Here is a 56038-nt window from a genome sequence, read left to right as displayed (position 1 = left end):
GCAGTAACTTCTGTTGGATCACGGAGGATGAGCGCTGGTGCTGCAGCCGGCATGCTGAGAAGGAGCAACAATTAGAGATCCGCGCGCGCGGTGAGCGTCCCCTGGCGGGCCGCGAAACGGGGAATGTCCCCTATTTCTTGCCTGCTTCCGTCCTACGTGATGAGAGCGCCAGACTGCTTGGACAGCCCTGTTTACGAACCTGATGAAGAGCATGCGACGGCCATAGTGCTGAACGCGAAGGAACGCATGGACCCCGCCTGGAGAATGCAAACCGCGGTCGCGGCTTTGGTGAGGTGTGTGCGTTGTTGTTGCAAGGAGTGCGTGATGTTTGAAGTGCAGAAAGTCGCAGAAAAGCGTAGACGTGGATTGACTTTGCATGCCCGATTAGGAAGGCGAGATAAAAGGGGCTCGCCGGTCGAACCGCAAGCCATTGGCATGGCTTGGGTTCTGGCGTGCCGGTCAGTCGGGGCGCGTGCCGCGCTTTGCATTTTGACCAATGGAATCAAAGGCGTCTTCGGCACCATGTGCGATTTTGATCGTTGGCAGGCCTTGCCGTGAGCGTGGGCGACAGCGATCTGCGTATTCGGCCTGGACGCATCCGCAGTACCCGCGCGCCGAAGCCGAAGAGCTTCATCAACCAGGTGCTGCGGGCCGCGAAGAAAGCAGGACACACCTCGGGGCAGGCCGCAGCTGGCAGGCGTGCTGCAGCCTATGGGCGCTCGACGTTTGGCCGCGGCAGGCTGTCCTTTAGCCGCGCCAGATTGTTCAGCCCGACACGCCGCGTTGTGGTGAAGGCACGCGTGGTTCGTCACACAGGGCGAGCCTTTCGCTCAGCGCCGCTGACGACCCACATTTTATATCTGAAGCGTGACGGCGTGACCCGGAGCGGCGAGCGGAGAGATGTTCGATGCCGCCGGTGGCCGCACCGATAGCGCAGCTTTCGCAGAACGCTGCAAGGACGACCGGCATCATTCAGGTTCATCGTCTCACCCGAGGACGCCGGCGACATGACCGACCTGAAGGCCTTTACCCGCGATCTCGCCAGACAGATGGAAATCGACCTTGGTACGCGCCTCGATTGGGTGGCTGTCGATCATTGGAACACCGACAACCCTCACGTTCGTCTTCTCGTTCGGGAAGTAGATGAGGAAGGAGCGGATCTCGTGATCTCCCGCGACTACATCAGCCAAGGCCTGCGCTGACGCGCCGAGGAACTGGTCGCCATCGAACTCGGTCCAAAGCCGGAGCACGAGATCCGCAATTCGCTCGAGAGGGAAGTCACGGCGGAACGATGGACGCGGCTCGACCGAGAGATCCGGCTGATGGCCGATGAGACAGGCTCGATCGATCTTCGCCCGGAGAATCCCGGTAAGTCCGATCCCGAGATCCGGCGCCTGATGGTCGGTCGTCTTCAACACCTGGAGAAGATGGGCCTCGCCGCACCCGCCGCGCCAGAGGAATGGATGGTCGGACTCGAGGCCGAGCGCAGCTTGCGCGACCTCGGTATGCGCGGCGACATCATCGAGACAGTGCACCGCGCCTTTGCCGAGCGCGGAGAAGCTCGCGGCGTTGCCGACTTCATTATCGAGGGCGGCCAGCCGACATTCCAGATTGTCGGACGACTTGTCGACCGTGGACTGCATGACGAACTGACCGGCGAGGCCTATGCTCTGATCGACGGAACAGACGGACGGGCGCACCATGTGTGCTTTTGAGGGCTCGAGGCTTTCGAACATGCACCGCCGGTCGGCGGTATCGTCGAGGTCCGACGCTTGGGTCAAGCCGGCGATCCGCGACCGACCGTGGTGCTAGCGACCCGTTCCGACCTCGATCTCGGTGGGCAGGTGACGGCTAAAGGAGCAACCTGGCTCGACTACAGGCTCGTCGAACGCGACCCGATACCGCTCGCCATGGGTGGATTTGGCCGCGAGACCCGCGACGCCATGGAGGCCCGTACCGAGCATCTGATCCAGCAGGGCCTGGCCCGGCGGCAGGGCCAACGCATCATCCTGCAGCACGATCTCCTGGACACGTTGCGTCGACGCGAACTGGACGAGGTGGCAGCAAAGGTCTCGGTCGGCACCGGCCTGCCTCGCGTGAATGCCGCCTCCGGGGAGCATGTGGCGGGAACGTATCGCCAGCGGCTGACGCTCATCGGGACGCTTCGCCATATCGATAATGGGCTCGGTTTCCAGCTCGTGCCTTGGTCCCGCGAACTCGAAAAGAGGCTCGGCCAACACGTCACCGGTGTCGTGAAGGACGGCGGTGGAATCGAATGTGGCTTTAGTCGCAAGCGCGACCTCGCTGCCCATCGTCCCAGCTTTGGCCGCGGCTGCACCTGCCGCTCGTACTCGAAGGAGGTCTCTCCCGACCTCAGCACCTTCCGAACCGTGTTCCGCGACACCTTCAGGTCACGGGCGTCTCGCCCTTCCCCTGAGAACTCGGCGCAGTCCGATCCGTCGCGGGTGCCGTAGCGCACGTCCAGGAGGCCCCTGAGAGCCTTGGCGGGGGCCCATAGTTCGGCTTGCCGGGAAACTTAATTCCCGGTCAAGGCTGCTTACCGACCGTGGCCCATCCCAGCTAGTTGTTGCAACTTGCAGCACGTCGTCGGATTACCCATCGATGGCAGAGTCGTTCGGCAATTCGTTCACGATTGTGGAGGTGGCCTCAGACGATGCGCCGCCAGCGAAGCGGCAAGCCACGTCAGGCGTTGACACTCGTCCTCGCGGCTGTCCCCGAAGGCTGGACGGCGGAAATTGTACCAGCGCTTGTTACGGAAAAGCAGCAAGGGCTGTTTCAGGAACTCAACCTACAACCCGGTGACGTTTACAAGCTCACTCCCGAGTGAGACAGCTTCATTTGGCGTCCTTTTATGCTAGACAATTTTCTTGCCGGGATGACATCGGGCCTGCGTTTGGGAACTGTCCAACTCTGTTCTAGGTTGCCTCGTGGACCGCGCAATGCAGCTTCGCCATTTGGAACAGGCCGAACGGCACGTCGCGCAAGGCGAGCGGAATATTGCCAAGCAAGAGGAGCGTATTGCGGACTTGGCTCGCCGAGGAGCGAACACAACCGAGGCTCAGAAGCTTCTAAACACCTTCTTCGCCATTCAGATGCAGCATATCCAGCACCGCAACCGCATCCTCACGGAGCTGGAAGAATAGGAGTTTGTATAGCGGCAACGCTTGCCTGAGATGGTTCGGTATTTGAACGACCCTTGCCGACCGACCGATGACAGACTCCTGCAAAGCAGCCCTCCCGAGCCGCAGGATCCCGGCCCCATCCGTGAGCCTTGTTCCCTTCGTTTTCGGCATTCGACGCGGGCAAGAAAAAGCTGTTGGGTCTTTTGAATGTCGGAGATGCCAACAGCCGTGTTTGGGATGACGAAATAGCGTGACCGAAAAGCAGCCCGTCCAAAGCCTTCGCCGGGGGGCGGCATGGAGGAAGCTCGACAGGCCGCGCAAGAGTGTGCCGACGATCCCGGGCTACATGACGAGCTTCGGCGAAGATGAACTAAAAGCCGATCCAGTTGGCGGCTCTATTTGCTAGCCCGATGTTGTCCCAGCTCGGACCTGGCGAGAGCGGCTAGTGCTAGTGCGCCACTATCAGGATCATAGCGGACCTCATACAAGGGAGTTATTAGTACGCGCCCTAGCTTGGGGCGATTAGGAGGAAATATTCAGACCGGCGAGAACTATATCGCAGTCCAAATGGCGACGCTTGGTTCATCGGGGCGCGAGCCGACTAGCGGTCATGCTTTTATTATTCATCAGCCCAATGCCCCTTCTGGTGGCCGCCTTTCTCACATTGAATTGGGCGAGCTCTTGCGTGACGGAAATGGAGTCGAACAGCAAGCGTTGCCGCGACTGATCGGAACACTGGTCGAGGTACCGCTGTTTGCCCAGGTCCGGAAGTGCTCCCCAAGGCTAGCAACAGACCCGCCGTTACTCAGTTCGCTAAGCTTGAACGCAGCTAGTCCCGGGACTCGGCGTTCTGAATAATCTCACCATTCAGCCATTCTTGCTCATCGGCCAAAGTCCTTCATGCGGTTTCTATGCGCTTGTACCGGTGGAAAGTTGGATCTCGGCAGCGCGCTCGGCAGTTCTCTGCATTTTGGAATGCTGCGATTGCTTCAAGCTGTCCTCCGTTAGGATGGACATGGGATTGGCCCGGCTCGCGATCAATGCAGTCCGGTCTGACAATTCTCCACCTAACGGGCTGTAAATCGGCCTAGCTAAAAGCAACGCGACGCTAGGTACGGAAGAAAACGAACCAGACAACGGCCATAGCGAGCACAGCGACACTTACGCTGATGAGAAGCAGCAAGAGGATCGAGGGCCCGGGTTCGGCTTGACGCGCTTCCATGGGTGTTTCGATAATGATGCCGTGCTTTTTCTTCACCATGGTTGCACCTAAATTTTGGGTGCTAAGTCGGCGCGGTCAAATACCGGGACAATCTCTACATCCTCGGTCAAGGCACCCGATGGCGTGTCTTCCGCAGCATGGCGCAACGCTTCGGTGCTTGCATCCAATCCATCGGTAGTTTCGTTCGCGCCGCTACCAGCGTCGTGACGACGTGACGGGACTTGATGGCCCGCATCGGCTTCTGTGTTGGGTATCTTTGTGGACATAAGATATCCTTTCGTTCTGGATACCAAGCTGTCCCAACGACTATGGTTCCTACCCTGGCTGAGCGCCGAGCAAGCGCAGGCGTCTTTGTGCACACGGGAGGTTACGCACAAAGTTGGGTTCAATTATGTCTCATGTCACTGTGTTGTGCGCTGCCAGCGCACGATGAAAGTCAGGTTGGGCTACCGCCGACGAAGCAATTCCTTATTGGCAGCAAGCGCGGATTGTGCGCGTCATGAGTGCGAGTGTAGCGCGGATGAATTTGGTCTGCCTACCGGCGGAATCTCCCCGTCCAGCCACTGCTGCTCCTCGGCGAGCGCGCGCCAAGCCGCCTCCATGCGTTGATAGCGGCGCGCGGCGGGGGCCGTCCGAGCCTGCTCCGCGAGGTGCGCGCAGTTCTCGGCGCACTCAAGATATTCGCGGGTACGATACATGATACTGCTACTCTCGACTGATGGGTGTTGCTCTCCTGCCATTCTCCAGATCGATGTCCGGCCGGTCAGGAGGGAGTTGATCCTTCTCAGGATTGCCCTTCCACGGTTCATTTGTCTGCTTGTGATGGGGGGCGTCAGTCTGCTGCCGCGGATCATCCAGCGGCGTCTCGCGCGGGTCTTCGTCTTGTGGGCGTATATTTTCGTCTTGTGGGCGTATATTTTCCATGATGGGTAACGGAAGCGGCTGGCGATCCGTTCCTACGGTGCATAGCAACAAAAAGCTCCCAAAATGCGTTTAGGGGGCATGCAGCGCATAGCCCTATCGCCTTCATTCTTGCCAGCGTGGTTCTCGCCCTCCCCTTGTCGGGAAGGGTGGCGCGAATGCGAAGCACCATAGCGCCGAGCAGTCCACCACAGTGGGAGGGCGAAGTAGTCCGCCATCCACACTTAGCCCGGCACTTCATCGGTGCTACGTTTAATGAGTATGTGTTCAATCTGGGCACAGATCCATGTCGGTGCGTGGGCTGGTCACCGAAGAGCCAATCTGCACTCAGGCATCGAAAGCTGCGGCGGAGCTATGCCAGACCATCTGGCGCGCCGTTAAGCGGCGGGTTCTCAATGGCATCGATCCGGAGCATCCCCAGAACCGTGAACCTAATGGTGTTATCGAGTTAGCCTGTTGAGAGTTGCCTGAGCCGCACCGCGTAACTTGCCTTGCTGTTGCATTAAAATGACGAGAGCTCCGCATGAACGCTGATCGTCACTACGCCGTCGCCTCTATCTTGTTTGATTACGTAAAAAGCCCATCCTTGAAGCACCTGCGTGAGCCGCATAGCGTTCACAAGGTATCGCGCGAGATTATGAAAGCGCTGGATGGAGCAAGCTCCGTGTGGAAGAAGTGGGGAGAGTCGGCGAGAAGAGGCCGCACAGGCAGCGGCTCCATCTGGATACCCGTCGAGGACCTCCAGGCGTTTCTGAATACGTTACCCGGCCTGCCGTTGACGAAAACGGATGTGGAGCAGAGTCTGCGCGCTATTTGGGAAGAACCACATACAAGTTATCCCAAGGACGAACTCAGAAATGGCTGTGTCGCATTGTGTCAGTCAGACAAGGGAAACGGCACCGAGATGCGCGCGATCATTGGAGCGTTGCAGGAGCGCATCGAGCGCGAGGAAGACAGGCTTAGAAACGGAGCAGGAGCAAAGCTATCGGCGCTGGAGAGAGGAAGAGCGAATAAGGCTGGAACAGCGGTTTCTGTTGGGCGCGGATTGTGCGTGGACCAGAATCGAGAGATCCGAAGCATTCTATTGTCGCCGCAACGGTCGTGCGTTCCGCATCGCGCAGGGCAAAGACAAGCGCTGGACCCTGTGCCGGGTTGAAGAAATTGACGACGAGGGCGAGTTGCTCGGCACTTATCAAGGTCGCGGTGATGCGAACAAGGCACTGAAGAAGATTGCTTACGCTCCCCAGCCGCAAAGGTAAGCCCCCCTGAAGAGAGTTCACCAAAGCGGAGTCGGTCGAGATTTGCTAAAGAAAGTATGAAAAGCTTATCGTTTTCTGCCGACGTTGATCGAGGGCGCGTTCTGCAGTCGGATGAACTGGACGAACTCGAACCGCAACAGGAGATTGACGGCATGGCGAAGGGATAGCAACGCGGCAATCGCGAAGCCAAGAAGCCGAAGAAAGAAAGACTAAGGTGGTAGAAGACTAAGCGCATGAGAACGGACCTGCATCAGCGGCCCGATTTCATTTCGGGCTCGATTTCCAAAGCGCATGAGAGCGGCGCAGCGCGTCCCGGGTGATGTCCCGCCAGGGACGTCGCATCGGCACATAGATGGAAGTAACAGATCGTCGTCGCACATGGCTACCGACCGTAGGCTGGGACCCGTCTGTCAACCACCGGCGCCTATGACTGGGCCTTGGCCGGTGGTGGGGCAACCGCAGGAGATGAGGTCGTTTGGCCCCTGAGAACAAAAACGCCGCCCGCTTAAATAAAGCGCAGGCGGCGGCTTACCAGCCCGGGAGGGAGACTGTAAAATCCCGGTATAGGTTGGTCTCTTCGTGGAGTGCAGAAGTTCATCACGCGAACGAGAGCCAAGCTTAAGGTGGCGCCTGTAGTCCGGCGAGGTCAACCACCTGTTGATCTCTCCTGCGACATCGATGTGCCTGGCCTTTCGCAAGAGCTCTGCGCGGCGAACGCCAACGGGCAACTCCTTGACCTGTAGACTAGGCGGAGATTGATCGCCTCCTGTGCGAGGCGATATTCGAGTGTCGATGATTAGTGTGAGGGCCGTCGAGCCGCCATGTTTGATGCTCCGCTGCGGGTCAAGCGGGAGCGGAACTTGCGTTCACATCACCGTAATTGCTAAGGGCCGCGCGATGGCGGACAGTGCGCCTTTCGGTGCTGGATAGCGAGCACTTGTTTCGGCTCCCGCTAGTGAACTATTCGAGTTTCTGCCGCAGGCCGACTGCCGTCATGCGGTAATCGCTTCCGCGCGCGGGCTGGTGTTCGCCACCTATGTCAGGCTCGTAAGGCCAAACGCCGCCAACTGAGGCGGCCTCTCTGCGCTGGTAGGTTTACGTCGGAGCGCGCAGACCTGGTGAATCCAGCCACTTATTGACGATAACCGAGTTATCGATCCGGTTGGCCATCCGTAGAAGCTCGTCGCGTCGAACGCCATGAGGCATACCCTCAGCCTGCTTGCGCAAGTCAATTGCCTCGTCCTCTAAGCGGTATTGAAATATCGATGATTGCTTGAACATGGTGCTCGCTGTTCGGTTAGGCGGGAGCGCAATTGGCGTTCTCAGCACCGATAGAAGCCATGAGCCGGACGGTGATGGGCGTTGTTAACACTTGTGGCAGACCAGGTCTGAGCAATTTTGACCATCCGCTTGCGCGCACTCGGCGACCGGCCGGCGCGCCCCATAAGAGCACGAGTCGGTTAGAACGGCCCGCCAGGCGACGAGAATTTAGTGGTGGCTTGCCTTCAATATGCCGAGGCGTCCGACGCCGGCGGCCTTAAGCGGGCCTCCGCAGGAGGAACCACTGCGCAACGCTTTCGTTGTGTGCTCTCCCAACAGCAAAGGACACGATCATGGACCGCGAACATGTGAAGGGCGCTGCCGACAAGGCAAAAGGCGCCATCAAAGAAGGTGCCGGTAAGCTCACTGGCGACAAGGACATGGAAGCCGAAGGCAAGATCGACAAGGCCAAGGGATCTGCCCACAATGCGGCGGGAGATGTGAAGGATGCAGCGCGGGACGCCGCTGACGCCCTCAAAAAATAAGCAGAAGAGAAGACAAAAACTAGCCGCCTCCGGGCGGCCCTCTCTTTCTGGTGGGCAGACGGCTTCTTGGATCTTTGTTCCGAAATGGCGCGAGGCTTGGAAAGGCCCGTCTCGCCCCGACCCTCAATTTTCGTGTGCGCCGGCCATTCGCTGCTCTTCCTTACTGAGGTTTTCAGCCACCAAGCGTGAGGGAGCGTTTGCATCCTATAGGAACAGCTAGTCAATGCTTGCGTTGGCCGCCACGAACTCTGCTCAGGAAGATTCGAATGCGGAGAGAGCGTTGGATTGGTGATCGACGCTTTGGCGTCAATTACTTTGATGGCACGTATCTGCACGCAGATCCTTTCAAACGCCTCGATTGACCTGCAAGGTGTGCCGATATCCGATCCGTCTCTGCTTATGGTCTCGGAGAACAGCCCGTATATGTGAGTGCTAGGCCGCTCTAACGCTGCTGGTACGCCCTAAGCGTACGGTGGCACGTTCACTAGCGTACCTATCAGGCGCAGAAGGGCCTGGTGCTCGGGTCCTTTCGGCTCACTTCGCAAGAAATCGCCGAGTTCAATGTGTGTCAGTCGGCCGCCAGGAGGCGCATTTGGCTGATGAATGATGAAAGCATGTCCATTGGCCGGCTCGCGTCCCAGAAACCAAGCGTCGCCGTTGGTATCACGATATAGCTCACGTCGTTCGCTCATCTGACGCTCCTTGTGGGCTAAACCTTCAAAATTCATCTGGTCAGTTTCCCCGATCGCAGATCGCGGCGGCGGAGAAGTGCCTGCGTATCAGCTAAGCCCGATTCCTCTGCTTACCTCGCGGGCTTCTCCTGGCGCGAGCCCAACAGTCAGGCCGAGCGCTGAAGCTTGCTCCCCGGCGGTGCCCCCGCGATCGATTAGTTTGGCGGTCCATCCCTCAGGGATGGCATCCAAGACGAGCTGAACGGCCTCTTCTTCCGTACCGGCTGCTAACCAAAACCGGCACTCGCCATCGTCAGTAGTGACCTGCAGCAGATGCGCTTCCATGCATGTGAACAGCCAAAGCCATACTTTGTTGCTATCCCCCTACTCGCGCCGCACGTCCTAGGGCGGCTCTGCCTACGTGAGCCACGGTGGCGGCTTCCAGGGATCGAGCCCAGGAAGCACCGCGGCGGCATTAACGAGACGTTCGACAAGGTCCCGCGCCGGCTTCGAGGCGGCATGGCAGAGGTGGCTGGCAACGCGGTCCGAGATCGATTACGAGGCTTGGCGCAGCTAGCGCGACTGGACCGCCTGGAAGAACTGCATGCACAGGCGGCTCTGCCGTTGCCGACTCAACGGCCGGACGGGAACGCCCGCTGCTCTTGCGGTGAGATGGTCACCATCCGCACTCTGGATGGCCTGAGGCCGCGCTGAGGAACCGGCAAAAGAGGTTTGTGATCGATGGCGAGGCCGTGATCCTGAGTTTGCCGCCCTTGGCTCCGGAATGACGCCTAGTTGGTTCTCCAACCGTACAGGTCGGCCCAGAGCGGTTCGGACTTGTCGAGGAAATCGGTGAAAGCGGCGCTCTCGAGAACTTCAATCTCGCGGGGCTCGTTGTTGTGAAGTTGTGCTGGTAGCTGAGCCGGCCACTGACCACTGCGAAGCGGACAGCGAGCTCGCCGAGAAACGCTTGTTGCCCTGGCGTAAGGCGGGGCCCACGCTGATGCAGCATCAAAGCCGGTCACTTCAGCGAACGTGGGCAGCCGGCCATCCGGCGACACGGGAAGCGGAAGGTGAGCGACATTGAGCATGTCACTCAGAAGGTTAAGGTGCTTTCTATTTTGGTTTGCCCGCGACGTGGGAGCACGACGAACCTGTTTCTGTTTTTTTAAACGAACTGGGCCATCGGGCTTGCGAAGACAGGGGAGGCGAGTTTCGCCAGAATTTGTCTGACGCTCCACGAGACGGTCCGCCTGCGCGAGCTCCTGGTTTATTGGATGGCTCCACCCCTTGAAAGGCGCCCGGGAGCATCTAGATACATCCACACACCATCCAGACGGATGGTGCAGGGATGTTTCACTATGGCCGGAAATGCACACGAGCTGCGACCCAAGGCCCCCGACACCGAGAAGATCACGATCAACCTTGGCTATGTCGACCTCGGTCATGTCGATCTCATGGTGCAGGAAGGGTTCTATTCGAACAGGACCGATTTCATCCGGACAGCAATCCGGAACCAGCTCGAGCGACACGTAGAGGTCGTCAGACAATCCACGGCCCGGAAGAACTTGGACCTCGGGCTGCGCAACTACACACGCGAGGATCTCGAAGCGGCGCGGCGCGCCGGCGAAATGCTGCAGATCAATGTTTTGGGCTTAGCCACCATCGCCCAGGACGTCACTCCCGAGTTGGCGCGCGCCACGATCGCGTCGGTTTCGGTGCTGGGGGCCCTACACGCCACTCCCGCGGTCAAGGCCGCTCTCGCCGACAGAACGAGGTGAACGATGCTGAATCAAGACATAGTCCGCGAAGCAACCCGCCTCACGCGTGCCGGCCAACTGGTCGAAGCCACCGCGCTGCTGCAGCGCATGCTCCAGGGCGATCGCGCTCCAAGACCGGAGTCGCGCAGCGCCTCTCAGGCTCCGCTCTCGCGGCTCGATCCGCTTACCATCGACGCCATGGCCGACGTCGTCGAGGAGCGAGAAGCTCCGCAGGCCTCGTCGGCCCGCTCTGGTCAGGGACGCAGACGCTCCTTACCGCTCGACGGAATGCGGGATTTTTCCGGGCTTGGCCTGCGAAGTCCGATTACGCGCGCTCCTCTGTCGCCATCGGACATCGTGCCCGAGGGCACACGGTTTATCGCCGGTACCTTCAGTAACGCCGCGGGAAGCCGGACCTACAAGCTGTTCATCCCGAGCCGCTGCCAGGGACAACGGCTTCCCCTGATCGTCATGCTTCATGGCTGCACCCAGTCGCCCGACGATTTCGCGGCCGGCACCCGGATGAACTTCCTGGCGGAAGAGCAGAATTGCTTCGTGGCCTATCCTGAGCAGCCGAGCGGAGCCAACCAGTCGAAGTGCTGGAACTGGTTTCGCACCGGTGACCAGCGCCGCGGTGAGGGCGAGCCTTCGATGATCGCCGGCATTACCCGCCAGATCATGCGCGACCATCCGATCGATCCGAAGCGCGTATACGTCGCGGGTCTCTCTGCCGGTGGGGCCGCCGCTGCCATCATGGGCGCCACGTATAGCGACCTATACGCGGCCGTCGGCATTCATTCAGGCCTGGCGTGTGGGGCCGCCAGCGACCTTCCCTCCGCGTTCGTCGCCATGCGGCAGGGAGGCGGCTCCAAGGCAATTGCGGACGGCAAAACTTCTGTGCCGACCATCGTTTTCCATGGCGATCGCGACACAACGGTGCATCCAAAGAATGGCGATCAGATTATCGAGCAGGCCGCCAGGGCAACGAGGCCGACGATGAGGGTGCTGCGCGGACGCGTACCCCACGGCCATGCCTATACTCGCACCGTCCTGATCGACGGGGCCGGTCGGGCGACTTCCGAACACTGGAACATCGATGGCGCGGGACACGCATGGTCAGGCGGCAGCCCCGCCGGGTCCTACACTGACCCGCAAGGGCCGGATGCCACGAGGGAAATGCTGCGCTTCTTCCTCGAGCATTCGCTCGGTGGGTAGTCTGGCTTCTCGGGGCGGCTCAGAGAACGTGCGATTTATCTTAGTTCATGCGACCAACAGTGCACGGGCTTGGAACGCCACGTCACAGAGCCTGTTGTCCTTTCGGAAATGACCGTTGTGGTCGCACCCCCATTTTCTTGGAGCGTCAGATGAGCAAACGCAAAGCGGCGACAGCGGCAAAGCGCGCCCGCAACCCGAAAATGGCCGCGCGGGCCCAACGGAACAAGCAGGCCATTGTTAGAAGCCCGAAAGACAATTCACTTCACTCTGCTGCGGCAGACTCGGTCGAACCGCCTCCTGAGCTTCATGATGATCCTAAACACCAGGTTCCCATCATTGAGCCTGAGGCGGATGCCTTAGTAGGTGACCGCAGCCAGAGAATGACGGATAGCGATCCAACGAAAGGCTTTGCTCTACCGACAGCAAACATGCAGGCGTATCAAGCGAAGCTTCTTGAGATAGCCGGGGCCAACGCGCAATTCGCTTTTGAATTCAGCCTGAGACTTGCGACGATCAGGTCACCAACTGAATTTTTGGGCGTCATTACGGAGTTTACGAGCAGACGGGTCGATATGTTCGCGCGGCATTCGAAAGAACTGGCCGCATATCCGTTCTTGCGGATCAAGCCGCCCCGAGAAGTCACGGCTCTGCCGGGACGATAACTGCAAGCCTTACCCGCTGCGGCAAAGGATGGACGCAAACGCGGATCAAGCACGCGGGTCACGGTTGCTGCTTTCGGCTAGGGAGCGCGACTCACAACGAGGGAGCGGAATCAGCGCCGGCCATTTTGGTGCCGATCTTTGTCTTGACCGCAGTTTCTGCGTGAGGGGCCATCAAACCGCAGTCAGGGGCAAGTGCCTTGCCTTGCGACGCCGCTCTTCAGATGGGCCCATCAAATTGGAACACGCCAAGGATGTCGGGCTCGATTTGCTTCCCTGGCAACCCGCGATTTCTGCGCTGTACCCCAAGAGTTAGCGGACCGAGGCTGCTGGCGCGAGTTGAGGACCCTGCCATCTCCGGGACGCGGGTTCGGAATCAGGTTTGTTCGGAAGATCGGCGGAAGCTGGTGCAAGACGGCGCCTGCGGGTTTTTGCCAATACTTAGCAGGCGGTGCACGCCTACATCTGATCGCGTCGGCGCTCTCGCAGCCTCTGAAAAACCTTCCCGACATGGCGACGAACGTGTCAATGGTCGTCGGCGACGCATCGCGGCGGCCGTCCGATATTCCGGATAACTCCGCCGGTGTGTTTTCTCGCTGAGCCGCCCCTCGAGAAAGGCGCGCGCATAGATGCCGGGCGAACTGTGGCCCTGAACCAGGATCAGATCGCCGCCATGGTTCTCCGAAGCTGCCAGGCGGTTCGAGCGCGACGCGCCCATCCTTGACGAGCAGACGACGTCTGTTCTGCTGGCTTATGCATGGCCGGGAAATGTGCGCGAGCTTCGCAATGCCGCCGACCGTTTCGTGTTGGGTGTGCTCGACGGCAAGACGATCAACAAATCCGGCCTTGGCGGCGCGGACGTCTCGTTGCCTCGCCAGCTCGAGAACATCGAACGATTGATCATCGAGGATGCATTGCGCCGCAAGCAGGGCGACGTCCAGGCAACAGCTGCGCTGCTCGGCCTCCCCAAGCAGACCTTGTACGACAAGATCAAGCGTCTTGGGGTGAACGTCGACGGCATCAAGGAAGGTTCGAGTCTCCGCCGGGGATTGTGTTCGAGTACGGATGCCGGGATGACGTGCCGCCGACGTTACCCGCCATCTTGAAGGCCGCGGGACAGACGCGGCGCCGGACCAGGAAACGCACTCCCTGAGATCCCCACGAACTGCCTCAGGCGACAGATCGAATAAGATAAGACGTAGCCGAGTTCCGGGCACCCCTGACCGAGGTCGCACAGTCCGAAGAGGCGATCGGGCTCGTTTGGGTCGACTTCAGTGATGAGCCACGCGGCTTGAGCCGGTGTGAAAAATTTCGCAACTGGTACGTGGCACCGCCGTTGATTGCGTTCACCAAGAGTTGGACGCGTTCTGCCACCGTGAGGAGATCGACGTTGGACATCAAGCCGCTCCCAGTCAGAGCGTTTGAGTAAATCGACGATTGGATATGTCGCACAATTCATTGGTACAAAGGGCAAATTGGTCGGTCTGGTAAGTGACTTTTGCTACTCTCGATCGGTCGCTCCCTCGGGGGCACCCCGTCGTCTGATCTCGTCCTCGATTTCTTCAAGAAAATCGAGGATCTCGGGAAAGTCCATGTCCTCAGAGCTTATAACGCTCCACGATCGTCAGCTCAGCCTCTGAAAAAGGTCCGGCCCCATTTTGCATCACCGTCTCCCGTTTTATAGGACGAGCAGGCAGGCGAGAGCGACTGATGGCGTTCTCATCACCGATAAATGCCTAGGGCCTCGCGGTGACAGGTTTTGTTAACATCTACGGCGGTACCGAATCTGAGCAAATTTGACCATCTCGCCACAAGGCGATGGGGAGAGCCTAGCACTCGTCCTTGGCTCTGTGATGAAGATTAAAAGCGTGTCGTACTTGTCGCGGGCTTCGGTACCAGCGCCGTATCGGCCAGGCCGCCATAGTGTGGTGGATTGTAAATTGTCGTTGTCAGCGTCTGCCTTGGCTTGTTCGCTCAGTCTTCTCGGGCGTCCAAACGGACATTGCCTCACTAATGACTTTGCTGCGGCTTATGGCGCCGGCGGCAATTTGAACAAGGTGCCAATCGTCCAACAGCTTCCCGCCAGAATGCCGAATCCATCCCGCATGGTGTGGTCAAAGACGATCGCCCGATCGAGGGCGACTGGCCCTATCTGTTGTCCTCCCGAATGGGAATCAGGTCTTGGCCGCTGTCTTGGCAATCTCCGTCTCGCTGCCGGTGGCGCAAGCCTTGGCGAATGAGTAGTCCATGCTCGTGGACGCCACACTCTTCACGAATTCGCTGACGACGTTTTCTCTGGAATAAGGGCCGGTCGCCTTGAACTTCGCGAGAGCGCCGTCCGCGGCTGTAAACTGAGCGACACACCGCGGTACCAGAACGGACATCCGGCCACTGGTCTCCGCCGAGACCCGCATGACCCTGGCGGACTCCCCGGTGACCCAACCGCCCCAGGCAAATCCAATCGCCATCGTCGCCACCGCGCCGAAAGCAATTCCTTGAAGGAAACGGGTCCGCGCCTCGCCTTGTAATATTGCAGGAAGCTTCATGATGGTTGCCTTTCGTGAGCGCATGAGGACGTGCACCGGCGCTGCTGACGCACGTTGGTAAAATCCAGTTTTATGATTGCGCCTTCCGATGGCACGTGAGCTGCTACTACGACGACGCGCGGCGACTTCGGAGGTCGCTGCTTCCTGGGCAGCTTCAAGGTGAGCATCTGCCAACCTCTAGCCATACCCTATATCTTCGGATTGACCGTGTAAATGACGTTGCGCTCTGCTTCGACCGCACGTTCAGGCCGCGCGACGAGCCTTCTTGGCTTTGCGCTAGCCAGACAAACTACTTTGCCAGAGCGTCACGGCTACGACCAGTTGAGTGTAATTGGCGTGTCTGAACTCCTCATCCCAACGAATAAGATCGTACGCGATCTTGTCCGGCGTATAGGCACGAAAGTTGAAGCCAGCAGAGAGATGCCGCGCAGCGGCACCATCCAGGGCTTCCTTGGTGACATCCGTCATACGGCGCCCTTCTGCAAAACCGGTTTCGCTGCTGAACGTGTTTCCGTTCAAGGCCAGCCTCTTCGTTCGGATGACGCTGCGCTTCGTAGCAGGGAATAGCCAGTGAAATCGGGGCTCGCGAGCGTCAAATCGAAGGTCTGTCCGCTCCCTGCCAGGTCGAGATAGTTGTGGCTATTGCAGCTCCGGAGGTGCACGCTGTCCTTCAGGCAGAGATGATATCAATCGGTCGATCTGTCAGACGCGCTGCCGTCGCAATGGTCCGGAAGGCAATTGCACTTCGTCGCTCCCTGGTCGTGTTTGAGAACAGCGCAAGGAGCTGTGCGATGAGCGGGCGGTCGTGGCAGGAGTTCACTGGAACCCTAAGCGACCGCGGTCATTAGCTGGAGGCGGGAGCGAAAATGGCCGGATTCCCGCCTCTCCTCCCGCGGCATCGCCGTTATCGCCCTCCAATCAATGATGTCAGAGATGTCCAGGTCAAAAGCAGTTCCGCGGAAGACGTCAGCGGGGACAGCCGAGCAAGGACGGGCGGTTCGGCTGACGCCCGAGCTTCTCGACCAGGTTGACGCATGGGCGCTCAGCCAGAAGCAGAGGCCTAACCGATCAGAAGCGGTACAACTGCTGGTGAAGACGGCGCTCGAAGGGCTGCGTGATCGGCCTATGCGCGAATCTCCAGAGTCGAATCGTGAGAGCCCTCGGATCCGCGCAAAGGAGCTTGCCTCTGACGCGCTCGACCGGCTGGCCGATACGGGTGCGACATCCGAAGACAGGGCAAGCCGGAAGAGCAGGCTGATGAAAGGTCCCGAAGAATTTCGCAAGGTCCGGCGGGACAGATCGAACAGTTGAGGCTGATCGTGTGACAGGACGACAGCCGCATCGATGTCCGAGTCTTCAGGCAAGCGACGCACCGATTGGCGGGACTAATATGTGTTCAATTTCTGGAGCGCTCCATGAATCGGTATTTCTTTGACATCCAAAGTGGTCGCGATTTCTTTGCAGACGAGGAAGGTCTACCCCTCCCCAATCTGAAAGCCGCCGAAGTCAAAGCAATGCAAACCTTGACTGGAATCGCCCAGGAATCCGTCTTCCCAAGCAAGCGGGCGGATTTGGCAGTGGAAGTGCGCTCGAGCACTGAACAGCTGTTCTGCGTTTCGATAGTCCATCGGAACTCGAGCACCAAGCATTGAAGCCGGTTCCCCTAGGCCAATATGGTGGTGGTAGCTTGCATCCGCTACAGATCGACGCAGAGGTGCGCCGGGTCCTGCCCGCGACGTGAGTGGAACGATCGCTTTCCGATATCCCCGCGTCCTGCAGGGCAAGTGCCAAACGACCGTTGTACCGCAGGTTCCGGCCGCAAAGTCGCGCGGTTCTCCCCGCTGGCGGAGCCAGTTGTGACAGCTCGGGAGCCAGTGGCTATACTCTAGGCTCGGCGCTTCGGAAGGGCACGGCATTCGCGAGCAGCGGGCTTGTGCCTGCTCGATCTAGGGCTCGCGTCATCTACTTGGGGGCGGCTTTGAGCAATTCCACTGAGCGGCCAAAGTACGAACGCCTGGCTGACTTCATTCGATAGAACCAGGCTCCGATCGTGAAGGAATGGATGGAGTTCGCTCGAACTCTGTCACCGGCAAGCGATCGGATGACGAAGTTGGCTCTGGAAGATCATATCTTCGATCTTCTTAGGTTTGTGGCGGACGACCTCGAAACCGCACAAACCCCGCGGGAGCGATTTGATAAATCGCGAGGCGACGGCCCGAAAGATAGCCCCTTTTCTCAAAGCGCGGCTGAGCTCCATGCCGCTCTGCGTCTGGCCGACGGCTTTAACATCGACCAGATGATCTCGGAATACCGGGCGCTTCGCGCAAGCGTCGTCAAGCAGTGGGTTGCTCATCATCGAAGCCTTGCGGACACCGATATTGAGGACTTGACGCGGTTCAATGAAGCGATCGATCAGGCCGTGACGGAGTCGGTGGCCCACTATACCAAGACGATAAATGACTCGTGCAACCTGTTTCTGGGCGTCCTCGGCCACGACCTGCGCAATCCTCTCGGCGCCGTTTCAATGGGCGCTCAGTGGATGGAGCGATCGGGGACAACCGACGCGAAGCAGGCCAAGGTTGTTTCGGAGATCAAGCTGGCCGCAGGGCGGGCGACGCGAATTCTGAACGATCTGCTCGATCTCACACGCTTCCATCGGCACTCAAATCCCCGTTACAAAGACCGAGAACGACGTTGCGGCTCTGTGCCAGGAAATCGCGGATGAGTTTCGCGCCGTCAACGCAGATAGGAAACTTCAAGTCGCAACGAAGGGCGATCCGTTGGTTTCCTGCGACCGCGCCCGCCTGGGACAGGTGCTGTCCAACCTGATGGGCAACGCGGTCCATTATGGCGACGTAGCGACGCCCATCACAGTGACCGTCGCAGGTAACGATCCCGATGCTGTGACCATCAACGTGCACAATCTCGGCTCCTCAATCCCGCTTGAAGCGCAAAAATCAATCTTCCAATCCTGGACGCGAGGCCACGATGACGGAAGTCCGCCAGAGCACAGTACCCACCTCGGCCTTGGCCTCTACATCGCAAAATTGATCGTCGAAGCCCATGGCGGCGAGATCTCTGTGGCATCCAACGAAGAAACAGGCACGTGCTTTTCGATCCGACTGCCTCACAGGTGACGGTCATGCTCTGAGGGGAAGGGGTGGTGGCGTTCGACGCGCTCACCCTGCGGCGATGGGCGGGCAGGGTCGCCAGACGCACATTGCCGACGGGGCGACTTCCACGCTCATTCGGCGGAAGTGGCGGCGCCTCATGGTGAACCCTTGGAACCGTCAGCCGCATTGTCGATGCAAAGACTGCTCAGAAACAATCGGCCATTCGGAACGTCGGCTGCTGCCATCGCTTGATGTCCGACCGGGTGGCGTCTCCTGCATTAGAAAGAGCTGATATGCCAGAGCAAAGCTCTCCTCGCGGCAGTTGCAACTTGATCGTCGAGGACGAACCGATGCTCCTCTTGATGGCGAACGACATCGTCCAGGATGCGGGGCTGCATCCGCTCCTTGCCGGCAATGCCGATGAGGCCATCAAGATTCTTGAAACCCGACAGGATGTCTGCGTGGTCTTTACGGATGTCAGGATGCCTGGCTCGATGGACGGGATTGGGCTCGTGGAAGCCGTTCGCGAAAGATGGCCACCGATCCAGCTCCTTGTGGTCTCCGCCCATCTGGTCGAAGGCTCTGAGCTACCCGATGGGGCAAGATTCTTCCGCAAGCCATACCCGTCAGAGGCGATCATCTCGACGCTCCGAGAGCTTGCTGCCTGATCGTGAGGAGCGTTTGTCCGCACAACGGGTTGCTGAACGCCTTTGGCGCCGGCGTCGCTCCGATGCCCATCTGTGCTCGCGCGCTTCGCATTTCCTGTGGGGGCGTTGATCCTGCGGGCGCCGAGCGCGGGTCTCACCAGCTTCTACCACCTGATCAATATTGACCAGCGCGTCGCACCTTAAATTGCTACGCTTGATGCATCGCCGCGCGGCCCTCGGTATCTGTCGGTGATGAGAACGCTGTCGCGCTCCCGCCTTCCCTGGGAAAAGGAGCACGCTATGCAGCGACGCCGAATCAACCAAACCACCTCCTTTGAAGAACGCCTAGCCGAGCATGGGCGAGCCCTTCGTCAAAAGGCAAAATCGCTTCCGCCAGGTGTTGAGCGGGAACAAACCATCCGCAAAGCTCGGCAGGCGGAGACCGGGGCTCAAATCAGCGAATGGCTGTCCACACCCGGATTACCGGCTCCCGAATGAAGGAACGGGAGGTCGCTGCGTTCGAGCAGCATCAGAAAGCAGCATGATGTTGCGCGCGGATCCTGCTGGCAGGCCCCGCGCGCCGGCTCACGATCATTGCGTTCAGTCCCGGTCGTTCGCCTCTTCCTTGATCACGGGCGGTGTATGGCCGAGCTCAATCTTTTGAGCCAGTTGCGCCCGCTCCTTGTCTGCCGGCTGATCTTCTCCGCGGACGCGCATGATGCCGTGGTCTGATGTCTTGGTCATGATGACCTCCTGCCGGACCAAGCCCGGCTTAACCACAACGTTCCAAATACGGAGAGCCGCGGGCGGAGCGGTCGCGTCATTCCGGTTGCTTCGCCACAATTGGCCGCGGCCTCGTTCTGAAACGTCGCCTGAGCCGCTTCCATTTCATCTCGATCCAACGCAACACGGCAAGGAGAGGTTTTTGCAGGATCGGCATGTCCTGCGCGATAAGAAGAAGTCCAAGGGGGAGCATCCAGAGGCCGAAGAGGGGCAAGAAGCTGAAGATGCCCCCGAGAATTAATATCCCCGCGACAATGACACGGATCCAGAATTTGGATGGCTCTCGCAGCCAGCGAATGAAAGTCCCCACTTTCGTGGGCACTCGACGCTCGATCAATGCGAAGTATCTGTTCAGCCCCAATATGACGGAAGCCATGCCAATTCCGATTCGCGCGAGTGTTAAAGCACCGCATCACAACAATGCTGCTTGGGGAGCCAAACCGACTGGGGGCGGAGTGTTCCTCCGTCCTGGTTGCGCACAGAGGAAAAGTGCGGCGAGGTCGCTTGGACATGCAGAACCCAGTGAGGTGCTCTCAACTCGGTGCCCTTGCTTGCGTCGGGGGACGACACGTCACAGGCATCGAGAGATGCCCATCAAACAAAAGCCGCCGGGCGTTACACCGAACGGCTTTTCTTCGCGGCTCCCAGTCTCCTGGTTCTGCCGCCAGATTCAAACCGCCTTCTCACCCTTTGTTCCCTTCGAGAGTCCGGCTGTCAGCAGATCGGCGGACAGCGCGTGTGCTTGACCCGTAAGGGGCCACTGCCAGCTCCCCTTGTGTTTGCAGTAACACGGGCTTTCCCTCACCACGGCCACTTGCGGAACGAACAAGCAATAGCCATTTGGTAATTATCGAGTTTCGGCCGAACGACTTGGCCTTGCCGCTTAAAGCGCGCCTGACTGACGACCTCCCTCCAGATCTCGCTTAGCTTGCTGCGCGCTCGAGCGCGGCTCCGAACATCTATCCCAAAGGAAGATCACCCATGAATACGGGAACTGTGAAGTGGTTTAACGGCCAAAAAGGCTTCGGCTTCATTCAACCAGACCAAGGAAGCCAAGACGTCTTCGTTCATATCAGCGCGGTTGAACGCGCCGGCATGAGCGGTCTCGATGAAGGACAAAAGGTGTCCTTCGACGTCGTTGCTGACCGCCGGACCGGCAAGTCCGCAGCAGAGAATCTGCGCGTCGCGTAAGCGTGCATAGGATGCCATGCTGCTTTGACCACGGATGTACTGGCAGGGCCTCTGGCTTCGCAACCCGCGACCGGTTTAACGGCTGCGGGTTTGTTTTTTAGAACGCAAGGAAGATGGCGCTTCGCAATGTGCGCGCAGCCGGTTTCCCTACGCCGCTCGTCGCCGTCGGAATCCAGCTTGAACGAAAAAGTGGCATCTTTTGCCGGCGTCCCCATATGAGATGAATGACCAAATGGCAAAAATCCAGCGCGCGGCAACCGCACAAGACGAAGGCTGAACTCCGTCAAATGCTGACAGATGCGGTTCGTAATACGTCCGTAACTGACTTGGGACCAAGGCCCGTCGTAAGACGTGAGGGCCACGGGCAGCGGCTTGCGTCGATTAGGCTTGGACAGTCATCGTAACGTGGCGTTCAGTCCATGCGAGCGAAGTCTTTCGACAACCAGTGAAGGAGCAAGATGCGCAAGTTTCCCGAGCCCACCGAGCGAGAGGTTCAGGAAGGACCCCAACAAGTATCCTTCCAGATCGCGAATGGAAACGCGCGTCAGACCTGCGTTTTGCAAACCGCTTACCCAACGAAAGCGCAGGCGCAGAAGTACCTTCTCTCAAATTGGCCGGCCATCGAAAAGATGGCGCGCGACGCTCTCGCGGCGGGGGCCGTTGAGGGCGGGCAGGTCAAGCTCGTATTGAGCTGATCAACCGGAGAGGGCGCCGGACAATGGCTCCAGTTCCAGTTGGCGCGGCCAACTGTTTTGTCTGAACCGTGATGCCGGGCAACGGCTCGTTGCGCGGCGTTTGGCGGTCAGATCGTCCGAAAGATGCAGCGGCTGTTTGAGCCGACTGTACCTCCTCCTGCATGTCTCTAACCGCCGAGCTCGCGCGCAGCGAAGACACTTATCGGGGAGAGTTGATTCTCAGCCCAATAAGGTTCGGGCCTTTGTCACGGCGTCATAGATTTCGATCTTGAGCATCGGGTAAGTCGACTTAAGTGCGCGACCCGACGACTCGGCAGCTTCCGCAGTATCAAGCATCGGCTTGAAATGCCCGTCGACGATGATCACGAATCCCTCCGTCGGCAGTCTGTCAGCACGTGGTGCTCTCGGCTCGGGCTCTTCAATTGAGTGAACAGGCATTTTCATATGAATAGCTCCTTAAAAGCGACAGCACACCAGCCATAGATCCTATCGCGGCATCAGGCCCAGCAGCTGAGTTCTTCCCTAACCGAGGCAGAGGCGGACAATCTGACAGGAACGACTCTCTCATCGTGAGATTGTCATATTGGTCTGTGGCGCGATACTGACCCCTCAGCTTGCGCCATCCACCCGGGATGGCTCATCGTCGGACGCGCGTCTTGCGATGAGCCGATTCTCGGAAGGCTGACTCAATTGGTCTTTCAGATTCCTTCCGCGTCCGACGAAGGCAAAGTCGCGAGCGGTGCCGGGCCTATCCGGCGGGCTTTTCTTTGTGCCGAGCCGGGGTGTCCCGATTTTCGTCAGTCTGCTCCGCGTCTCCGGGCTTTTTTCCAGCCATGTTTCCCGGATTGTAATGGTACTTACCTTCCGGATTTTCGCCGGGCTGCTTCTCATTGGGGATTTTGTTGTTTGCCATTGATCCAGTCGCTTTCTCGGCAAGAGTAACAATGTTGAACAAGACCAACGTCGACATGTTCCACGCCATCATTATTGCCTTCAGCTGGGCTGATCAGTAAGAGTAATCTTGAACCGGCGAGAGCGACAACGATGCGCTCCAAGTAACGTTTGGAACGAAGATTCGGCGGCGATGGTTGAGGATGAGCTGCAACATTTCTCAATTTGCCTGAGTCATCGTGCAGACCATCTGAGGTACTGCACATGGCACTCCCGCGAACACGCTCCCTCTCGCTCCAGTCCGACTACACCGCTGCCTTGCGGCGACATCCTGCGCTTATGGCATTTGCCGGGGCGGCTTCCCTCCTCGGGGCCATGGCGATCGTAAATGGGCGAGTCGCCAAGAAAGCGGAACGCGATAACCCGCCTCGCGGGCAGTTCTTGGAGATCGATGGCGTCCGACTGCACTACGTGGAACGCGGCAACGGCCGTCCGCTTGTGCTCCTGCACGGCAACGGCAGCATGATCCAGGATTTTGAATCCAGCGGCTTGATCGACCTGGCGGCCAACCGGTTTCGGGTGATCGTATTCGACCGCCCCGGATTCGGACACAGCTCGCGGCCGCGGAACGTGATATGGACCCCGGAAGCCCAGGCCGATCTGTTCAGAAAGGCGCTTGATCGGCTGAGCGTTCAGCGGGCGATCGTGCTTGGACATTCATGGGGTGCGGCGGTCGCTCTTGCGCTGGCGACAAGACATCCGTCATTTGTCGAAGCTTTGGTGCTCGCATCAGGCTACTATTTTCCAACCGTTCGTGCTGACTCGGCGGCATCTTCGATGTCTTCGATACCCGGGATGGGCGATGCGATCAGTCACACGATCTCGCCGATCGTCAGCCGCCTCTTGCGGCCTTCCATGTTGCGAAAGATGTTCGGTCCGCGGCCAGTCCCTGACAAGTTCGTCGGCTTCCCCAAGGAGCTGGCGTTGCGACCGTCACAGATGCGTGCCAGCGCGGCGGAGGCAACGTTGATGATCCCCGCTGCATTCGAGTCGTCGAAGAGCTACGATCAACTCAAGATGCCCACCATCATCATCGCCGGCGATGAGGATCGCCTCATCGATATCAACAAGCAATCGGTCAGACTTCACGGCGAAATCGCTCACAGCAAGCTGCACCGCGTCGCTGGGGCAGGGCACATGATCCAACAGTCTGCCACGGCTCGGTTGATGGCGGCCATCGATGAAGCCGCTGCTGCGACCGACATTGGCGGGAATGCACCGCACCGGTTCGCGAGCGCCTAGGAACGCTCCGGCGGGGCCACGTGTTCTCATTCTTCAGTTGGCGAAGAGGCCCGCCGCGGCCGAACCGTCCAGCCGGACCGACTGCTTATCCGGCTAGAGGCTCCTGCAGCCGCATCGCGCCCTTCCGACCGGTGCGAAGCTGACTCAGCGGGTTGGGGCAGGCCCCTTGATCGGGATGGAGAAAAGCGTCGTGGTCTCGCTGTCAAAGTTGCCGCATGAGCCCCCCTGGTCCCCGGGGCAGAATGTCGGCGTACCGGAACCGGCTGCCTCGCCACCGCAGGCGGCCGACGATATCGAAATGCCGCTGCCGTCCAGCCCGCAGACGTTCTTTCTCGATAGTCTGCTAACACTGGCCGTGCTGGCAGCCATGCATGTGGCAAGCTCGATCATATTGCCCGTGGTGCTCGCCTTCGTGCTGCAGCTCATTCTGCACCCCGTCGTGCATCTGCTCGAGCGTATAGGTCTCCCCCGTGCCATCGGAGCGCTCTTGGCGATCCTGGTGGTGGTGGGAGCGCTCGTGGGGTTTGTGGCAGCCTTGTCGCTACCTGCCGCGACCTGGGCGGAGAAATTGCCGGAGGGCCTGCCTCGCCTCGAAACTCACTTGGTCGTTCTAAAGCGCCCGATCGAAGCGCTGCAGAAAGTCATCCAGCAGGCCGAGCACGTCGCCGACGCTCCCGAGAAGAAAGGAGCCATCGTTTCGGTCCGCAGCGATCTCGGCCTGACCGGCGCGCTCTTCGCTGGAACGCGGGCTGTCATCGACGGCCTTTTTACCACGGTTCTGGTGCTCTACTTTCTCCTGGTCGCAGGCGACGTTTTTCTGCGACGTATCGTCGAGGTCCTCCCAAGTTTTCGCGACAAGAGGCAGGCGGTGGACATCTCCCAGCACATCGAAGCGGACATATCTGCCTATCTGCTTACAATCACCGCCATGAATGCTGCAGTGGGAATTGCAACGGCGGTTGCGATGTATTTCTGCGGGCTTGGAGACCCGCTGTTGTGGGGAGCCAAGGCCTTCCTGCTCAACTACGTTCCAATTCTGGGCCCACTGTTAGGCACCGTCATCTTCCTGCTGGCCGGAATGTTGAGCTTCGACAGCTTGTGGTGGGCCTTGCTGCCGCCGGCCCTCTACTTCTGCATCCACCTCGCCGAAGGCGAAACCCTGACGCCCATGTTGCTTGCCCGACGCTTCACGCTGAACCCGGTGCTGGTCATCCTGTCGCTGGTGTTCTGGTTCTGGATGTGGGGCGTGCCTGGCGCGATCCTGGCTGTTCCGATGCTGGCCATCCTCAAGATCGTCAGCGATCGCGTGCGTCCGCTAAGAGCTTTGGGCCACGTCCTCGAAGGCTAGTCCGGTGTCGCTCTTGGGAGAAGATTGAGGACCGCGCCGTCGAAAGGCGGCCATTGCAGCATGCATGTTACGCCAGCGGCATTGAGAAACTAAAGCGGGTCTCCGCGGGTGTCGATGCGACGGTCAATGCGCCCCCATGCGCCTTTGCGATCTGCGAGGCGATGTACAGCCCAAGTCCAAGCCCTTGCTTGCTCGCACGGGCCTTGCCGCGGAAGAACGGTTCGAACAGCTTGTCCATCACCGTTTGCGGAATAGCCTCACCGGCATTGGCGACCCAGAGCTCGAACAATCCATTTCGCGTCTCGGCGTGAACGGTGATGGGCTTGTTGGCCGTGCCATGCGTCACGGCGTTGCCGAGCAGGTTGGAAAGGAGCTGGCCGATGCGGATGCGATCGCAGTTTACCGGCCCGTCGACGGCAAACTCGAATTCGATGACGCGACCGGGCGAAGCCAGCCTCAGTTCGTCGATCACCTGGGCAAGGTCGGGCTCCAGCGGTCCTTTCGCATCGTATTCCAGGGTAATGCCGCCGCCCAGACGACCGCGTGCAAAGTCGAGGACGTTGTCGATCATCGAGGCCATGCGCATGACCGTCGTCTGCATCATGGCGACGATCTGCTGCTCCTTCTCATTCTGCACGGTACGGCCGAGAAGTCTCGCGCCGGCGCTGATGGAGGCGAGAGGATTGCGAAGATCGTGACCAAGTACGGCGATGAACTGTTCCCGCAGTTCGGAGGTTTCGTGCTCGAGCAGCAGCACTTCTTGCGTCGCCCTTTCGGCAGCAATGGCCAATTCTCGGCCGGCGAGGAGCTCCTGTTCGTAGCGCCGTCGGTCGGTCGCCTTGATCAACGCAAGACGGATCAGCAGCAGCTTTTCATCCGCATCGCGGCGCTCGTTCGCGTTGGCGATCATGTGGAGCGGCTCACCGGCAGCGGTCACCATGTCGATAGCGAATTCGTTGAAGAAGCCCTGCATCCGCAGCAGCGGCGCGATATGAGTTTCGTAGTAGATGCGGCCTGGCATGGTCAGGAAATCGGTGAAACGCTTGCCGACCATCTGGTCTGCCGGGTGCCCGCTCCACGCCAGCAGGGTCGGGTTGACATGCTCAATGCGGCCGTTCGGGTGCAGGGTGACGTACCCGCACGGGGCGTTGTTGACCATGTCCTCGAAGTCTGGACCGGAGACGCTCACGAGACGAAGGCTCGAATCGCCGCGATGACCTCGTCGGGCGCACTGAGGTTCGGGCAATGCCCGGTCGCGTTCAGGACGATCATTCGACCGCCGGGGATACTACGGGCAACGAAATCGCCGACCTCCTGGGAGGCGATGATGTCCTCCTTGCATTGGAGGACGAGGACTGGAACGGAAACTTCCGCGAGATCCTTGCGGTTGTCGGAGGTGAAAGTCACACGGGCGAACGCTTTGGCAATATCGGGGTCCGTGCGGCAGAAGCTGTTCGTGAGCTCCTGACCGAGTTCCGGGCGGTCGGGATTGCCCATGATCATCGGCGCAATCTGTGTTGACCAACCCATGTGGTTGAATTCGAGAAGCGCGAGCAATTCACCGATCTGCTCGGCACTGAACCCGCCAACATATCCTTCGTCGTCGATGTAGCGGGCTGAAGGGCCGATGAGCACGAGCTTGCCGAACATGCCTGGCGCTTGTCGCGCCGCCAGCACGCCGATCATGCTGCTGACGGAATGCCCGACGAAGACGCAATCCTTCAAACCTAGCTCGGCGCCGATTTCGACCACGTCGTCGGCGTAACCGGATAAGGTTGAATACTTGGCCCAGTCATAGGCCGACAGATCGGATCCGCCGGCGCCGACGTGGTCGAATAGAACCGTCCTGAAGTCCCTTTCAAACGCCGGAGCCACGAACCGCCACATGTTCTGATCGCACCCGAAGCCGTGGGCGAAGACCATCGCCCGGTCGCCCGCGCCACGAACGTGAACGTTATTCCGTTCGGTTACATTTGCCATAAAGCCTCCCTTACGCATCATCGTGCAGTTTTCTATCTTTGCTAAGCGCAATGCGGCCCTGGCCAGGAGCACTCGTCGAGCTTTGGCTCCAGGGCAGCGTCTCGGTTCTGCGTCGCCCAGATCAGAACCATCAGGAACATCATGATTTCCTACCCGTGTAGATGACCAGCTGCCGGATATCGCTCGAGCCATCTGATGCAATCTCGAACGGCCCCAACGCCGGGACAGTTCCAGCGGGAAGCTGGCCGCGCTTCAATGGAATGATCTGGCGAGATCAGAGCCCGCGACTGGCGACGCGCGTCCTGCGAACTGTCGATCCACTCCGCGTCCGAAAGTCACATCTTCGATCTCGAGGCGGTGCATCTGGGATGCTGTAGTTGACTGCTGTTCACACTGATGACGTCTCAGCCATTGTCATGGCGCGCCCAATGTCGCTTGACCGACGAGACCCCACGCCATCTCGATATCATCTACTGGGCGGAAATGTGCCACGAGTGACGGCTCCACTTGCATCCGCTTCATCGTCGCGCCGAACCAGATAGACCAAAGGCGAGTCGTCCGCAGCTCTCTCCGTCTTCGCGTCGACGTAATACACTTCTTCTGCTGGATCGGCGCGACGCACCCTAATCGGAGACGTCCCATCCCAAAGCGGTCTGTGTCCGAGCGTCATTCGCTTCAAGTCCTCTAGGAGCCATTGCTCCTGGCCGAGTTCTCTGGCCTGGAAAAGCGTGGCAGCCATGAGCGCTAAGATCGGCTGGCCATCGATCTCCAGCACGAACACGCCCGCAGGTAACTCCTCGGTTTTCACTGGCACCATCATCTGAACCACTCCTTTTCCTCGGCCGGTCGAAGCGGTCGAGCCCCCGGGGCGAGATTCGGGCCTCTTGTCCGTCGACGCTTGCGCTCCGTACGTTCCTCGTCCGATGTAAGGCGCATCGCCCGCTTGTCGAACCGCGCCTGGCACGGCTGGCAACGAGCTGGCGGCCCCCAACTTTATCTTGTCTTGCAATGCTTGACTTCGTCATCAGGGACAGCCGGTTCACCGCTTGCGTCTGGCAAGGCTTCGCAAGGAAGACGCGATTTGCCGCCGCTGATTTCGGTCAGGTCCTGGGGGGAGCGACCGAGCAAACCGGAGCATCTGATGGCGCAGTTGAACGAGCTGCGAGACGCTGTAGCCGATTTGTTTGTCTGTTCGCTTGCGCAGAAGTGACGACATGACATCGACCATGGCCAGGCGGCGCGCTGACTTTCCTTCACCGAGAGCTACGGAAGTCATATTGAAACCTGGCTTGGCGCCTTGCTGGTCAATATTGCTCACTCGCAAGTAAATGTGCCGAATCCGGCGAGCCGGAAGCATACGCTTCGGTCGCTGCCTGCCTTCAGGATACTAGGTCAGCCTATGAAATGCCGGGGGCAATGCTTCTCGAACCAGTTCACTTAGATCCAAGGTCTCGCCACTTTCGGAAATGTCAGAGAACAGGACCTCCACGAAGGGATGTTGGCGGTTGAACGCGGCACCTCGCTCGTATTTCGCGCGCACAATCCGTTGGAGTGCGGGGAGGTTCAGTCTGCCAAGCGCATTGTATTGATCTCGGAAAAGACTTTGACGTCCTCCAAGATGCTCGACGGATTCCGCCCAGACGTCCATCACCTTCCGGCTCATGAATGCCTCGACCTGCTTGTTGCCATCCCGTGCAATGAGTCGGAGCCCGTCCATCGTGTGCGGTCCTTCATCGATTCGAAAGCGCGCAAGTGGCATGGAATCCTCCTGTTGTCGGCGACCTATTCAGGCCGGCAGCCTGTCGCGGGGCGTTGCACTCAATTGGCCCGATGGTCCGATCAGACACACAGGATATGGGTATGGAAGCGTCGAATAGCGAGGGGGTGCAAAGCAGGGCCCGCAAGGAGTTCGGGCGCTGCCTAACTCCATGGTGAGCTATATTGACCAGCGCGTCGTGCCGCCGGGTCGGCATACTTCCATGCTCCATCGTAAAGTCGTGCCACGCGCAGGGCGACCGTCGCTTCGCCCGAGAATGCCTGCTGATGGGCGCGCAATGAGCCGCGCCCTTTGGAAAGTGGCTCTTCCCTAGAATTGCGAACAATCAGGGAGTAAATTCTGCCCAATAGGGCCGCTGCCGCAAGGTCTGGCCGGCAAGGAGCAACCGTTCGTCGCTTGGTCAAGAAAGCCGTTCCCTGGCAGCCGATCGAAGCGAACAAGTTTGGTCGATTCAAAGGAGTCCACGCGTGGCGAAGCCGTCCAAGGACACGTTCGATCCCCAACATTTTCTCGGCAAGGTGGGCGCCGGCAAAGCCATTCTGACGTTTCGCAAGAACCAGCATGTGTTTCAGCAGGGCGACGCTGCTGACTCGGTGTTCTACATTCAAAGCGGCAAGGTCAAGCTGACGGTCGTTTCGGAGCAGGGCAAGGAGGCAGTCGTCGCCATTCTCGAGCCCGGTCAGTTCTTCGGCGAGGGATGCATGAATGGTCATCCTCTGCGGATCGCGACGACAACGGCGATGGAAGATTGCGTCATCACGTCGATAACCAAAGAAGCGATGATGTCGGCTATCCGTGAAGAGCCGAAATTCTCCCAGCTGTTCATTTCGTATCTGTTGACCCGAAACAGCCGGATCGAGGAGGACCTGATCGACCAGCTATTCAATTCCAGCGAACGGAGGCTGGCTCGCCTGCTGTTGCTGCTCGCGAATTTCGGCAAGGAAGGCAGTCCGCAGCCGATCAGTGCGAGCATCAATCAGGAGACACTGGCTGAGATGATCGGGACCACGCGATCGCGGGTCAGCTATTTCATGAACAAATTTCGAAAGTTGGGGCTCATCAGCTATAATGGCCACATCGAGGTCCACAACTCGTTGTTGAGTGCGGTGTTGCACGAGAAGCCCGTGCTCAGAGAGCGCGACTAGAGAGACTCCCAAGCGACGGCCCCAGAGCGTGGGGGCGCAATGAGGCCGTCATTTCCTCGGATGCTGTGGGGGGCGTTTGCATCCGGTCGTCCTTACCAAGTTGCGCCACCGACATTCGTTCCGGCAGAAGCTCAACTCGCTTTCGTACGGTCAAGTCGAGTCGCAAGTCCGGGATCATTTCTCTGGAGCGATTCAGGGCTCAGCCTCACTTCATCCTGTGCTCACGAATGGATCTCGTCGGTCCACACCTTGAAGCTGACCAAGGTGTTAGGGCCAAACGTCTGGGTAATCGGCACGTCGGCCGCGTCACGTCCTTGAGCGATCAGAACACGTCCAATCCGGGGGACGTTGTTGCGTGGATCGAATGTGTACCAACGTCCGCCGATGTAGGCTTCGAACCATCCCGCGAAGTCTCCTGGGGCGTAGGGGGGAGGCATGCCGATGTCGCCGAGATAGCCAGTGCAGTATCTGGCGGGAATGTTCATGCAGCGACAGAACGTGATGGCCAGATGCGCGAAGTCTCGGCAAACGCCCTTGCCTTCGTTGAAGACGTCCCGGGCCGTCTTGGTTGCGCGCGCGTGTTCGTAGCCGAATTGAATGTGATTGTGAACGAAATCACAGATCGCCTGAACACGGGCCCATCCGGGCGAGACCTTCCCGAAAAGTTTCCACGCGACATCGGACAGATGATCGGTTTCGCAATAGCGGCTGCCGAGCAAATATACGATCGTCTCTGCCGGCAAGTCCTCGACCGCGTGTTGGGTAGCCGAGGGCACAACGACGTCCGGCAAGCCGGTGTCGCGAACGATCCCGTCAGCCGCCAGGCGCATTCGACCGGCTGGAGCAACGATGCGGCTGCACCAATTACCGAAGCCGTCACGATAGGGGACGATCGCAACGGAGGGCGTGGTGGTCAGATAATCGGGCACGACGACGTCCGATGCCCGAGAGAAATTAACGCCCAGGACCATGATCATGGGTGTGTGCTGCGGAAAGTCGTAGATCATCTCATAGCCGACCAGGATATTCACTCGGCGTCCTCCAAAGTCGACAAATTGCCGCGGCTGCTTCGATCTCGATCGTGCCTATCGAGCGTGGCGTTCGGAAGTTCCAACGCGCTGGCGGGGGGCGTGTTCCTGCCTCTTCATTGAGCGACATTACGACAGAGCCGCCGCTGTTTTGACGTTCACGTCCACATCCATCCCAAGCTCGTCCTCACGAGCTCCCCAATAAGTGCCGAACAGGGGAATGGCCTGGCTTGGGACTCTGGCCACCGCCACGCGGATCAGATCGCGGTTTCCGACGATTCCATTGGTCGGATCGAACTCGACCCAGCCGGAGCCGGGGACGTAGATCTGGCACCAGGCATGGGTGGCTCCCCCGCCCAGCCAGACAGGACCATCGCGATCCGGTACGTAGATATAGCCGGTGATAAAGCGTGCGGCGAAGCCGAGGCTTCGTGCAGCTTCAATCATCAAGACGGCAAAATCCCGGCAGGTGCCCTTCCTGCGTTCGAGTGTCGTAGAAGGACTTTGCGTTCCTGGCGCCGTGCGGCGGTCGTAGGCGAAGCCATCCGAGATTGCTTCATTGAGGGTCATCAGGACCTGTCCGGTAGGACGTCTGGTCCCGCGCACGAAGAAACGTGTCCAGCCACCGGCCGAGATGGTCTTCGGGGTCTGAGAACCACCTCTGAACATAGGGTGCCAGGTCGGGCGCCTCCTCCGCCTGATATGCAAACGGATGGTCCTTCGCGTGGTCCTCAATTCTGAAGTCGGGCGCATTCTCCGGCGTGTGATCGACCTTGATGACGCACTCGAATCGCAAATTGTCGCTGTCACAGCCAAACTCGACCTGCGCAACACAATTCCCGAAGACATCGTGCAGCCACCTCACTTCCGAGGGCTCGGGCGTCACATCGAGCGAGAAATCAATCAGTCGCTGGTCGAAACTATCGCGCGGGCGCGCCATCAATTGATGTCGGCCGAGCCGGACCGCACGCCGGTACCGATATGTCGTGATATGCCGGACGAGGAAGATCGCCATGGTACCGCCGATCGACGAGAGGTGAGAGCTTGCTCGATGGCCGCTTGACGTGGAGAGTCGGACGATGTTGGGCCCTATAACGCGCCTCGGGCGTGGCCAATCATCCTACGAATCCCAGCTTTGATCTGCCAAGCCTGGAGCGGCTTACCATAGAACTCGCTGCAAGGGGGAAGATCGATGCTCGGCGGGTTCAATTGCTCGGACATCAGGATGACGTCGATCGCCGGCCACCGACTACGCACGGTGTGCGCAAGGCCTATGCCGTCCATGCTGCCCGGCAGCTGGATGTCGGCGCAAACGAGCGCGATGTCGGATCTGGAGCTCAGGATTGCGAGGGCTTCGTCGGTATCCAGCGCTTCCAACGGCGTGTAGCCGGCGTCTTCCACCATGCCAACTGCGCGCCTGCGGAGCACCATCTCGTCTTCTACGACGAGAACGAAGACTGGAATGCGTGATGGACCGAACGTCATTGAGACTCCCCGGCATACGGCTGCTGTGGGTGCGCACCGATGATGGGCACGCCCCTCTATGTTCCCGTCTCGCTGCCGCATCCCTTTATCCGTTGAGATGTAATTTCATGATCTCAGAGAGTTGCGCCGCTGCGGCCCGCGGGCGGCTACCATTGAATGAGTACCGCACCAGCGATCACAAACGCGAAGAAGATCGGCAGCAGGACCGGCGGCACCAGCCACGCGCGCAGTCCGAATTTGGAGATGTTTGACATATTGACCGCCTCTTGGTCGCGGCGGGAGCACGATGCTCTCAGTCACCGATAACAGCCGGGAAGCACGCGGTGATATTCAAGATATGGTGCCCGTCCGCGGAATAGCGAGGTCAGGCAGAAACTATTTGCTGTGACCGGGGCGAACGGGATTGTAGTTCGCTTTCCACGTAGCCATCTAAGAGTTTGCGGGACCTCAACGCTCATCCAGCGCCAGGTTTGGCACCGTCGCTCGTAAGGGCGGTCGCAGATCGGCCGTCCAAAAGGCAAATAGCGTCGAGCTGGCAAGGCAAGGAAGTCCCCTTTCCACAACGGATCTGCCCCGGCCACATGATCGAGTTTCCAAACCATAGCCGTTCATACGACCGCACGCGGCGTGCCGTGCGATTCTGGGGACACGATAGCGCCATTGAGGCATCGTTTTTTATCGAAGAAGAAGCGCTGAAGCGAATTCAACCCGATACCTGCTACGACGAGTCGAGCCTTCTCCACGCGTTCGATTCCAATCGGGACTTGATATGCGCCGCCGCCGCCAAGGTGTACGTTCGCGGTACCAGGGGCTCTTACGATCTCGTCGCCGGCAATTTTTGAGCCGATCGGCGCCTTTTAAGGGTTTCGCACCCGAACCAAATGAACCCCTCTGCCTGTGCCTATAGGCAGATGGAGTCTCTTTCTGTTTCAAGGCAGGAGCGTAGCCTTTTCTAGCCCGGCAATGGTCTGCCCCAGAGAGTTGCAAACGCCCTCGAGCAGTGATTTGCACTCGACGCCGGCCGCATCTGGACCGATGGACTGCGGTCCTAGATGTCAAGGAGTGACTGCTAACGCATTTGCTGCAGGCACATGGGTGTCCGCCCCGCTTCAGCAGGTCGGATATGTCCCTCGACCGATCGACGGTGGTACAAGAGCAAATCAATAGTGCGATAAGCCGTCGTTTTTGTTGAATGGGTGAGCGCGGCGGATCCACTATCATATCTGACCTGCCACCGAACTTTCATCCGGCCGCGGTTAGTCGCTTCGGAGACCCCGTGCTTGCGAGCTAGGTCGGCCGTCTTCGCCCCGGCCTCATGCTCAGTCCATATCCGCCCGTTGTTCAGGCGGGCTCCAACAGTCGGTTGATGCACTCGACCACCGTTTGACCACCGAAACCCCATGTACAAATAGCGATAATGAATGCGATCGGCGCACGGGATCGCAATTCTTTGAGATCCGGATAGGGTAGTGATAGGGACTAGTCGATACGGCGAGCTTCAGCCAATGAAATCGTTGATATCTCCTATCGATGTTCGCGATGAGCATCGATAGCCGTCACCCGATCGTTCTCCTGATCACGTCGATCCAGTTCGTCGAGCCGATCTTGGTCAGGAGCTCGCGCGAGTAACCGTGTCCTTCGAGGGCCGCATAGAGTGCCCCAAGTCCTGCCGCGGAGCCGATTTCTTCGGGGACGATGGCGCCGTCGAAGTCGGACCCCAGTCCGACGTGGTCCTCGCCGAGCTTCTCGAGCAGATAATCAAGTTGGCGAACCATGAGGTCGATCGGCGTATCGGGGCGCATCTGCCCGTCGCTGCGCAGGAAGCAGGTCGCAAAGTTCAAGCCTAGCATGCCTCCGCTGTCGCGAATGGCGGCAAGCTGGCGGTCAGTGAGATTGCGTGGAGACGGGCAAAGGGCGTGGGCATTGGAGTGGGTCGCGACAAGTGGAGCCTTCGAGAGTCGTGCGACGTCGAAGAATCCCTTTTCGGTGATGTGCGAGAGGTCGACCATAATCTTCAGCTCGTTACAGGCCTGAACAAGGCGCCTGCCGGCTGCAACCTCAAGCAGATGCAAATCCTCGTCGATCGCATCTGCGCCCTCGAGATGAAGGATCACGGCGAGTGACTGGCGATCGATCGCCGCTTCAATGTCGGACGATGTCGTGCAAAGCGCGACCCGTCCGTTCGATCTGCGGATGACACGCATCAACGTGGCAATCATCGCGAAAATTGGAGGCTGGGCTTCGCCCAGCGTCAATCGGGGTGGCATGTCGAGAGCGTAACTTTCTCCCGTCATGTTGTTGAAGTCGGTTGGGGCCGCCACCGAGGGCGAATAGAGTGCAAAGAAGCCGCCGACAAAATGCCCCGCTGCCGCCTTTGGCAGGTCGATGTGACCCTTGGGTCCGCCAGCGAGAAATTCTCCGACCGGATCAACAGACGTCGATCTCAATAGCCGCAGGAGGGCGTCATTGTGACCATCAAACGTCCTGATCGGAGTCATGTGTTCACGCTCGTCGTGCTTGGGGTATGGGCTTCGCCACTGAAGCTCAATTCGGTAAGCGATAATAGAAGCAAGCTCGGCATCGGCACGTTACCCGTAAGGCAACGAACAATCCGTATGTCGGCACGCGAGCGGCGATCACGAGCTTCGGGCTCATATCCACCACTACGCGGAGGGCATAGCCAGCGTCGATGCCTCCAATCGACGCCATGGGTCTCCGCGAGGTGTGGGCGCCCGCCTAGATCATCACCTATCCAACCTCAGGAGATATCTATGCGCAAAATACGCCTGCCAATTGCCCTTGTTCTTCAAGTATTTCTCTACGGAACGTCGCCGAGCTTGGCTCAGTCGATGGCGCCAATACCGCACGTCGCGGTGCAGGGCGCCGATCTCTATCGCTTCCGGGTCGGTGCGGTCAACGTCATCGCCTTGTCAGACGGCACGGTGCCGCAGGACCTGTATGCCCTGCTGACCAACACCACTCAAGCGAAGACGGACGCCCTTCTCGAGGTGAGCTTTCTGCGCAATCCGATCGAGGCGTCGATCAACGTGTTCCTGATCGCGCTGCCTGATCGCCTCGTGCTCGTCGATACAGGTTCTGGCGAGCTCTTTGGGCCAGGAAACGGTGGCAAGCTCCTATCCAGTCTTGCGGCGGCCGGCTACCGGCCGGAGCAGATCACCGACATTCTGATCACCCACGTCCACACCGACCACAGCGGTGGCCTGGTCGAAGGCCAGAGGATCGTATTTGCGAACGCGACGGTCCGTGTCGGAAAGCCGGATGTCGACTTCTTCCTGAACCCGGCGAATTCCGCCGAGTCAGGTTACGACCGCAAATACTTCGACGAGGCGATCAAGACTCTCAAGCCCTATGTGGACGCCGGAAAGGTCGCTGCGTTCTCGAGCTCCACGGAAGTCGTCCCCGGTATTTCAAGCTCGTCGAAAGGTAACATCGTCGACTTCCAGAGCGCGTCCGCACCGCGCCTCAAGGGCCGCCTTCTCCTCAGGAGATCGTCGAGGAGGTGGAGATGACGCCGCAGGAGATGTGCCGTCAATTACGTCAACAGGCGCATCCGACACGATGGAAGCGCGAGGGGCGTCCGGCATGAAGCGCTGGCGGCGAATTCACATGAAGCGCGACCGGCAGCGGCTGGCTGCCCCTTCCGGCGGGCTTCATCTTTCCCACGAAATCACCTCGATGGGTGCAAATCGCCTTGAAGCCAGCGGCCAAGGGCCTTGGACTTCATGGGGTCTTCATATGCAGCAAGGGTCTCAAAGACCTGATTGCAGACAGCGCATTTGAACGTATGCAAGTCGAGGTCCCTGGCGGGGTCTGGCTCGATGCTGACGAGCATCATCGCGGCGTAGCACTTCGGACAGGCGGGGCGCTCAAATGGAGCCGGAAGAACGGCGGACGACAGGTGCTGAGATTGGGCCATGGGTGCTTCCCCACAAATAGGCGGGAGCACAAAACTCTCGGTCACCGGTAATGCCGAGTGCGGGACCGGTGATGGTGCAACTATGCGCCCCAGGGAAGTCAAACGCGAGCTAATTCGAGCCCTGGCACCAACCGCTGGCGGGCTTTTCACGGGGGCACCGTGGCGCGCGCGAGCTACCGCGCGTCATGGGTGCGGAAAAGCAGAAGCGCGGGTCGCGCAGAATGAGCGACTGCCAGCAGCTGGCTGCTCACGCAAGGCGGCGAAAGGCGCACCTGAACAGGAAGACCCGCTAACTGATCAGCTTTATCTGGATCGTCCCGGCTTAGGCGCCGGGCGCTGGTTCGCTTTGGAGATTTGCGTTCGAGTCTCTCGTGCTTCCTTGGCCAATCTCAGTTCCTTGAGGCGCGCCATGTTTTCGCGAATATCAACGGCATTTTTTGCCTCTTCTTGCAAGACCACCTCGCGATGCGCGACCGCAAGGCGCTCTCGGTTCGCTTTGGCAGCGCGATGAAGTTCCCGATCGTCACTCATCTTATGGTCTCCGGCCTCGACATGCGGCTTGGAACGGTTAGCGGACCTCATTAGGCGCTCGGTTGAGGGCAGGAAGGCGCCCGCTTAGGGCTTTGCAAACCCGTCCGATGGTTTCACGGGCGTATCTCAATGTCGCGCCCATCGGTGCCTCAGTCCCAACAGCGTTCTCTAGGGCCACCGGCATCATCCGCCTTCTGTTCGGCGCGGGCGGCCTAATTCGCGCAAGGAAGGCTCCTCTTCCGGAGCAGTCGACGGGTCGATCGTCTGGGCTGTGGTGGCGACCCTGCAACGATCAGCGCCACGAACAATCTCTTCATGGCTCATAGCACGTGCCGGCTGAGAAGTCTGACTTTGTTTCGTCGTCGCCTCATGGGAGTGAACGATTCAATTCAACTCTGCGGGTACGGCGAGGGCGACGACCGCCAACGGAGGCAGCCTCAATGCTGCGGGGTCCCTATTTCGATAGATCAGGGAGGCGCAGAACAGTTGCTTGGTTGTGGAGCGAACCTCAATCGCCATTCGGGACGTTCGTGGAAGCTGCTCCGGACTTCGAATTCGAGCCAACGACTCGCATCACTCGATGACCTCGTCGCTTTGTGCAAGAAGCATCGCCCGGCACTCCGAGGCGGAGAGCCCTGCAAATTCGCTCTCGCTGCTGTTCCTCGACGTTTTAGCGCTCGCTATTCCCAGGACGTAAGCGTAGAGTTGCTCATCACCGCCCATCCTGCGGCTTTCACCGGTGACTGAGGGTAACGAACGCTCCCGCCGAAAGAAAGGAAGAGGAGCGTGGATGTCTCGATCTCGTTTGGCAGCCGACTGGATCGTGTCGCCGGTGATCTTCCTGCTGTTTCCTGTGCTCCTGGTATTTGCAGCGGTTGTCCCGCGTGGATAGCGCAACACGAATGCAATACCTGGTTGGCGGCCACAATGGAGCCGGCCGCGTCAATCTGAGTCGCGACACGGTGGCTGCCGCCTTGAAGAAGGCGCGGGAGCTCTTGCAGGAAGGCTATATGGACGTGCGGATCTGCACGCCGCGAGGCCAGATCCTGCTGCCTGACGAGTTCGATAAGCTCGAAGCCTGAGGGAACAGCTGTGCTGCCGCGCCAGAGCAAACGGCGGGCAGACGGTTTTCGCCTCGGCAGAAAGAAAACGTTGCGGGATGATCGGCGTGAATATTGTGCGGAAAGGCAGCTGGACAAAGAGACGGCGACCTTAGTCGAGGAGCGCGCTGTCGACGCGTCGCTGCCGCTTTGCAACAGCAACTCGGATTTTGCGGCAACGCCGCCGTGTCTGTTCTGGTCGACTATCGAGTTTGATCGTAATGGATGGCTGCGCCTATGAAAGGCCGGACATGTTCAAGTCTAAACAATATCGTGCAGAAGCGGCCAAATACGGCGAACGGGTCAAGGGTTCGACCGATCTGGATGAAGGCCGCAAACTTCAGGAACTGCAGGACCGCCTCGTCTCGCTTGCTGATAACGAGCAGAGACTGGCGGACGACTACCACGACGCAGTTCATGTCATAGGCCCGGACCAATCTCGCGGCGCGGCCCTTGCAAGCGAAGAGGAACGCGTTCTGCGCTGTCTTGGCGCGGCTGTCATCATGCAATGGAACGCTCTGCCGACGACGTTGCAGCGGGAGATCTTCGACACCGCTGGATCGGTCGGCAAGTTGCTGGAGACGGCGGAGCTTCGTGGGCAGATCGCGCGATTTCTGCACAAGCACAAGAATGAACGGCAACGAACATTGATGAAGGCACGCCCGTCTTTATGAACGCGCAAAGGTTGTTATCGGATGCCGGAGTAGCCACCTGATGGAGGACACGATCGGATCGCGGTGACAGCGCGCGTCGCGAGCGCGACGTTTTTTTAGCCACGCCAGATCTTACCGACCGCACCGACCAACAGCAGTCGCTTCGAGATGCGCGTCAAGGGTAAGGACAATCCATGACCATCGAACATGCCTCGGTGCAGGTTGCGCGCAAACCATGGGGGGTCGCAGACATCCGACCATGGAGCTGCATCGACGTTTCGGGCGACCCCGTCGGGGAGTTGTGGTTCGAGCGCATCGATAAAGATGCACCAGGCTCCGCCCTGCTGCTCAAGCTCCTGTTTACCAGCCAACCTCTGTCGATCCAGGTCCACCCCAACGATGAATTCGCGCACGCCATCGATTTGCCGAACGGGAAGACCGAGGCATGGTACATCCTGTCAGCAGCGCCGGGCGCGCGGGTAGCGCTGGGACTGACGCGGCGCCTCACGCCGCAGGCGTTGCGCGCAGCGATCAGGGACGGCTCGATCGCCGGTCTCGTGCAATGGCGCCCTGTTGCGAAGGGCGACTTCATCTGCGTCCCCGGCGGCACAATCCACGCCATCGGCGCCGGTATCGTGCTCGCCGAGATTCAGCAACGCAGCGATACGACATTCCGCCTGTTCGACTTTGGCAGGCACCGCGAGCTGCACGAAGACGACGCGGTGGCCGCTTCCGTCGCCGGGCCATCCCAGGCTCAATCCGCTCCGCGGCGTCTCACGGACGCACGAAGAATTCTCGTCGCGAGCCCACAATTCGTGCTCGAGCGGGTCGATTTCCAGGCCAATTCGCAGTGGGCGCTCGATGCCAACCGGGAAACCTGGATGCTCGTGATCGAGGGGAAGGGGCGCATCGGGCATACGGATGCGACCGTCGGTGACGCGATCTTCATTGAGGCAGACAGCGCCGGCATCGCGATTGGCCCGGACGGAATGAGCGGCCTGGTCGCCTATCCGGGACCGGATCCCATGGTTTCGCTGATGCAGGACTGCACCGGACGAGCGACCAAGTCTCCCGATGCATCCACCGGCACGGGCTCCAGGAAATCGGGCAAGATCATCGAGGCACAGACATGACGTCGCTCCGCCGCATCGCCCTTATCGGCAACTCGCTGCCTCGCCGTTGCGGAATCGCAACCTTCACGACGGACCTGCAGAGAGCGATATCGGCGTCACGCCCTGATCTGGAAACCTGCATCGTGGCGATGACCGATCGCGGCCAGGCCTACGAGTATCCGCCGGCGGTCGCTTTCCAGATCAAGGACGACAATGTCGAAGACTACCTGCGTGCAGCGGATTTCCTGAATGCCGGCCGGTTCGATACCGTGTGCCTGCAGCACGAATTCGGCATTTTCGGCGGCGAAGCCGGCGCCCATATCCTCCCGCTGCTGGCGCGCCTGACCATGCCGGTCGTAACGACGCTTCATACCGTATTGGCCAACCCGTCAGCCAAGCAACGCGCGGTCATGGAGCGCATCGTCGATGCGTCGTCGAAGGTGGTGGTGATGGCCAACAAGGCTCGCGAGCTACTGCGCAGCGTCTACCTCGTGCCGGACGACAAGATCGAGGTGATCGCCCACGGCATTCCCGATGTCGCCTTTGCCGGGCCCGATGCGGCGAAGGCCAGGCTCGGATTTGACGGCAAGTCGGTCATTCTGACGTTCGGGCTGCTGTCCCCCAACAAGGGCATCGAAGTCATGATCGATGCAATGCCCTCGATTCTGAAACACCGCGCGAATGCGGTGTATGTCGTGCTCGGCGCAACGCACCCCAATCTGGTTCGAGACCAGGGCGAAGCCTATCGTGAAAGTCTGATGGCGCGGGTCCGCGCGCTGGGCGTCGAGGACCACGTGGTGTTCCTCGACCGGTTCGTAGATCAGGCCACGCTGCTCGAATTCATCTCGATGTGCGACGTCTATGTCACGCCCTATCTCAACGAGGCCCAGATGACCTCTGGAACCTTGGCTTACAGTTTTGGGCTCGGGAAGGCGGTGGTGTCGACGCCCTACTGGCACGCACGCGAGCTGCTTACTGACGGATGCGGAGTTCTGGTACCATTCGGCGATGCGGCGGCGATCGGCGGTGAAATTGCCAAACTGCTCACCGACGACCCGCGCCGGCAAGAGATGGGCCAACGCGCATACGCCATGAGCCGGATGATGACGTGGGAACGCACGGCCGAGCGTTACATGTCCGCCTTCGAGGCCGCGCGGCAGGGTCATCGGCTCAAGGTCTTTGCGCGTCCCGATTCCGGCGCGCCGGAACCACGCGGCCCCGCTGCGCCCGACATGCAGATCGGCCATTTCATGACGATGTGCGACGACATCGGCTTGTTCCAGCACGCGGTTCAGTCGGTGCCGGATCGCTCGCACGGCTATTGCGTCGATGACAATGCCCGGGCGTTGCTCTTGGCCTGCGCCCTCAACAATCCCGGCGAACAGGCGTTGCCGGAAATCCTGACGACCCGCTTTGCGGCGTTCGTGCAGCATGCGTGGAATCCCGACATCAGGCGATTTCGCAACTTCATGGGCTTCAACCGAACATGGCTCGAGGACAGAGGCTCGGAAGACAGTCACGGGCGGACGCTATGGGCATTGGGCGAGGCGGCGCGCGGAGACGCAAGCCCGTCGCGGCGCAGGTGGGCCACCGATTTGTTCGCCCAGGCTTTGTCGACGGCCGAGAGCTTCAGCTCGCCCCGCGCGTGGGCGTTCATGCTGCTAGGTCTGGACGCTTATTGCACTGTTGCTCCGGATGATCTCCACGCGAGGGAAGTCCGGCATGCGCTTGCTGACAGGTTGATGTCCTGTCTTGCGTCGGTAGAGACGCCGGACTGGGTGTGGTTCGAGGAAGGGCTCGCTTACGACAACGCGCGATTGCCGCAAGCCTTGATGCTGACAGGGATGACGACTCAAACGCCGCAATACCGCGATGCCGGATTGCGCTCATTGCGCTGGCTGATGACGCAGCAGACGAGCGTGGCAGGTCATTTCCGGCCGGTGGGCACCGCCAGCTTCGGCGAACAGCGGCAACATCCCCGCGCCTTCGATCAGCAACCCGTGGAAGCCACGGCAACAATCGCTGCCTGCCTGACGGCGTGGCGTGCGGACGGCGATGCCGAGTGGAAAACCATGGCCATGCGCGCCTTTGGCTGGTTTCTGGGCAGCAATGATCTGTCCGTAGCACTGGTCGATCCGCACACCGGGAGCTGCCGCGATGGATTGCATCCCGATCGCGCCAACGAAAACCGTGGAGGCGAGTCGGTCGTCTGCTATTTGCTTGGACTTGCGGAGATTCGTCAGCTCGCGCGCGTCAACACCAGCCTGAACAAGCCCACGTCCTTACGCGCCGTGGGCGCTTGAATTTCCCTTTCATCCAGCGACCTGAGGATACCGTGTCACAAGCTACCTTCCTGAACCGGCAGGCGCTTCATCTGCGTCCCGATCCCGCGCGAGTTATCGTGCGGCCATTCAAGCCGGCGACTGAACCGCGCGATCTCAACCCCACCGACAAGATGCGCGCAAATCATATCGTCGAGCGAGTTCTCGCACTCGATCAGGAAGCCGTTGCCGCTCAGCTCGCGGACGTCCTGGACAATTTCAAGGGGCGGCATCGCAACCTGTTGGAAAGATTCGAGGCCCGCGCGGACGAAATGGAGGACGCTTTCGCGACGCATGGCGTCTTCTCAAAGAAGCAGCGCCAGCTGGTCGGCGCCTATTTCCTCAATGAGTATTCATTCGAAGCCTCTGCCTTGTTCAATCCGAGCATCGTGGCGCACCCCGATCAATCGGGAGCGCCGAAGGGCGGCGTGCGCTTCATCCTCAGTCTCCGTGCCATAGGCGAAGGGCATGTATCGTCACTGACGTTTCGAACCGGGACCATTGCGGCTGACGGCAGTCTGGCTGTTGATCCGACGGCTCGGCTCGCGTCGATTCCGAGGATTTGCCATCGCATATCGGGGCCGGACGGCGAGCGTGTCGAGCTGATTTTCAAGCCCGAAGAAGACCTGACCGAGCGCGTCATCTTTCCCGTCACAGAATCCCAATCGAACGGCATAGAGGACGCGCGCTTTGTCGAATTCAGCGACGGCGATCGAAAGACGTATTACGCGACCTATACCGCTTACAGCGGTCGAGCCATCCGCTCCGAATTAATCGAGACCAGTGATTTCACGTCGTTTCGACTGGCGCCCCTACGAGGGGCTGCGGCTCGGAACAAGGGCATGGCACTGTTCCCGCGCAAGATCGGCGGCCAGTATGCCATGATCGCGAGGCAGGACAATGAGAACCTGTATCTAATCTATTCAGACGACCTCCACACGTGGGATGGCGGTCAAGCCATTTTGAAACCGCAGTTTCCCTGGGAGTTCGTCCAGATCGGCAATTGCGGGTCGCCGATCGAACTCGATGAGGGTTGGCTGCTGCTGACGCACGGTGTCGGCCCGGTCCGCAAATACTCGATCGGTGCGGCGCTGCTCGACAAGCACGACCCATCCAAGGTGCTGGCACGTTCGCGCGAGCCGCTATTGCGGCCTGAACCATCCGAGCGTGAAGGATACGTCCCTAACGTCGTTTATACGTGCGGCGGGATGCGGCACAATAACCAGATCATCCTGCCATATGCCGTGTCCGACACATTCTCAAATTTCGCAACGATCGAGATTTCCGAGCTCATAAACGCGATGAAATGCTAGGGCGCGGCCAGCTGATCTCAGGAGCATACATCCAGTTCAATAGCTGCTTTTGTTCCCGAGCTACTCCTGCGCCTTGACGCCAGGCCGCACGCTTATCCTTGCGAGCTCGCGACGCTCGTCCTCTGTCAGCTGCCAATCCTCGCACTGGCTGCAAAGCTGCGCGAAAACGTCGTGTAATTGGCTTCGGGCTACCCTGACGATCTCGGTATCGTCGAATTCGCAAGACTTCAGGAAAATTGGCAAGGTAAAACTGGTCTGACGGCTTTCGAACTGAAACGTCAGGCGAATGTCCTCGCCACGTTCATTCGGCAGAATCACCTCGATGCGTGCGATCGTAATCTCGAACATATTCATGCGCATCTCCTTGTCGCCCACCTTTCCAAGTTGGTCTCGCCCGGGAGCGAAGCGTTCTGGCTGCTCTCCGGCATGCGCGAGCCGGCGCGGTCAATTGGAATTGCGGCTTGAAACTGTTGTGCTTCGTGCTGCGGTTGCTGTGGCATGGTGGGCAACGCCTTGGCGTCGTCCACGGGAAGCGGCATATCCGCAGCGTCCCGGGCTGGCCTTTCGGGCGGATTGCCGGGTTAGGCGCAGGCGCTGGCCGCAGAGGTCGAGCGGATGGGCATTGTGCGAGGCCGCCCCATGCAGTCTCCCGGAAGTGCCGGCCACTCCGGAGGGCGGACCTGATCTCTGTCTTCCAGGCTCCGCGTTGCGCCGGACGCTACTGTGCGAAGGTCTCAAGGTTCCTCACCTTGCCAGGCGATCTTTGCTCATGATCAGCGTAACGACCAGCCCCTCTTCCGACCAGTCGAATGCGATGGAGCCACCGAGTTGGGCCGCCATGCTCCGCTGCACCAATTTGCTTCCAAAGCCATCGAGCCTTGCGGGAGCCTTAAGAGGCGGGCCGCCCCGCTCGGTCCAGGTCACGACGACTTCGTCGCCATGGGCATTGCACGACACGTCCAAGGTGCCGCTTGCCAGCGATAGCGAACCGTATTTCGCCGAGTTCGTTGCCAGTTCGTGCAGCACAAGAGCGAGCGTTGTACTCGACATCTCGCCGACATTCATCTTCGGCACCGAAACGCGAATGCGGACGCTCGCCTCTCTTTCGTCGTAAGGCGCGAGCAAGATGGAGACGAGGTCACCAAGAAGCGCTCGTTCGCTCTTCCTTCCCGGTATGGGGCGAATGAGATCCTGTGCACGTCCCAAGGCCATCAGCCGATTTGTTAGCTCGTGGGCCATGTCTTCTTTGGTTGCGGCCGAACGCGATGTAAATTGAGTAAGCGCGGTCGCGATAGTCAGAAGGTTCTTCACGCGATGGCTCATCTCACCGGCAAGCAACTCGTTCGCTTCTTCGGCTTGCTTGCGTTGGGTAACATCGAGGAAGATGCCAAACATGGTTCGATCGGCGATGTCCGCATCGTCGCCTTGCCCGCGCGCGGAGATCCAACGGATGTCGCCGTCGAACAAGATGCGAAAGTCAATCTCGTAAGCGCCTACTATTGCGCGAGTAGCGGCAAACGCAGACCTGACTCGTTCCAGATCAGCAGGATGGATGTTCCTGGACAAGATCTCGAATGTGATGTGTTTTTCACTCTTCGGAACGTCCCACAGGTCGTAGGCGCGTTCGTCCATCGTAATAGCGTCCGTATCCACGTTCCAGGCCCACAAGGCCACGCCGGCGGCGTCGGTCGCAGCACGCAAGTGCTTTTCATTCCAAACCGGCATCGATATCTTATCGGACGACATCCGCTTTGCTTCCATCTTGTACACTTGTACACCGATAACGGCTGAGGGGCGCGGTGGTGCCAGGCAGCGCATGTGAGCGGAAGAACGAGGCTTGGCGGAATCAATTTCCGTGATCGGCCCGCGCCGGCCGGCCTGCGCACTCCGACATACGCGCCGCGAGCGGATAGGAATGAGCCTTGCCTTAGTCGGCGTCCGTGATCCTGCCCTTGCCTTTGCATGACTGGCATTTCGCTGGGTAGATCTTTCGGCCCGGTTCCACCGGCTGCATCGTCGGAGCGAAGCCCGTTCCGCTGCATCCAGGGCAGGTATGCTCTTTGATCTTTAGCGTCATATCGACCTTTCAGGTTCCGCGGATCTGCGGCCAACAATTTCATTACAGATCGCGCGCTTCCATGATCGATCACGCTTCAGCGGTCCGTCCTGCTTCTCGCGCTCCTGCACCAAGCCAAACAAGAGCGGCCCGAGTTCGGCACTGGTCGAGATCTCGGGCCGCCCGAACGGCGCGGGGGCGGCCCGCGACGCCCGGCGTCATCCGATCACATCCAGCTCGCGGTCGCTGTGCAATTTTGCTCACTCTTCGACGCGCCACTTGTTGGTCCCCACCTGCTCACGCGCCCTGATGCCGGGCACGCGAGGTAAGACCGGTCTGAGGTGCCTTCGAATTGAAACGTCGGCCGACCGTCCTCGCCGTGTTCGTTCGGCGGAATCGTCTCGATGCGTGATCTGTATGCTGAATGCATTCAGCGCATCACCTTGCTTGATCGACCTTGAAGCGACTTCCCTCGGCTTGATCTCGATCTCGATCGCGCTCGGCAGCGATGCTGCCGCGATCATACCAAATGACAACCATACTGGATCGCGATCAGCATCGCAGCGATCCGGCGAGAGGGCGAATGCCAAAGACCGGCGAGGGGGCCGACGTGCCCGACCTCCAAATGGCGATGCCACGCATCTGCAGTCGATCAATCGACCGGTCGCGCGCCGGTCAGTCCTTCCGGCCCAGCTCCGACTTCTCAATCAGAACGGCGTTCAGGAGCGAGCTATGGACCTCGATTTTTCCATTGTAGCTGATGAAGCCAAGCCTGCGGAATTTATTCATGAAGAAACTAACCCGCGATCGGGTCGCGCCGATCATTTCGGCAAGTGTTTCCTGGCTGATCTTGACCCCAATAGGCTGCGGGCTGGTTTCCTTGCCGAAATTCGCGAGCAGAAGCAACAGCCGCGCCAGACGTTTTTCGCTGGAGTTGAATAGTTGGTCGATCAGATCTTCTTCAATTCGGCTATTGCGCGTGAGCAGGTACGCCATGAACAATTGGGAGAACTTGGGCCTGCCTTCGAGCGCTGAAATCATTGCCAGTTTCGATATTCTAGTGATGATGCTGTCTTCCATTGCCGTAGTCGTCGCGATACGCAATGGCTGGCCGTTGAGACAACCTTCACCAAAGAATTGTCCCGGCTCCAACATCCCGACGACGGCTTCCTTGCCCTGGTCGGAAACGACCGTGAGCTTGATCTTTCCTTTTTGAATGTAGAAAACCGCGTCCGCGACATCTCCCTGCACGAACACGTTCTGACCCTTGCCAAGCTTTGAGATCGATTTTCCTGCCCCAACCTTGGCGAGGAAGGTCTTGGGATCAAACTTGTCCTTCGCGGGCTTGGCCGAATGGACGCTCTCATTCCCTAGGTGTAGTGCCCCGTAATATTAGCAGAATGTCCGATTCGTGGAAGGCGCAGCGCGGGAGAGCGGGAACGGAAATCACATCAGGGAATTCCGGCCCGCAAGGGGGGGCCAGGTATGGACATCCCGAAATACTGCGCAGATCGCGCCCTGCGCAGGTTCGCCGGCTATCCGCGTTGCTCCACCGCTTTTTCGCGGCCGAGCGATTCGGCACAAGCCCGTGCAACGGCCGAGTTTGGCTCGGTGCTTCCCGGCATCGTGGCCCAACCTCCCTTTTCGACGAACTTGCCTTGTTCCGATACATAGGTCGCCTTCTTCATTTCGGTCAGGTTCGCCGAGGCATCAGCGGTCTGTCGAAACTTTTCAACGCAGATGGGTGTGAGAGCTGCGACGACGGCCGTCGCAGCGCGGCTTGCAGCGAGGGTCTCTGCGGACCCACCGGTCACCCAGCCGCCCCAGCTGAAGCCAACGATCGCCAGGGCCATCGCCCCAGCCACAGCACCCCACAGAACGGAGCGCGCGGTCGCCTTTGTCTCCCGGGAGATGTCCATGATGTCGCCTTTGACTGAGAGGATCGAGATAGCTTGAGGAAGCCAAGCATGTCGATCGCTGGGCGGCTGTACCAAATTGCTCATTCGGCGTGTGGAGGCCCAACTCGGATGGGCACAGATGTGCCGCATGCCCCCGCCCGCGTTGTGTGCCTATTTGAACAGACAGCGCAGTCTACCCGCGCTCTATTCTTGAATTGCCTGACTTGAAATCATACTTCCGATCAGCCCGGCCCTCGCGGCCGGGCTTTTCGTTCCGGCTCCATCGATCTGAGATCCATTCCAGGGGGTTTGCTTCGAAAGAGTTTCTCCACGTAGGTCGAAAGAAAAGGCCCGCCGGAGCGGGCCTTTGAATGTTGCCTAGCGAAGCGCGCCACCGTATTGCTGCCGCTCCTTGCGAATCTCCTCGGCGCCGTAGGGCTTGCTGGCCGGATCGAATGATTTCCACCCGGCCTTTTGCCAGGCAGCGCTGCGGTCACGCAGGTTGATGGCCGACTCGTTCAATATTGCATCGAAGCGAGACTGGTCTGCATCGGCCACGCGTGCCGACACCAGCGTGCCGCCACGACGGACGCCCTCGGCATAGGAGTGCGCGTCCTCTTCCGAAACGCCAGCCTGCGTCAGCGCTCCGACAATTCCGCCGGTAGCTGCACCTGCGGCTGCGCCGACCGCCGTCGCGGCCAGCCAGCCGGCTGCGACAACGGGCCCGAGGCCGGGGATCGCCAGCAGGCCGAGCCCGGCAAGAAGGCCGGCCGTGCCACCCACGCCCGCACCAATGCCGGCGCCTGTCCCGGCACCCTCGGCGCGATCGTCGACCCCATCGCCGTCGCGGTCCACCTTCTTGTCGGTGTTGAACCAGCTGTCTGAATTGTTGGCGACGATGCTGATGTCCGAGTGCGGCACGCCTGCGGCTTCCAGGCGTCGAACAGCCTGCTGGGCATCATTGTGGTTGTCGTAAAGACGAGAAATTGTAACGGTCATGCTGAGCCTTCCTTACTTCGCGCTATTACTTGGCGCTATTGACGTTGCCCTGAAAATCGACGCTGACCGCAGCGACTGAGCCGCTCTTGCTCGCCTTGCCGCGCCAGACACCATTGTCGTCCTTCTTCAACTCGGTGACGTTGGTGTAGCCGGCATCCTCGATCTTCGACTTGGCTTGTCCTTCGGTGAAACTGTTACGACCGGCGACGGGAGCGTTGGAGTTGTTTTGACCGGGGCTATTGACGGCGCTGTTGTTCGGCCCCGACTGCGCGGGCGGATTTTGCGCCGAAGCCGTGGTGGCCGCCAATAATCCAATGCAAATGAGCAGAAGTGAACGTTTCATAGTTTTCTCCAGTGTTCAGGTGGGAGCCCAATCTCTCGTCGCCGCGTTAGTTCCTCGCGCCGCAGCGTAAGTGGAGTTCCGCGGCGGCTAGGTAGCGCTTCAGTTGCCGGGAACGCGGTCGCGTATCGCGCCGGAGGTTGCGACGACTCGTCAACTGACGCTTGAGGAACTTAGCCGGACGCGCGGGATTGCCTCCCACAATCCCCCCCCCACATCGCGGAGATGGACCATGGCGAAAATGAAGAAGCTCGAAGACCTGTTTCACGACACTCTCAAGGACGTCTATTTCGCCGAGAAGAAGATTCTCGCGACCCTGCCGAAAATGATGAAGGCTGCGCAGCATGCCGACCTCAAGGCCGCTTTCGAGAAACACCTTGGCGAGACCGAAGGTCAGATCGAGCGCCTAGAGCAGGTGTTCGCCGAAATCGACAAGAAGCCCCAGGGCAAGACCTGTGATGCCATCGTGGGTATCGCGAAGGAAGGGCAGGAGATCATGGACGAGTACGAGGGCATGCCCGCCCACGATGCCGGGTTGCTCGCCGCTGCGCAGGCCGTCGAACACTACGAGATGAGCCGCTACGGCACGCTTCGTACCTGGGCCGAGGAACTCGGTTACACCAAGTCGGTCAAGTTGCTCCAGCAGACCCTCGACCAGGAACGTGCGACTGACGCCGCGCTGACCAAGCTTGCGAAAGCCGTCATCAACCTGGACGCTGAGCAAGACGAAGCAGCGTGAGTGAGCGGGGCGCGGCCCGACCGAATGCGGCGGCGTCCGTTATCTCAACATGTCGGCTGCAGGCTCGCTCCACTTCGTTCGGCACGCTTTCACCGCTGCCGAACGAAGACGTCCCTCATTTTAGGGGCGTATGACGATTCGCGCATTAGTGCGCCATCGCGATCTCACCCGACAAATGCTCGCGCCTTGCATCAATCCGCAACATCACGACAACGATCGCGCCCGCCAGCGCGCACCCCGCCAGCAGGAGAAGGCCGGCGGTAAAGTTGCCGGTCAGATCCTTCAGATAGCCCATCGCGTAGGGACCGGCGAAACCCGAAAGATTTCCGAGCGAGTTGATCGCGGCAATGCCGGCGGCGGCCGATGCGCCCGTCAGGAAACTCGCCGGCAGCGGCCAGAACATCGGGGGTACCGCGGAGACGCCGATCTGTGCAAAACAAAGCAGCGCCATGACGACGACGGCGTTTGAGACGAACCCTGCCAATCCGATTCCAATCGCGGCCATGAGCAGTGCCACCGCGACGTGACCCTTTCGTTCCATGGTCCGATCCGAATGACGACCGAGCAGCACCATGCCCACGGCGCCGAAGACAAAGGGCAGCGCCGCAAGCAATCCGGTCTGGGTATCGCTGACGCCAAACCCCTTGATGATGGTCGGCAGGAAGAACGCCACTCCGTAGCTTGCGGCATTCAGGCAGAAATACACCAACGCGCACATGAGAATGCGCGGATCCGTGAGCGCCTGCCCCAGGGACAGGTGCTCGACCTTTTCCTTGTTCAGCTTCTCGGTCGCCTGCACGTTCTCCAGCCACGCAATTTCATCCCGTTGCAGCCAACGCGCCTGGCGCGGCAAATCGGTCAGGTAGATCAGGACGCCGATGCCCACCAGAACCGATGGCAGCGCCTCGAGAATGAACAGCCACTGCCAGCCGTCCAGTCCCCAGCCGGTCAGGCCTAGCAGCATCCCGGAGATTGGCGATCCGATGATGGATGATATCGGGATCGCCAGCATGAACAGGCTGATGACCCTGGCGCGGTAAACCGCCGGGAACCACAGGGTCAAATAGAAGATGATGCCCGGAAAGAAGCCTGCCTCGCAGGCGCCGAGCAGCAGACGGAGCGAGTAGAAGACGCCCGTCGTCGGAATTCCGGTCGCCGCCGATATCGATGGGATGAACGCGAAGGCCGCCGAGACGATCCCCCACGTGATCATGATGCGGGCGATCCACACGCGCGCGCCGACCTTCTCCAGAAAGATGTTGGACGGTACTTCAAACAGAAAATAACCGACGAAGAACAGGCCTGCGCCCAATCCAAAGGCTGCTTCACTCAAGCCGAGCGCCTCGTTCATGTGCAGCTTGGCAAAGCTGACATTGACCCGGTCGAGATAAGCCACGAAGTAACACAGGATCAGGAACGGAATGAGCCGCCACATCACCTTGCCGATGACACGTTTCTCGACGTCTTGCATGGCGCAGCCTCTCGCTTGGTAGTTTGAGCTCCATGTCCCATTAAGCGGTAGCGTCGCCAGCCGACAGGACTGGCACGCCTCGTGGCGTCGATCTGGCGAACAAACGCTTCGATCATTCGCGCCGCCTCACTCCGCACGGCAAAGATAGTGTGAAACGATCGTCAGTCTGAGTCTGAGCAAAATTGATCACAGCATCTGTTCCTGTCGGCGCAGCAACGCAGCCAGCTGGCGGTCTCATCGACCACTGCTAACCGGCTGGCTTTTCCTTCTCATGCGGCGTGCCACGATTTTCGTCAGTCTGCTCGGCATCCCCCGGCGTTTTCCCTGCCATGTTTCCGGGATTGAAATGGTACTTGCCATCCGGATTCTCGCCGGGCTGCTTCTCAGTTGGATTCTTGTTGTTAGTCATTGGACCAGTCACTCCTTGGTAAGAGTAACAATGTTGAACGGGACCGAGGTCTCTATGTTCCCAAAGCTGCGATCTATCGCGTGGAACGAAAGCTCGCTCGTCCCCGTTGAGCATAACCTGCAACATTTCTCATTGGCGTGAGGCGTCGTGCAGACCACTTGAGGTGTTGCACATGGCTTTTTCGCAAACACGTTCTTCAGCATTCCTATCCGACTGTCTGGCCGCCTTCAGGCGATATCCCGCCATCGCCGCCTTTGCTGGGGCCGCTACTCTTGTGGCGGCGACGGCGATCGCGAACCGGCATCTTGCCGATAAAGCGCAGCGTGATAACCCGCCACGGGGTCGGTTCATCGACGTCGACGGGGTTCGGCTGCACTATGTGGAGCGCGGCAATGGCCGGCCGCTGGTTCTCTTCCACGGCAATGGCAGCATGATCCAGGATTTCGAGTCGAGCGGCCTGATCGATCTGGCAGCCGAGAATTACCGGGTGATCGTGTTCGACCGACCGGGATTCGGGCATAGCCTGCGGCCGCGAAACGTGGTTTGGACGCCGGAGGCACAGGCGGACCTGTTCAGGAAGGCATTTGATGGGCTGGGCGTTCAGCGAGCCATCGTACTCGGGCATTCGTGGGGGGCGTCGGTCGCGGTTGCGCTGGCGATAAGGCATCCTTCCTTCGTCGAAGCGCTGGTGCTGGCATCGGGATACTATTTTCCGACCGCGCGAGCCGACGCAGTGGCCTCATCTCTATCCGCTACACCCGCGCTTGGCGATATCATCAGCTACACCGTCTCTCCGATCCTGGGTCGATTGATGTGGCCGGCAATGTTGCGCAAGGTGTTTGGCCCGCAACCAATCCCCGGCAAATTCGCCGGCTTTCCGAAGGAAATGGCCGTCCGGCCATCACAGCTCCGCGCCAGTGCGGGGGAATCGACGTTGATGGTCCCCGCTGCATTTGCTTCCTCGAAGACCTACGGCGAACTCGACATGCCGACGATCATACTCGCGGGCGAGAATGATCGTTTGATCGATATCGATGAGCAATCGGCCAGGCTGCATGACGAGGTCAAGCAGAGCAAGCTGCACCGCATTGCCGGAGCCGGACATATGATCCAGCAATCTGCCACGCGAGATCTAATGGCGGCTATCGACGAAGCCGCTGCCGAGACCCTGCACTAGTCCATCGGATGCGGCGATGCGCTGGCGCGTACCGCTCGCCATGACCGCGCAGGGCTACCTGGCTGGGTCCGGGCTCCGGCAGGACAGATTTGCGTGGAGGATGGAGGAAACGCCTTGGTTTCGCTTTCGATGTTGCCGGAGGAGTCCCCATCGTCGCCAGGGCAGGACGCCGGCGCGTCGGAATCGGAGGCCCTGCCAACGCAGGCGGTCGACAATGTCGAGATGCCGCTGCCGTCCAGTCCGCAGACGTTCTTTCTCGGTAGCCTGTTGACACTGGCCGTCCTAGCGGCCGTGTACGTGGCAAGCTCGATCATATTGCCCGTGGTGCTCGCCTTCGTGTTGCAACTCATTCTGCAACCTGCCGTGGATCTTCTCGAGCGTATCGGCCTACCCCGTGCCGTCGGCGCGCTCTTGGCGATCCTGCTGGTCGTGGGAGCGCTCGTGGGCTTCGTGGCAGCCTTGTCAGTACCCGCCGCGTCGTGGGCGGAGAAGTTGCCGGACGGCTTACCGCGCCTGGAAACTCATCTGGTCGTCCTGAAGCGCCCGATCGAAGCGCTGCAAAAGGTTGTCCAGCAGGCGGAGCACGTCGCGGACTCTCCCGGGAAAAAGGAGCCCACCGTTTCGGTTCGCCGCGATCTCGGTCTGACCGGCGTGCTCTTTGCCGGAACGCGCGCCGTGCTCGACGGCCTGTTCACGACGGTTCTGGTGCTCTATTTCCTTCTGGTCGCAGGCGACATTTTTCTGCGACGCATCGTCGAGGTGCTGCCGAATTTTGCCGACAAGAGGCAGGCCGTGGACATCTTCCAGCAGATCGAAGCGGACATATCGGCCTATCTGCTCACGATCACGGCCATGAATGCTGCGGTGGGAATTGCGACGGCGGCTGCGATGTACCTCTGCGGGCTTGGAGATCCCTTGTTGTGGGGAGCCGCTGCTTTCCTGCTCAACTACGTTCCAATTCTGGGGCCGTTGTTGGGAACCGTCATCTTCCTGCTCGCCGGAATGTTGAGTTTCGACAGCTTGTGGTGGGCCTTGCTGCCGGCGATTCTTTACTTCTGCATCCACCTCGCCGAGGGCGAGACCCTGACTCCCATGCTGCTTGCGCGACGCTTCACCCTGAATCCCGTGCTGATCATCCTGTCGCTAGTGTTCTGGTTCTGGATGTGGGGGGTGCCTGGCGCAATCCTGGCCGTTCCAATGCTGGCCATCCTGAAGATCGTCAGCGATCGCGTCCGTCCGCTAAAGGCTTTGGGGCACGTCCTCGAAGGATAATCGCAGCGTCTTGGTGATGGATTGAGGACGTACCGCCGGCGGGGCACGGCCAGTGCTGGCAGGCTACGAAAGAGGCATAGAGAAGGTGAAGCGGGTTCCAGCGGAGTTCGATGCGACGGTCAAAGCGCCCCCCATGGGCCTTTGCGATCTGAGAGGCGATGTAGAGCCCCAATCCAAGCCCCTGCTTGCTCGCACGAGCTTTGCCGCGGAAGAACGGTTCGAACAACTTCTCCATCACCGTTTCCGGAATCGCCTCACCCGCATTGGCTACCCAGAGTTCGAACGATCCCTTTCGCGTCTCGGCGTGAACGACGATGGGTTTGTCGGTTGCTCCGTGCGTCACCGCGTTGCCGAGAAGGTTGGAGAGGAGCTGGCCGATGCGGATGCGATCGCAATTCACCGGCTCGTAGATGGCAAATTCGGTTTCGATGACCCGGCCGGGTGAGGCCAGTCTCAGTTCGTCGACCACCTGGGCAAGGGCAGGTTCGAGCGGCGCTCTTGCATCGCGTTCCAGGGCAATGCCGCCGCCCAGCCGACCGCGCGCGAAGTCGAGAACGTTGTCGATCATCGAGGCCATTCGCATGACCGTGGTCTGCATCATGGCGATGATCTGGTGTTCCTTTTCGCTATGGACGGTTCGGTCGAGAATTCTCGCGCCGGCGCTAATGGAGGCGAGAGGATTGCGAAGATCGTGACCGAGCACGGCGATGAACTGTTCGCGCAACTCGGAGGTTTCGTGCTCGAGCCGCAGCAGTTCTTGCGTCGCCTTCTCGGCGCCAATCGCCAATTCTCGGGCGGCCAGAAGCTCGTGCTCGTAGCGCCGCCGATCCGTCGCCTTGATCAGGGCTAGACGGATGAGCAGCAGCCTTCCTTCCGGATCGCGGCGCTCGTTCGCGTTGGCGATCATCTGCAGTGGCGTACCGGCGGCGGTTAACACGTCGATGGCGAATTCGTCGAAGGATCCCTGCATTCGGAGCAGCGGCGCGATATGGGTTTCGTAATAGATGCGGCCCGGCATGGTCAGGAAATCGCTGAAGCGCTTCCCGATCATCCGTGGCGCCGTATGTCCGCTCCATTCCAGGAAGGTGAGGTTGACGTACTCGATCCGGCCGTTCGGCAGCAGGGTGACGTAACCGCAGGGCGCGTTGTCGATCATGTCCTTGAACTGGGAATCGGAGGCGCGCACTAGACAAAAGGTCGCATCGCCGCGACGACCTCTTCCGGCGCGCTCAGATTTGGGCAATGCCCGGTCGCGTCCAGGACTATCATCCGGCTGTTGGGAATATTGCGGGCGACAAACTCGCCGACCTCCGGAGGGGCGATAATATCCTCGCTGCACTGGAGAACGAGGGTCGGAAGGGAGACCTCCGCGAGGTCTTCGCGGTTGTCGGAGGTGAAGGTCACCCGGGCGAACGCTTTGGCGATTTCGGGATCCGTGCTGCAGAAGCTATTGGTTAGCTCCTGACCTAGTTCCGGTCGATCGGGATTGCCCATGATCATCGGCGCCATCTGCATCGACCAACCCATGTGGTTCGAGTCGAGAAACCTGAGCAATTCCTCGATCTGCTGAGCGCTGAACCCACCAACGTAGCCGTCGTCGTCGATGTAACGGGGTGACGGACCGATCAGTACAAGCTTGCCGAACATCCCGGGGGCTTGTCGGGCGGCCATCACGCCGATCATGCTGCTGACGGAATGTCCTACGAAGACGGAATCCTTCAATCCGAGCTCCGTGCCGATTTCGACCACGTCTTTGGCGTAGCCGGACAGGGTCGAATATTTGGCGCTGTCGTAGGCCGAGAGGTCGGAGCCGCCGGCGCCGACGTGGTCGAACACAACGGTCATGAAATCCTTTTCGAACGCGGGAGCCACAAAGCGCCACATGTTCTGGTCGCACCCGAAGCCGTGTGCGAAGATCATCGTCCGGTGGCCGGCGCCGCGAACGCGAACGTTATTTCGTTTGATTGTGCCTGCCATCAGGACTCCCTGAACCGCCCTTTATCGTGCAGTTCCTCTAACGTCGCCGGGCCGCGGTCTGGTTTGCGAGGCCTGAATGCAGTGGAGATGCCCGGTCCTGCGAGCCGATCCGGATCAGCCGGCGCGCTCGAGCATCTCGACTTTCGC

Annotated in this window: 58 protein-coding genes and 4 pseudogenes (2 of these 62 running past the window's edge); 31 read left to right on the top strand and 31 right to left on the bottom strand. The window is 59.7% G+C overall.

Annotated features, from left to right (window positions below; genetic code table 11):
- The 4 genes and pseudogenes from WN72_RS36085 to WN72_RS36070 form a co-directional block, all read left to right on the top strand.
- A pseudogene (locus tag WN72_RS36085) lies at nucleotides 1–7 on the top strand (IS110 family RNA-guided transposase) (it extends 1057 nt beyond the left edge of the window).
- A 317-nt stretch (nucleotides 8–324) separates the two neighbouring features.
- A complete protein-coding gene (locus WN72_RS36080) occupies nucleotides 325–558 on the top strand; it encodes a hypothetical protein (RefSeq protein WP_141379031.1) in 234 nt (77 codons plus the stop codon).
- Nucleotides 555–2303: pseudogene (locus WN72_RS36075) on the top strand (relaxase/mobilization nuclease domain-containing protein); the annotation flags it as partial. The gene WN72_RS36080 and the pseudogene WN72_RS36075, both read left to right, overlap by 4 nt.
- A 657-nt stretch (nucleotides 2304–2960) precedes the next feature.
- A complete protein-coding gene (locus WN72_RS36070) occupies nucleotides 2961–3164 on the top strand; it encodes a hypothetical protein (protein ID WP_018640766.1) in 204 nt (67 codons plus the stop codon).
- Between the two features lie 1087 nt (nucleotides 3165–4251).
- Here WN72_RS36070 and WN72_RS36065 read toward each other — a convergent pair.
- From WN72_RS36065 to WN72_RS47240, 3 genes are all read right to left on the bottom strand, one after another.
- Complete coding sequence (locus tag WN72_RS36065; protein WP_018640764.1) at nucleotides 4252–4404, bottom strand: hypothetical protein; 153 nt, start codon at nucleotides 4402–4404, stop codon at nucleotides 4252–4254.
- 8 nt (nucleotides 4405–4412) lie between these two features.
- Nucleotides 4413–4631, bottom strand: coding sequence for a hypothetical protein (locus WN72_RS36060; RefSeq protein WP_141379029.1), 219 nt, complete (start codon nucleotides 4629–4631; stop codon nucleotides 4413–4415).
- Nucleotides 4632–4862: 231 nt separating this feature from the next.
- The gene (locus WN72_RS47240) at nucleotides 4863–5063 is read right to left on the bottom strand and encodes a hypothetical protein (RefSeq protein ID WP_014493160.1); all 201 of its coding nucleotides are present in this window, start codon (nucleotides 5061–5063) and stop codon (nucleotides 4863–4865) included.
- 746 nt (nucleotides 5064–5809) lie between these two features.
- On the opposite strand from WN72_RS47240, the gene WN72_RS36055 reads away from it, so the two are divergent.
- Both WN72_RS36055 and WN72_RS36050 read left to right on the top strand, forming a co-directional pair.
- The gene (locus WN72_RS36055; RefSeq protein ID WP_244433075.1) at nucleotides 5810–6442 is read left to right on the top strand and encodes a hypothetical protein; all 633 of its coding nucleotides are present in this window, start codon (nucleotides 5810–5812) and stop codon (nucleotides 6440–6442) included.
- Nucleotides 6443–8158: 1716 nt separating this feature from the next.
- Nucleotides 8159–8350 (top strand): CsbD family protein, encoded by a 192-nt coding sequence (locus WN72_RS36050; protein WP_028170261.1) that lies wholly within the window; start codon nucleotides 8159–8161, stop codon nucleotides 8348–8350.
- Between the two features lie 461 nt (nucleotides 8351–8811).
- Here WN72_RS36050 and WN72_RS36045 read toward each other — a convergent pair whose 3' ends face one another.
- The gene (locus WN72_RS36045) at nucleotides 8812–9078 is read right to left on the bottom strand and encodes a hypothetical protein (RefSeq protein WP_225895072.1); all 267 of its coding nucleotides are present in this window, start codon (nucleotides 9076–9078) and stop codon (nucleotides 8812–8814) included.
- Between the two features lie 1304 nt (nucleotides 9079–10382).
- On the opposite strand from WN72_RS36045, the gene WN72_RS36040 reads away from it, so the two are divergent.
- The 4 genes from WN72_RS36040 to WN72_RS36025 all read left to right on the top strand — a co-directional run bounded on the left by WN72_RS36040 (nucleotide 10383) and on the right by WN72_RS36025 (nucleotide 13761).
- Nucleotides 10383–10802, top strand: coding sequence for a CopG family transcriptional regulator (locus WN72_RS36040; RefSeq protein WP_014493169.1), 420 nt, complete (start codon nucleotides 10383–10385; stop codon nucleotides 10800–10802).
- 3 nt (nucleotides 10803–10805) lie between these two features.
- Entirely contained in the window at nucleotides 10806–11996 is a 1191-nt protein-coding gene (locus WN72_RS36035) for an extracellular catalytic domain type 1 short-chain-length polyhydroxyalkanoate depolymerase (protein ID WP_014493170.1), read from the top strand.
- A 149-nt stretch (nucleotides 11997–12145) separates the two neighbouring features.
- Entirely contained in the window at nucleotides 12146–12658 is a 513-nt protein-coding gene (locus WN72_RS36030) for a hypothetical protein (RefSeq protein WP_014493171.1), read from the top strand.
- Nucleotides 12659–13314: 656 nt separating this feature from the next.
- Nucleotides 13315–13761 carry an AAA-type ATPase lid domain-containing protein gene (locus tag WN72_RS36025; protein ID WP_444979298.1) on the top strand — a complete coding sequence of 149 codons (447 nt, stop codon included), beginning with the start codon at nucleotides 13315–13317 and terminating at the stop codon, nucleotides 13759–13761.
- Here WN72_RS36025 and WN72_RS47930 read toward each other — a convergent pair.
- From WN72_RS47930 to WN72_RS36010, 3 genes are all read right to left on the bottom strand, one after another.
- A complete protein-coding gene (locus tag WN72_RS47930) occupies nucleotides 13746–14114 on the bottom strand; it encodes a DUF2958 domain-containing protein (protein WP_141379033.1) in 369 nt (122 codons plus the stop codon). The genes WN72_RS36025 and WN72_RS47930 overlap by 16 nt on opposite strands.
- A 715-nt stretch (nucleotides 14115–14829) precedes the next feature.
- A complete protein-coding gene (locus WN72_RS36015; RefSeq protein ID WP_014493173.1) occupies nucleotides 14830–15201 on the bottom strand; it encodes a hypothetical protein in 372 nt (123 codons plus the stop codon).
- A gap of 276 nt (nucleotides 15202–15477) precedes the next feature.
- Nucleotides 15478–15720 carry a hypothetical protein gene (locus tag WN72_RS36010; protein WP_225895071.1) on the bottom strand — a complete coding sequence of 81 codons (243 nt, stop codon included), beginning with the start codon at nucleotides 15718–15720 and terminating at the stop codon, nucleotides 15478–15480.
- Between the two features lie 896 nt (nucleotides 15721–16616).
- Between WN72_RS36010 and WN72_RS36005 the strand changes: the two genes are divergently transcribed.
- From WN72_RS36005 to WN72_RS47925, 5 genes are all read left to right on the top strand, one after another.
- Nucleotides 16617–16853 carry a DUF6894 family protein gene (locus WN72_RS36005; RefSeq protein ID WP_036043705.1) on the top strand — a complete coding sequence of 79 codons (237 nt, stop codon included), beginning with the start codon at nucleotides 16617–16619 and terminating at the stop codon, nucleotides 16851–16853.
- A 398-nt stretch (nucleotides 16854–17251) separates the two neighbouring features.
- A complete protein-coding gene (locus tag WN72_RS47225) occupies nucleotides 17252–17926 on the top strand; it encodes a histidine kinase dimerization/phospho-acceptor domain-containing protein (RefSeq protein WP_244553653.1) in 675 nt (224 codons plus the stop codon).
- Nucleotides 17927–17981: 55 nt separating this feature from the next.
- Complete coding sequence (locus tag WN72_RS47220) at nucleotides 17982–18338, top strand: sensor histidine kinase (RefSeq protein ID WP_014493177.1); 357 nt, start codon at nucleotides 17982–17984, stop codon at nucleotides 18336–18338.
- Nucleotides 18339–18643: 305 nt separating this feature from the next.
- Nucleotides 18644–18982, top strand: a complete 339-nt coding sequence (locus WN72_RS35995; protein ID WP_100213765.1) for a response regulator — start codon at nucleotides 18644–18646, stop codon at nucleotides 18980–18982.
- A 279-nt stretch (nucleotides 18983–19261) separates the two neighbouring features.
- Complete coding sequence (locus WN72_RS47925; RefSeq protein ID WP_014493179.1) at nucleotides 19262–19459, top strand: hypothetical protein; 198 nt, start codon at nucleotides 19262–19264, stop codon at nucleotides 19457–19459.
- Nucleotides 19460–19561: 102 nt separating this feature from the next.
- On the opposite strand, the gene WN72_RS35990 is transcribed toward WN72_RS47925, so the two are convergent.
- Entirely contained in the window at nucleotides 19562–19705 is a 144-nt protein-coding gene (locus WN72_RS35990; RefSeq protein ID WP_157785226.1) for a hypothetical protein, read from the bottom strand.
- A gap of 76 nt (nucleotides 19706–19781) precedes the next feature.
- A complete protein-coding gene (locus WN72_RS35985; RefSeq protein WP_038936668.1) occupies nucleotides 19782–20120 on the bottom strand; it encodes a hypothetical protein in 339 nt (112 codons plus the stop codon).
- Nucleotides 20121–20725: 605 nt separating this feature from the next.
- On the opposite strand from WN72_RS35985, the gene WN72_RS35980 reads away from it, so the two are divergent.
- Nucleotides 20726–20935: a cold-shock protein gene (locus WN72_RS35980; RefSeq protein WP_014493181.1), complete on the top strand. Its 210-nt coding sequence runs from the start codon at nucleotides 20726–20728 to the stop codon at nucleotides 20933–20935.
- Between the two features lie 458 nt (nucleotides 20936–21393).
- The gene (locus WN72_RS35975) at nucleotides 21394–21630 is read left to right on the top strand and encodes a hypothetical protein (RefSeq protein WP_092212468.1); all 237 of its coding nucleotides are present in this window, start codon (nucleotides 21394–21396) and stop codon (nucleotides 21628–21630) included.
- Nucleotides 21631–21849: 219 nt separating this feature from the next.
- On the opposite strand, the gene WN72_RS35970 is transcribed toward WN72_RS35975, so the two are convergent.
- Nucleotides 21850–21996 carry a hypothetical protein gene (locus WN72_RS35970; protein WP_225895070.1) on the bottom strand — a complete coding sequence of 49 codons (147 nt, stop codon included), beginning with the start codon at nucleotides 21994–21996 and terminating at the stop codon, nucleotides 21850–21852.
- Between the two features lie 382 nt (nucleotides 21997–22378).
- Nucleotides 22379–22600, bottom strand: coding sequence for a hypothetical protein (locus WN72_RS35965; RefSeq protein WP_141379027.1), 222 nt, complete (start codon nucleotides 22598–22600; stop codon nucleotides 22379–22381).
- 185 nt (nucleotides 22601–22785) lie between these two features.
- Here WN72_RS35965 and WN72_RS35960 point away from each other — a divergent pair, with 185 nt between their 5' ends.
- On the top strand, nucleotides 22786–23823 hold the full coding sequence (locus tag WN72_RS35960; protein ID WP_092212466.1) for an alpha/beta fold hydrolase: 1038 nt from the start codon (nucleotides 22786–22788) through the stop codon (nucleotides 23821–23823).
- 175 nt (nucleotides 23824–23998) lie between these two features.
- Nucleotides 23999–25171 (top strand): AI-2E family transporter, encoded by a 1173-nt coding sequence (locus tag WN72_RS35955; RefSeq protein ID WP_092212464.1) that lies wholly within the window; start codon nucleotides 23999–24001, stop codon nucleotides 25169–25171.
- A 67-nt stretch (nucleotides 25172–25238) separates the two neighbouring features.
- On the opposite strand, the gene WN72_RS35950 is transcribed toward WN72_RS35955, so the two are convergent.
- From WN72_RS35950 to WN72_RS35935, 4 genes are all read right to left on the bottom strand, one after another.
- Nucleotides 25239–26360 (bottom strand): PAS domain-containing sensor histidine kinase, encoded by a 1122-nt coding sequence (locus WN72_RS35950; RefSeq protein ID WP_092212462.1) that lies wholly within the window; start codon nucleotides 26358–26360, stop codon nucleotides 25239–25241.
- Nucleotides 26357–27151 (bottom strand): alpha/beta fold hydrolase, encoded by a 795-nt coding sequence (locus WN72_RS35945; RefSeq protein ID WP_028170265.1) that lies wholly within the window; start codon nucleotides 27149–27151, stop codon nucleotides 26357–26359. Before WN72_RS35945 ends, WN72_RS35950 begins: the two co-directional genes overlap by 4 nt.
- Before the next feature lie 466 nt (nucleotides 27152–27617).
- Nucleotides 27618–27971 (bottom strand): hypothetical protein, encoded by a 354-nt coding sequence (locus tag WN72_RS35940; protein ID WP_014493189.1) that lies wholly within the window; start codon nucleotides 27969–27971, stop codon nucleotides 27618–27620.
- Between the two features lie 567 nt (nucleotides 27972–28538).
- Complete coding sequence (locus tag WN72_RS35935; RefSeq protein WP_014493191.1) at nucleotides 28539–28910, bottom strand: hypothetical protein; 372 nt, start codon at nucleotides 28908–28910, stop codon at nucleotides 28539–28541.
- Between the two features lie 485 nt (nucleotides 28911–29395).
- On the opposite strand from WN72_RS35935, the gene WN72_RS35930 reads away from it, so the two are divergent.
- Nucleotides 29396–30073 (top strand): Crp/Fnr family transcriptional regulator, encoded by a 678-nt coding sequence (locus WN72_RS35930; RefSeq protein ID WP_014493192.1) that lies wholly within the window; start codon nucleotides 29396–29398, stop codon nucleotides 30071–30073.
- 221 nt (nucleotides 30074–30294) lie between these two features.
- On the opposite strand, the gene WN72_RS35925 is transcribed toward WN72_RS35930, so the two are convergent.
- From WN72_RS35925 to WN72_RS35915, 3 genes and pseudogenes are all read right to left on the bottom strand, one after another.
- Nucleotides 30295–31104: a transglutaminase-like domain-containing protein gene (locus tag WN72_RS35925; RefSeq protein WP_014493193.1), complete on the bottom strand. Its 810-nt coding sequence runs from the start codon at nucleotides 31102–31104 to the stop codon at nucleotides 30295–30297.
- Nucleotides 31105–31230: 126 nt separating this feature from the next.
- Nucleotides 31231–32116, bottom strand: a pseudogene (locus tag WN72_RS35920) (transglutaminase family protein).
- Nucleotides 32117–32190: 74 nt separating this feature from the next.
- Nucleotides 32191–32586 (bottom strand): response regulator, encoded by a 396-nt coding sequence (locus tag WN72_RS35915; protein ID WP_028170267.1) that lies wholly within the window; start codon nucleotides 32584–32586, stop codon nucleotides 32191–32193.
- Nucleotides 32587–33167: 581 nt separating this feature from the next.
- On the opposite strand from WN72_RS35915, the gene WN72_RS35910 reads away from it, so the two are divergent.
- Entirely contained in the window at nucleotides 33168–33428 is a 261-nt protein-coding gene (locus tag WN72_RS35910) for a DUF1488 family protein (RefSeq protein WP_028170268.1), read from the top strand.
- Between the two features lie 714 nt (nucleotides 33429–34142).
- On the opposite strand, the gene WN72_RS35905 is transcribed toward WN72_RS35910, so the two are convergent.
- A complete protein-coding gene (locus WN72_RS35905; RefSeq protein WP_028170269.1) occupies nucleotides 34143–35084 on the bottom strand; it encodes a dipeptidase in 942 nt (313 codons plus the stop codon).
- A gap of 273 nt (nucleotides 35085–35357) precedes the next feature.
- On the opposite strand from WN72_RS35905, the gene WN72_RS35900 reads away from it, so the two are divergent.
- Entirely contained in the window at nucleotides 35358–36116 is a 759-nt protein-coding gene (locus WN72_RS35900; protein WP_080588732.1) for an MBL fold metallo-hydrolase, read from the top strand.
- 710 nt (nucleotides 36117–36826) lie between these two features.
- Here WN72_RS35900 and WN72_RS35895 read toward each other — a convergent pair.
- Nucleotides 36827–37054 carry a transcriptional regulator gene (locus tag WN72_RS35895; protein ID WP_155256740.1) on the bottom strand — a complete coding sequence of 76 codons (228 nt, stop codon included), beginning with the start codon at nucleotides 37052–37054 and terminating at the stop codon, nucleotides 36827–36829.
- A 902-nt stretch (nucleotides 37055–37956) separates the two neighbouring features.
- Between WN72_RS35895 and WN72_RS35890 the strand changes: the two genes are divergently transcribed.
- The 6 genes from WN72_RS35890 (at nucleotide 37957) to WN72_RS35865 (ending at nucleotide 43553) form a co-directional block, all read left to right on the top strand.
- Nucleotides 37957–38136: a hypothetical protein gene (locus WN72_RS35890; protein WP_014493201.1), complete on the top strand. Its 180-nt coding sequence runs from the start codon at nucleotides 37957–37959 to the stop codon at nucleotides 38134–38136.
- A gap of 10 nt (nucleotides 38137–38146) precedes the next feature.
- Nucleotides 38147–38395: a hypothetical protein gene (locus WN72_RS35885; RefSeq protein ID WP_141379025.1), complete on the top strand. Its 249-nt coding sequence runs from the start codon at nucleotides 38147–38149 to the stop codon at nucleotides 38393–38395.
- A 10-nt stretch (nucleotides 38396–38405) separates the two neighbouring features.
- Complete coding sequence (locus WN72_RS35880) at nucleotides 38406–38828, top strand: hypothetical protein (RefSeq protein ID WP_143130526.1); 423 nt, start codon at nucleotides 38406–38408, stop codon at nucleotides 38826–38828.
- A gap of 173 nt (nucleotides 38829–39001) precedes the next feature.
- Nucleotides 39002–39940, top strand: coding sequence for a cupin domain-containing protein (locus WN72_RS35875; RefSeq protein WP_014493203.1), 939 nt, complete (start codon nucleotides 39002–39004; stop codon nucleotides 39938–39940).
- Entirely contained in the window at nucleotides 39937–42222 is a 2286-nt protein-coding gene (locus tag WN72_RS35870; RefSeq protein ID WP_014493204.1) for a glycosyltransferase family 4 protein, read from the top strand. Before WN72_RS35875 ends, WN72_RS35870 begins: the two co-directional genes overlap by 4 nt.
- Nucleotides 42223–42254: 32 nt before the next feature.
- Nucleotides 42255–43553 (top strand): glycoside hydrolase family 130 protein, encoded by a 1299-nt coding sequence (locus tag WN72_RS35865; RefSeq protein WP_014493205.1) that lies wholly within the window; start codon nucleotides 42255–42257, stop codon nucleotides 43551–43553.
- Between the two features lie 60 nt (nucleotides 43554–43613).
- On the opposite strand, the gene WN72_RS35860 is transcribed toward WN72_RS35865, so the two are convergent.
- From WN72_RS35860 to WN72_RS35835, 6 genes are all read right to left on the bottom strand, one after another.
- The gene (locus tag WN72_RS35860) at nucleotides 43614–43907 is read right to left on the bottom strand and encodes a hypothetical protein (RefSeq protein WP_225895068.1); all 294 of its coding nucleotides are present in this window, start codon (nucleotides 43905–43907) and stop codon (nucleotides 43614–43616) included.
- A 390-nt stretch (nucleotides 43908–44297) separates the two neighbouring features.
- Nucleotides 44298–45278, bottom strand: coding sequence for a sensor histidine kinase (locus WN72_RS35855; RefSeq protein ID WP_014493207.1), 981 nt, complete (start codon nucleotides 45276–45278; stop codon nucleotides 44298–44300).
- Between the two features lie 1006 nt (nucleotides 45279–46284).
- Nucleotides 46285–46866: a Crp/Fnr family transcriptional regulator gene (locus WN72_RS35850; protein WP_014493208.1), complete on the bottom strand. Its 582-nt coding sequence runs from the start codon at nucleotides 46864–46866 to the stop codon at nucleotides 46285–46287.
- Nucleotides 46867–47144: 278 nt separating this feature from the next.
- Complete coding sequence (locus WN72_RS35845) at nucleotides 47145–47528, bottom strand: hypothetical protein (protein WP_014493209.1); 384 nt, start codon at nucleotides 47526–47528, stop codon at nucleotides 47145–47147.
- Nucleotides 47529–47885: 357 nt separating this feature from the next.
- Nucleotides 47886–48506: a general stress protein gene (locus WN72_RS35840; protein WP_014493210.1), complete on the bottom strand. Its 621-nt coding sequence runs from the start codon at nucleotides 48504–48506 to the stop codon at nucleotides 47886–47888.
- A gap of 25 nt (nucleotides 48507–48531) precedes the next feature.
- A complete protein-coding gene (locus tag WN72_RS35835) occupies nucleotides 48532–48849 on the bottom strand; it encodes a hypothetical protein (protein WP_014493211.1) in 318 nt (105 codons plus the stop codon).
- Between the two features lie 229 nt (nucleotides 48850–49078).
- Here WN72_RS35835 and WN72_RS35830 point away from each other — a divergent pair, with 229 nt between their 5' ends.
- Complete coding sequence (locus tag WN72_RS35830) at nucleotides 49079–49585, top strand: YciE/YciF ferroxidase family protein (protein WP_039153471.1); 507 nt, start codon at nucleotides 49079–49081, stop codon at nucleotides 49583–49585.
- A gap of 145 nt (nucleotides 49586–49730) precedes the next feature.
- Here WN72_RS35830 and WN72_RS35825 read toward each other — a convergent pair whose 3' ends face one another.
- Nucleotides 49731–51056: an MFS transporter gene (locus WN72_RS35825; RefSeq protein ID WP_014493213.1), complete on the bottom strand. Its 1326-nt coding sequence runs from the start codon at nucleotides 51054–51056 to the stop codon at nucleotides 49731–49733.
- 247 nt (nucleotides 51057–51303) lie between these two features.
- Complete coding sequence (locus WN72_RS35820) at nucleotides 51304–51465, bottom strand: hypothetical protein (RefSeq protein WP_014493214.1); 162 nt, start codon at nucleotides 51463–51465, stop codon at nucleotides 51304–51306.
- Between the two features lie 172 nt (nucleotides 51466–51637).
- Here WN72_RS35820 and WN72_RS35815 point away from each other — a divergent pair, with 172 nt between their 5' ends.
- A complete protein-coding gene (locus tag WN72_RS35815; RefSeq protein WP_028170276.1) occupies nucleotides 51638–52642 on the top strand; it encodes an alpha/beta fold hydrolase in 1005 nt (334 codons plus the stop codon).
- Between the two features lie 93 nt (nucleotides 52643–52735).
- Nucleotides 52736–53914: an AI-2E family transporter gene (locus tag WN72_RS35810; protein WP_014493217.1), complete on the top strand. Its 1179-nt coding sequence runs from the start codon at nucleotides 52736–52738 to the stop codon at nucleotides 53912–53914.
- 63 nt (nucleotides 53915–53977) lie between these two features.
- Here WN72_RS35810 and WN72_RS35805 read toward each other — a convergent pair.
- The 3 genes and pseudogenes from WN72_RS35805 to WN72_RS35795 all read right to left on the bottom strand — a co-directional run.
- Nucleotides 53978–55070: pseudogene (locus WN72_RS35805) on the bottom strand (PAS domain-containing sensor histidine kinase).
- Between the two features lie 29 nt (nucleotides 55071–55099).
- Entirely contained in the window at nucleotides 55100–55891 is a 792-nt protein-coding gene (locus tag WN72_RS35800) for an alpha/beta fold hydrolase (protein WP_014493219.1), read from the bottom strand.
- A gap of 114 nt (nucleotides 55892–56005) precedes the next feature.
- On the bottom strand, nucleotides 56006–56038 hold the end of the coding sequence (locus tag WN72_RS35795) for a low affinity iron permease family protein (RefSeq protein WP_038936675.1). 366 nt of this gene lie beyond the right edge of the window; the window shows 33 of its 399 coding nt (coding positions 367–399); its start codon lies off the right edge, out of view; it ends in the stop codon at nucleotides 56006–56008.

It is taken from the genome of Bradyrhizobium arachidis, assembly GCF_015291705.1.
Taxonomy (GTDB): domain Bacteria; phylum Pseudomonadota; class Alphaproteobacteria; order Rhizobiales; family Xanthobacteraceae; genus Bradyrhizobium; species Bradyrhizobium arachidis.
Note: the sequence above shows the minus strand (reverse complement) of the source record. Positions and strands in the feature narration are given on the sequence as shown.

Bases quoted from the DNA above. Each gene is read 5' to 3' on its own strand.
- WN72_RS36080 (WP_141379031.1), top strand. From the start codon at position 325: ATGTTTGAAGTGCAGAAAGTCGCAGAAAAGCGTAGACGTGGATTGACT.
- WN72_RS36070 (WP_018640766.1), top strand. From the start codon at position 2,961: ATGCAGCTTCGCCATTTGGAACAGGCCGAACGGCACGTCGCGCAAGGC.
- WN72_RS36065 (WP_018640764.1), bottom strand. From the start codon at position 4,404: ATGGTGAAGAAAAAGCACGGCATCATTATCGAAACACCCATGGAAGCG.
- WN72_RS36060 (WP_141379029.1), bottom strand. From the start codon at position 4,631: ATGTCCACAAAGATACCCAACACAGAAGCCGATGCGGGCCATCAAGTC.
- WN72_RS47240 (WP_014493160.1), bottom strand. From the start codon at position 5,063: ATGTATCGTACCCGCGAATATCTTGAGTGCGCCGAGAACTGCGCGCAC.
- WN72_RS36055 (WP_244433075.1), top strand. From the start codon at position 5,810: ATGAACGCTGATCGTCACTACGCCGTCGCCTCTATCTTGTTTGATTAC.
- WN72_RS36050 (WP_028170261.1), top strand. From the start codon at position 8,159: ATGGACCGCGAACATGTGAAGGGCGCTGCCGACAAGGCAAAAGGCGCC.
- WN72_RS36045 (WP_225895072.1), bottom strand. From the start codon at position 9,078: ATGAATTTTGAAGGTTTAGCCCACAAGGAGCGTCAGATGAGCGAACGA.
- WN72_RS36040 (WP_014493169.1), top strand. From the start codon at position 10,383: ATGGCCGGAAATGCACACGAGCTGCGACCCAAGGCCCCCGACACCGAG.
- WN72_RS36035 (WP_014493170.1), top strand. From the start codon at position 10,806: ATGCTGAATCAAGACATAGTCCGCGAAGCAACCCGCCTCACGCGTGCC.
- WN72_RS36030 (WP_014493171.1), top strand. From the start codon at position 12,146: ATGAGCAAACGCAAAGCGGCGACAGCGGCAAAGCGCGCCCGCAACCCG.
- WN72_RS47930 (WP_141379033.1), bottom strand. From the start codon at position 14,114: ATGAATTGTGCGACATATCCAATCGTCGATTTACTCAAACGCTCTGAC.
- WN72_RS36015 (WP_014493173.1), bottom strand. From the start codon at position 15,201: ATGAAGCTTCCTGCAATATTACAAGGCGAGGCGCGGACCCGTTTCCTT.
- WN72_RS36005 (WP_036043705.1), top strand. From the start codon at position 16,617: ATGAATCGGTATTTCTTTGACATCCAAAGTGGTCGCGATTTCTTTGCA.
- WN72_RS47925 (WP_014493179.1), top strand. From the start codon at position 19,262: ATGCAGCGACGCCGAATCAACCAAACCACCTCCTTTGAAGAACGCCTA.
- WN72_RS35990 (WP_157785226.1), bottom strand. From the start codon at position 19,705: ATGACCAAGACATCAGACCACGGCATCATGCGCGTCCGCGGAGAAGAT.
- WN72_RS35985 (WP_038936668.1), bottom strand. From the start codon at position 20,120: ATGGCTTCCGTCATATTGGGGCTGAACAGATACTTCGCATTGATCGAG.
- WN72_RS35980 (WP_014493181.1), top strand. From the start codon at position 20,726: ATGAATACGGGAACTGTGAAGTGGTTTAACGGCCAAAAAGGCTTCGGC.
- WN72_RS35975 (WP_092212468.1), top strand. From the start codon at position 21,394: ATGCGCAAGTTTCCCGAGCCCACCGAGCGAGAGGTTCAGGAAGGACCC.
- WN72_RS35965 (WP_141379027.1), bottom strand. From the start codon at position 22,600: ATGTCGACGTTGGTCTTGTTCAACATTGTTACTCTTGCCGAGAAAGCG.
- WN72_RS35960 (WP_092212466.1), top strand. From the start codon at position 22,786: ATGGCACTCCCGCGAACACGCTCCCTCTCGCTCCAGTCCGACTACACC.
- WN72_RS35955 (WP_092212464.1), top strand. From the start codon at position 23,999: ATGGAGAAAAGCGTCGTGGTCTCGCTGTCAAAGTTGCCGCATGAGCCC.
- WN72_RS35945 (WP_028170265.1), bottom strand. From the start codon at position 27,151: ATGGCAAATGTAACCGAACGGAATAACGTTCACGTTCGTGGCGCGGGC.
- WN72_RS35940 (WP_014493189.1), bottom strand. From the start codon at position 27,971: ATGATGGTGCCAGTGAAAACCGAGGAGTTACCTGCGGGCGTGTTCGTG.
- WN72_RS35935 (WP_014493191.1), bottom strand. From the start codon at position 28,910: ATGCCACTTGCGCGCTTTCGAATCGATGAAGGACCGCACACGATGGAC.
- WN72_RS35915 (WP_028170267.1), bottom strand. From the start codon at position 32,586: ATGACGTTCGGTCCATCACGCATTCCAGTCTTCGTTCTCGTCGTAGAA.
- WN72_RS35910 (WP_028170268.1), top strand. From the start codon at position 33,168: ATGATCGAGTTTCCAAACCATAGCCGTTCATACGACCGCACGCGGCGT.
- WN72_RS35905 (WP_028170269.1), bottom strand. From the start codon at position 35,084: ATGACTCCGATCAGGACGTTTGATGGTCACAATGACGCCCTCCTGCGG.
- WN72_RS35900 (WP_080588732.1), top strand. From the start codon at position 35,358: ATGCGCAAAATACGCCTGCCAATTGCCCTTGTTCTTCAAGTATTTCTC.
- WN72_RS35895 (WP_155256740.1), bottom strand. From the start codon at position 37,054: ATGAGTGACGATCGGGAACTTCATCGCGCTGCCAAAGCGAACCGAGAG.
- WN72_RS35890 (WP_014493201.1), top strand. From the start codon at position 37,957: ATGCAATACCTGGTTGGCGGCCACAATGGAGCCGGCCGCGTCAATCTG.
- WN72_RS35880 (WP_143130526.1), top strand. From the start codon at position 38,406: ATGTTCAAGTCTAAACAATATCGTGCAGAAGCGGCCAAATACGGCGAA.
- WN72_RS35875 (WP_014493203.1), top strand. From the start codon at position 39,002: ATGACCATCGAACATGCCTCGGTGCAGGTTGCGCGCAAACCATGGGGG.
- WN72_RS35870 (WP_014493204.1), top strand. From the start codon at position 39,937: ATGACGTCGCTCCGCCGCATCGCCCTTATCGGCAACTCGCTGCCTCGC.
- WN72_RS35860 (WP_225895068.1), bottom strand. From the start codon at position 43,907: ATGAATATGTTCGAGATTACGATCGCACGCATCGAGGTGATTCTGCCG.
- WN72_RS35855 (WP_014493207.1), bottom strand. From the start codon at position 45,278: ATGCCGGTTTGGAATGAAAAGCACTTGCGTGCTGCGACCGACGCCGCC.
- WN72_RS35845 (WP_014493209.1), bottom strand. From the start codon at position 47,528: ATGGACATCTCCCGGGAGACAAAGGCGACCGCGCGCTCCGTTCTGTGG.
- WN72_RS35840 (WP_014493210.1), bottom strand. From the start codon at position 48,506: ATGACCGTTACAATTTCTCGTCTTTACGACAACCACAATGATGCCCAG.
- WN72_RS35835 (WP_014493211.1), bottom strand. From the start codon at position 48,849: ATGAAACGTTCACTTCTGCTCATTTGCATTGGATTATTGGCGGCCACC.
- WN72_RS35830 (WP_039153471.1), top strand. From the start codon at position 49,079: ATGGCGAAAATGAAGAAGCTCGAAGACCTGTTTCACGACACTCTCAAG.
- WN72_RS35825 (WP_014493213.1), bottom strand. From the start codon at position 51,056: ATGCAAGACGTCGAGAAACGTGTCATCGGCAAGGTGATGTGGCGGCTC.
- WN72_RS35820 (WP_014493214.1), bottom strand. From the start codon at position 51,465: ATGACTAACAACAAGAATCCAACTGAGAAGCAGCCCGGCGAGAATCCG.
- WN72_RS35815 (WP_028170276.1), top strand. From the start codon at position 51,638: ATGGCTTTTTCGCAAACACGTTCTTCAGCATTCCTATCCGACTGTCTG.
- WN72_RS35800 (WP_014493219.1), bottom strand. From the start codon at position 55,891: ATGGCAGGCACAATCAAACGAAATAACGTTCGCGTTCGCGGCGCCGGC.